This window comes from Leptotrichia wadei, assembly GCF_007990445.1.
Lineage (GTDB): Bacteria > Fusobacteriota > Fusobacteriia > Fusobacteriales > Leptotrichiaceae > Leptotrichia > Leptotrichia wadei_A.
This window is the reverse complement of sequence record NZ_AP019841.1, coordinates 980,417-1,038,087: the sequence shown is the minus strand read 5'-3', so window position 1 is coordinate 1,038,087 and position 57,671 is coordinate 980,417. Positions and strand designations below refer to the sequence as shown.

53 protein-coding genes and 1 pseudogene (1 of these 54 cut by a window edge) are annotated in these 57,671 nt (G+C 29.2%); 7 read left to right on the top strand and 47 right to left on the bottom strand.

All coding sequences use genetic code 11. The features are described 5' to 3' along the window. Positions 1 to 77: 77 nt before the first annotated feature. The 20 genes from lpxC to FVE74_RS04865 all read right to left on the bottom strand — a co-directional run bounded on the left by lpxC (position 78) and on the right by FVE74_RS04865 (position 21,389). Positions 78 to 920, bottom strand: a complete 843-nt coding sequence (lpxC, locus tag FVE74_RS04960; protein WP_147003496.1) for a UDP-3-O-acyl-N-acetylglucosamine deacetylase — start codon at positions 918 to 920, stop codon at positions 78 to 80. A gap of 269 nt (positions 921 to 1,189) precedes the next feature. Beyond that, on the bottom strand, positions 1,190 to 3,337 hold the full coding sequence (locus tag FVE74_RS04955) for a M13 family metallopeptidase (RefSeq protein ID WP_147003495.1): 2,148 nt from the start codon (positions 3,335 to 3,337) through the stop codon (positions 1,190 to 1,192). 247 nt (positions 3,338 to 3,584) lie between these two features. After that, positions 3,585 to 4,364, bottom strand: a complete 780-nt coding sequence (locus FVE74_RS04950) for a MetQ/NlpA family ABC transporter substrate-binding protein (RefSeq protein ID WP_147003494.1) — start codon at positions 4,362 to 4,364, stop codon at positions 3,585 to 3,587. A gap of 38 nt (positions 4,365 to 4,402) precedes the next feature. Beyond that, positions 4,403 to 5,086, bottom strand: a complete 684-nt coding sequence (locus FVE74_RS04945; protein WP_147003493.1) for a methionine ABC transporter permease — start codon at positions 5,084 to 5,086, stop codon at positions 4,403 to 4,405. Further along, complete coding sequence (locus tag FVE74_RS04940; protein WP_147003492.1) at positions 5,086 to 6,159, bottom strand: methionine ABC transporter ATP-binding protein; 1,074 nt, start codon at positions 6,157 to 6,159, stop codon at positions 5,086 to 5,088. Before FVE74_RS04940 ends, FVE74_RS04945 begins: the two co-directional genes overlap by 1 nt. Positions 6,160 to 6,466: 307 nt before the next feature. Then, positions 6,467 to 7,198 (bottom strand): amino acid ABC transporter ATP-binding protein, encoded by a 732-nt coding sequence (locus FVE74_RS04935; RefSeq protein ID WP_172617480.1) that lies wholly within the window; start codon positions 7,196 to 7,198, stop codon positions 6,467 to 6,469. An 80-nt stretch (positions 7,199 to 7,278) separates the two neighbouring features. After that, a complete protein-coding gene (locus FVE74_RS04930) occupies positions 7,279 to 7,935 on the bottom strand; it encodes an amino acid ABC transporter permease (protein ID WP_147003490.1) in 657 nt (218 codons plus the stop codon). Positions 7,936 to 7,937: 2 nt separating this feature from the next. After that, positions 7,938 to 8,726: an amino acid ABC transporter substrate-binding protein gene (locus tag FVE74_RS04925; RefSeq protein ID WP_147003489.1), complete on the bottom strand. Its 789-nt coding sequence runs from the start codon at positions 8,724 to 8,726 to the stop codon at positions 7,938 to 7,940. 204 nt (positions 8,727 to 8,930) lie between these two features. Continuing rightward, on the bottom strand, positions 8,931 to 9,917 hold the full coding sequence (locus tag FVE74_RS04920) for a DUF3829 domain-containing protein (protein ID WP_147003488.1): 987 nt from the start codon (positions 9,915 to 9,917) through the stop codon (positions 8,931 to 8,933). Between the two features lie 25 nt (positions 9,918 to 9,942). Next, complete coding sequence (locus tag FVE74_RS04915; protein WP_147003487.1) at positions 9,943 to 10,887, bottom strand: AEC family transporter; 945 nt, start codon at positions 10,885 to 10,887, stop codon at positions 9,943 to 9,945. 127 nt (positions 10,888 to 11,014) lie between these two features. Beyond that, entirely contained in the window at positions 11,015 to 11,707 is a 693-nt protein-coding gene (locus tag FVE74_RS04910) for a M15 family metallopeptidase (protein WP_147003486.1), read from the bottom strand. Positions 11,708 to 11,892: 185 nt separating this feature from the next. After that, positions 11,893 to 12,999 carry a tRNA 2-thiouridine(34) synthase MnmA gene (gene mnmA / locus FVE74_RS04905; protein WP_147003485.1) on the bottom strand — a complete coding sequence of 369 codons (1,107 nt, stop codon included), beginning with the start codon at positions 12,997 to 12,999 and terminating at the stop codon, positions 11,893 to 11,895. A gap of 291 nt (positions 13,000 to 13,290) precedes the next feature. Further along, positions 13,291 to 13,947, bottom strand: coding sequence for an HAD family hydrolase (locus FVE74_RS04900; RefSeq protein ID WP_147003484.1), 657 nt, complete (start codon positions 13,945 to 13,947; stop codon positions 13,291 to 13,293). Positions 13,948 to 14,068: 121 nt separating this feature from the next. After that, complete coding sequence (locus FVE74_RS04895) at positions 14,069 to 14,290, bottom strand: DUF896 domain-containing protein (protein WP_147003483.1); 222 nt, start codon at positions 14,288 to 14,290, stop codon at positions 14,069 to 14,071. Positions 14,291 to 14,646: 356 nt separating this feature from the next. Then, the gene (locus FVE74_RS04890; protein ID WP_147003482.1) at positions 14,647 to 15,156 is read right to left on the bottom strand and encodes a hypothetical protein; all 510 of its coding nucleotides are present in this window, start codon (positions 15,154 to 15,156) and stop codon (positions 14,647 to 14,649) included. Between the two features lie 78 nt (positions 15,157 to 15,234). After that, positions 15,235 to 16,608, bottom strand: a complete 1,374-nt coding sequence (locus FVE74_RS04885) for an FAD-dependent oxidoreductase (protein ID WP_147003481.1) — start codon at positions 16,606 to 16,608, stop codon at positions 15,235 to 15,237. A 515-nt stretch (positions 16,609 to 17,123) separates the two neighbouring features. Beyond that, on the bottom strand, positions 17,124 to 19,358 hold the full coding sequence (locus FVE74_RS04880; RefSeq protein ID WP_147003480.1) for a tetratricopeptide repeat protein: 2,235 nt from the start codon (positions 19,356 to 19,358) through the stop codon (positions 17,124 to 17,126). Between the two features lie 21 nt (positions 19,359 to 19,379). Beyond that, a complete protein-coding gene (locus FVE74_RS04875) occupies positions 19,380 to 20,528 on the bottom strand; it encodes a hypothetical protein (RefSeq protein ID WP_147003479.1) in 1,149 nt (382 codons plus the stop codon). Positions 20,529 to 20,874: 346 nt separating this feature from the next. Then, positions 20,875 to 21,132, bottom strand: coding sequence for a Txe/YoeB family addiction module toxin (locus tag FVE74_RS04870; RefSeq protein WP_147003478.1), 258 nt, complete (start codon positions 21,130 to 21,132; stop codon positions 20,875 to 20,877). Then, entirely contained in the window at positions 21,132 to 21,389 is a 258-nt protein-coding gene (locus FVE74_RS04865; RefSeq protein WP_021766441.1) for a type II toxin-antitoxin system Phd/YefM family antitoxin, read from the bottom strand. Before FVE74_RS04865 ends, FVE74_RS04870 begins: the two co-directional genes overlap by 1 nt. Before the next feature lie 325 nt (positions 21,390 to 21,714). Here FVE74_RS04865 and FVE74_RS04860 point away from each other — a divergent pair, with 325 nt between their 5' ends. Further along, positions 21,715 to 23,103 (top strand): MATE family efflux transporter, encoded by a 1,389-nt coding sequence (locus tag FVE74_RS04860; protein ID WP_147003477.1) that lies wholly within the window; start codon positions 21,715 to 21,717, stop codon positions 23,101 to 23,103. Positions 23,104 to 23,275: 172 nt separating this feature from the next. Here the strand turns inward: FVE74_RS04860 and FVE74_RS04855 are convergent, their stop codons facing one another. The 5 genes from FVE74_RS04855 to FVE74_RS04835 all read right to left on the bottom strand — a co-directional run bounded on the left by FVE74_RS04855 (position 23,276) and on the right by FVE74_RS04835 (position 27,749). After that, complete coding sequence (locus tag FVE74_RS04855; RefSeq protein ID WP_147003476.1) at positions 23,276 to 24,547, bottom strand: RNA-binding domain-containing protein; 1,272 nt, start codon at positions 24,545 to 24,547, stop codon at positions 23,276 to 23,278. A gap of 174 nt (positions 24,548 to 24,721) precedes the next feature. After that, positions 24,722 to 25,684, bottom strand: a complete 963-nt coding sequence (locus tag FVE74_RS11895) for a helix-turn-helix domain-containing protein (protein ID WP_147003475.1) — start codon at positions 25,682 to 25,684, stop codon at positions 24,722 to 24,724. 29 nt (positions 25,685 to 25,713) lie between these two features. Further along, positions 25,714 to 26,511: an enhanced serine sensitivity protein SseB gene (locus FVE74_RS04845; RefSeq protein ID WP_147003474.1), complete on the bottom strand. Its 798-nt coding sequence runs from the start codon at positions 26,509 to 26,511 to the stop codon at positions 25,714 to 25,716. Positions 26,512 to 26,739: 228 nt separating this feature from the next. After that, positions 26,740 to 27,012, bottom strand: coding sequence for a YbaK/EbsC family protein (locus FVE74_RS11890; RefSeq protein ID WP_232054085.1), 273 nt, complete (start codon positions 27,010 to 27,012; stop codon positions 26,740 to 26,742). A 149-nt stretch (positions 27,013 to 27,161) separates the two neighbouring features. After that, positions 27,162 to 27,749, bottom strand: a complete 588-nt coding sequence (locus tag FVE74_RS04835; protein ID WP_147003473.1) for a TMEM175 family protein — start codon at positions 27,747 to 27,749, stop codon at positions 27,162 to 27,164. A 227-nt stretch (positions 27,750 to 27,976) separates the two neighbouring features. On the opposite strand from FVE74_RS04835, the gene FVE74_RS04830 reads away from it, so the two are divergent. Then, complete coding sequence (locus FVE74_RS04830; RefSeq protein ID WP_232054084.1) at positions 27,977 to 28,162, top strand: LysR family transcriptional regulator; 186 nt, start codon at positions 27,977 to 27,979, stop codon at positions 28,160 to 28,162. Positions 28,163 to 28,259: 97 nt separating this feature from the next. Here the strand turns inward: FVE74_RS04830 and FVE74_RS12285 are convergent. From FVE74_RS12285 to FVE74_RS04795, 7 genes and pseudogenes are all read right to left on the bottom strand, one after another. Next, positions 28,260 to 28,388: pseudogene (locus tag FVE74_RS12285) on the bottom strand (aldo/keto reductase); the annotation flags it as partial. Positions 28,389 to 28,494: 106 nt separating this feature from the next. Then, positions 28,495 to 29,592, bottom strand: coding sequence for an RNA-guided endonuclease TnpB family protein (locus FVE74_RS04820; RefSeq protein WP_147003472.1), 1,098 nt, complete (start codon positions 29,590 to 29,592; stop codon positions 28,495 to 28,497). 373 nt (positions 29,593 to 29,965) lie between these two features. Beyond that, the gene (locus FVE74_RS04815) at positions 29,966 to 31,174 is read right to left on the bottom strand and encodes a PD-(D/E)XK nuclease family protein (protein WP_147003471.1); all 1,209 of its coding nucleotides are present in this window, start codon (positions 31,172 to 31,174) and stop codon (positions 29,966 to 29,968) included. A gap of 37 nt (positions 31,175 to 31,211) precedes the next feature. After that, entirely contained in the window at positions 31,212 to 31,919 is a 708-nt protein-coding gene (locus tag FVE74_RS04810; protein WP_018498995.1) for a hypothetical protein, read from the bottom strand. A gap of 24 nt (positions 31,920 to 31,943) precedes the next feature. Continuing rightward, the gene (locus tag FVE74_RS04805) at positions 31,944 to 32,885 is read right to left on the bottom strand and encodes a helix-turn-helix transcriptional regulator (RefSeq protein WP_147003470.1); all 942 of its coding nucleotides are present in this window, start codon (positions 32,883 to 32,885) and stop codon (positions 31,944 to 31,946) included. Between the two features lie 74 nt (positions 32,886 to 32,959). Continuing rightward, the gene (locus FVE74_RS04800) at positions 32,960 to 33,292 is read right to left on the bottom strand and encodes a hypothetical protein (protein ID WP_147003469.1); all 333 of its coding nucleotides are present in this window, start codon (positions 33,290 to 33,292) and stop codon (positions 32,960 to 32,962) included. A gap of 54 nt (positions 33,293 to 33,346) precedes the next feature. Further along, positions 33,347 to 34,090 carry a hypothetical protein gene (locus tag FVE74_RS04795; RefSeq protein WP_147003468.1) on the bottom strand — a complete coding sequence of 248 codons (744 nt, stop codon included), beginning with the start codon at positions 34,088 to 34,090 and terminating at the stop codon, positions 33,347 to 33,349. A 220-nt stretch (positions 34,091 to 34,310) separates the two neighbouring features. On the opposite strand from FVE74_RS04795, the gene fucO reads away from it, so the two are divergent. Continuing rightward, positions 34,311 to 35,459, top strand: a complete 1,149-nt coding sequence (fucO, locus tag FVE74_RS04790) for a lactaldehyde reductase (RefSeq protein ID WP_147003467.1) — start codon at positions 34,311 to 34,313, stop codon at positions 35,457 to 35,459. 89 nt (positions 35,460 to 35,548) lie between these two features. Here fucO and FVE74_RS04785 read toward each other — a convergent pair whose 3' ends face one another. The 5 genes from FVE74_RS04785 to FVE74_RS04765 form a co-directional block, all read right to left on the bottom strand. Further along, the gene (locus FVE74_RS04785) at positions 35,549 to 36,106 is read right to left on the bottom strand and encodes an NADPH-dependent FMN reductase (protein WP_147003466.1); all 558 of its coding nucleotides are present in this window, start codon (positions 36,104 to 36,106) and stop codon (positions 35,549 to 35,551) included. A 241-nt stretch (positions 36,107 to 36,347) separates the two neighbouring features. Then, positions 36,348 to 36,779: a MarR family winged helix-turn-helix transcriptional regulator gene (locus FVE74_RS04780; protein ID WP_147003465.1), complete on the bottom strand. Its 432-nt coding sequence runs from the start codon at positions 36,777 to 36,779 to the stop codon at positions 36,348 to 36,350. Between the two features lie 189 nt (positions 36,780 to 36,968). Continuing rightward, positions 36,969 to 39,986 (bottom strand): type I restriction endonuclease subunit R, encoded by a 3,018-nt coding sequence (locus FVE74_RS04775; protein ID WP_147003464.1) that lies wholly within the window; start codon positions 39,984 to 39,986, stop codon positions 36,969 to 36,971. 37 nt (positions 39,987 to 40,023) lie between these two features. Continuing rightward, the gene (locus FVE74_RS04770) at positions 40,024 to 41,925 is read right to left on the bottom strand and encodes a restriction endonuclease subunit S (RefSeq protein WP_172617437.1); all 1,902 of its coding nucleotides are present in this window, start codon (positions 41,923 to 41,925) and stop codon (positions 40,024 to 40,026) included. A 111-nt stretch (positions 41,926 to 42,036) separates the two neighbouring features. Further along, on the bottom strand, positions 42,037 to 43,614 hold the full coding sequence (locus FVE74_RS04765; protein ID WP_232054082.1) for a type I restriction-modification system subunit M: 1,578 nt from the start codon (positions 43,612 to 43,614) through the stop codon (positions 42,037 to 42,039). A gap of 188 nt (positions 43,615 to 43,802) precedes the next feature. Between FVE74_RS04765 and FVE74_RS04760 the strand changes: the two genes are divergently transcribed. The 4 genes from FVE74_RS04760 (at position 43,803) to pcp (ending at position 47,140) form a co-directional block, all read left to right on the top strand. Continuing rightward, positions 43,803 to 44,591 carry a PhzF family phenazine biosynthesis protein gene (locus tag FVE74_RS04760; protein WP_147003462.1) on the top strand — a complete coding sequence of 263 codons (789 nt, stop codon included), beginning with the start codon at positions 43,803 to 43,805 and terminating at the stop codon, positions 44,589 to 44,591. 158 nt (positions 44,592 to 44,749) lie between these two features. Then, positions 44,750 to 45,430 carry a DUF969 domain-containing protein gene (locus FVE74_RS04755; RefSeq protein ID WP_147003461.1) on the top strand — a complete coding sequence of 227 codons (681 nt, stop codon included), beginning with the start codon at positions 44,750 to 44,752 and terminating at the stop codon, positions 45,428 to 45,430. Then, a complete protein-coding gene (locus FVE74_RS04750) occupies positions 45,430 to 46,371 on the top strand; it encodes a DUF979 domain-containing protein (RefSeq protein ID WP_147003460.1) in 942 nt (313 codons plus the stop codon). The genes FVE74_RS04755 and FVE74_RS04750 overlap by 1 nt, the downstream gene beginning before the upstream one ends. A gap of 127 nt (positions 46,372 to 46,498) precedes the next feature. Further along, positions 46,499 to 47,140 carry a pyroglutamyl-peptidase I gene (gene pcp / locus FVE74_RS04745; protein WP_147003459.1) on the top strand — a complete coding sequence of 214 codons (642 nt, stop codon included), beginning with the start codon at positions 46,499 to 46,501 and terminating at the stop codon, positions 47,138 to 47,140. A 182-nt stretch (positions 47,141 to 47,322) separates the two neighbouring features. Here the strand turns inward: pcp and ybaK are convergent, their stop codons facing one another. The 10 genes from ybaK to FVE74_RS04695 form a co-directional block, all read right to left on the bottom strand. Next, positions 47,323 to 47,826: a Cys-tRNA(Pro) deacylase gene (gene ybaK, locus FVE74_RS04740; RefSeq protein WP_147003458.1), complete on the bottom strand. Its 504-nt coding sequence runs from the start codon at positions 47,824 to 47,826 to the stop codon at positions 47,323 to 47,325. Between the two features lie 2 nt (positions 47,827 to 47,828). Continuing rightward, complete coding sequence (locus tag FVE74_RS04735; RefSeq protein WP_147003457.1) at positions 47,829 to 49,484, bottom strand: NAD(P)/FAD-dependent oxidoreductase; 1,656 nt, start codon at positions 49,482 to 49,484, stop codon at positions 47,829 to 47,831. 56 nt (positions 49,485 to 49,540) lie between these two features. After that, on the bottom strand, positions 49,541 to 50,776 hold the full coding sequence (locus FVE74_RS04730; protein ID WP_147003456.1) for an NAD(P)/FAD-dependent oxidoreductase: 1,236 nt from the start codon (positions 50,774 to 50,776) through the stop codon (positions 49,541 to 49,543). A gap of 311 nt (positions 50,777 to 51,087) precedes the next feature. Beyond that, complete coding sequence (locus FVE74_RS04725) at positions 51,088 to 51,858, bottom strand: competence/damage-inducible protein A (protein WP_147003455.1); 771 nt, start codon at positions 51,856 to 51,858, stop codon at positions 51,088 to 51,090. Positions 51,859 to 52,069: 211 nt separating this feature from the next. Continuing rightward, positions 52,070 to 53,755, bottom strand: a complete 1,686-nt coding sequence (gene treC / locus FVE74_RS04720; protein WP_147003454.1) for an alpha,alpha-phosphotrehalase — start codon at positions 53,753 to 53,755, stop codon at positions 52,070 to 52,072. 284 nt (positions 53,756 to 54,039) lie between these two features. Continuing rightward, complete coding sequence (locus FVE74_RS04715) at positions 54,040 to 54,873, bottom strand: tRNA lysidine(34) synthetase (protein WP_147003453.1); 834 nt, start codon at positions 54,871 to 54,873, stop codon at positions 54,040 to 54,042. Positions 54,874 to 55,217: 344 nt separating this feature from the next. Beyond that, positions 55,218 to 55,835, bottom strand: coding sequence for a tetratricopeptide repeat protein (locus tag FVE74_RS04710; RefSeq protein WP_147003452.1), 618 nt, complete (start codon positions 55,833 to 55,835; stop codon positions 55,218 to 55,220). 418 nt (positions 55,836 to 56,253) lie between these two features. Further along, positions 56,254 to 56,985, bottom strand: coding sequence for a tetratricopeptide repeat protein (locus FVE74_RS04705; RefSeq protein WP_147003451.1), 732 nt, complete (start codon positions 56,983 to 56,985; stop codon positions 56,254 to 56,256). 91 nt (positions 56,986 to 57,076) lie between these two features. Beyond that, on the bottom strand, positions 57,077 to 57,619 hold the full coding sequence (locus tag FVE74_RS04700) for a chromate transporter (RefSeq protein WP_147004565.1): 543 nt from the start codon (positions 57,617 to 57,619) through the stop codon (positions 57,077 to 57,079). Beyond that, a protein-coding gene (locus tag FVE74_RS04695; RefSeq protein ID WP_147003450.1) for a chromate transporter crosses the window boundary here: on the bottom strand, positions 57,619 to 57,671 show its end. It continues 487 nt past the right edge of the window; the window shows 53 of its 540 coding nt (coding positions 488–540); the start codon falls outside the window, past its right edge; the stop codon is at positions 57,619 to 57,621. Before FVE74_RS04695 ends, FVE74_RS04700 begins: the two co-directional genes overlap by 1 nt.

Genomic DNA, 57,671 nt, shown 5'->3' with positions numbered 1-57,671 from the left:
CTTTTCAATAAAATTTAAAATTTTATACTTACATTATATTTGATTTTTTTACAAATTACAAGTGTTTTTTATATTTTTTACAAATATTTTTTTGCAATCATTCCAGTTAATTGCGAATTTATAAAATGCCCAGCCTTTATCGCAATAATATGAGCTTTTATTGGAGTTCCCAAAACATATAAATCTCCAATTATATCAAGAATTTTATGTCTGACAAATTCATCAAGGTATCTCAATCCTTCTGGATTTAAAGGCCCATCAGCTCCAACTACCACAGCATTTTCCAAACTTCCTCCCAGTGCCAGATTATTCTTTTTAAGAAAATCAATTTCATAATCAAAGGCAAAAGTTCTACATTTTGCAATATTTTCCACATAATTTTCCAAATTTACTTCCAGCTCATAATACTGTGATTTTAAAAAACTATGATTAAAATCAATCGTATAAGATATTTTAAATCCATCATAAGGCAATGCCATCACATATTTCCCAGCCTTCTCATCTGAAAAAATAACAGGCTCCTTAATCACAACAGGCTCTATTTCCTCATCCAATTCTAAAATCCCCGCACTTTCAATTTTTTCCACAAACTGAATTGAACTTCCATCCAAAATCGGCATTTCATTCCCTTCAATTTCCACAAAAATATCAGTAATCCCGCAAACTGAAAGTGCCGACATAAAATGCTCGATCGTATGAAGTCTCACTCCATCCTCATTTTGAATATTAGTTCCTCTTTCCAAATCAAACAAATTTTCATGAGCAACTTTTATAACATTATTTTTATCATTAACATCCAATCTTTTAAAAACAATCCCAGTTTCCTGACTTACAGGTCTTAATACCATTTTTATCTTTTCGCCCTTATGAAGCCCAATTCCTGAAATTTCAACTGTATTTTTAATAGTTTTTCTTTTCACTTTTTGTTCCCTCCATTTCCTAAAATTTTAGTTCATTTTTTATTTATGAAATCTTTTTTATTATCCATAAATATTATATCATAAAACTAGATATTTTTCCTTTTATTATTTTTTGATTTTCAATATTTTTAAAATTGAAGAATTTATGCTAAATCCTGTTTGAAAAATAAAAAATAATCGCTCCCTTTTACAGCAACGATTATCTTAAAATTTTATAATTCAACTATTTGTTTTTTTATTTCCAAAACTAAAAAAACTTAACTGCTAATTTACCAGATTTTTATTCTATCTTCAGGAGCCTTGTACATTTTATCCCCTGGTTTTGTTTCAAATACTTTATGGAATGCGTCAATATTTTCCAAAGTTCCGTTTACACGGAATATATTTGGTGAATGTGAATCTGTTTTTGCCAGATTCTTTAAATATTCTGGAGTAGATTTTTGTCGCCACATTCTTGCAAAACTTAAAAAGAATAATTTATTTACCGTATCTGGGTAGGCTTTTGAGGAATTTGGATGATCCTTCAAATATAATTGCAATGCATCATAAGCAACGTTTAATCCCCCAAGATCTGCAATATTTTCTGTTAATGTATATTTTCCATTAACATGAACTCCATCTCCAACTGTATATTTTGAAAATTGATTTTCCAGTTTTTTTGTAGCCAAATCAAATTTTGCCTTATCTTCAGCAGTCCACCAGTTCTTAACATTTCCATCGCCATCATATTCAGCACCAGACACATCAAATGCATGAGTAAGTTCATGCCCAATAACTGTCCCTATTGCTCCAAAGTTACTTGCCACTTCTAATTTATTATAGTCATAAAATGGATACTGCAAAATTCCTGCTGGGAATACAATCTCATTGCTTGTTGGAGAATAATAGGCATTTATTGTATGAGGTGACATGTACCATTCTGTCTTATCTACCGGCTTTCCTACTTTTTTAAGCTCTTCGTTATAAGCCCATTCACTAATTCCCTTTAATTGATCATACAACGAATCACTGCTTGAAATTGTCATTTTGCTGTAATCTTTCCATTTGTCAGGATATCCTATTTTAACATTAATTTTTGCCAGTTTTTCAAGAGCTTTTTTCTTAGTTGCAGCACTCATCCAATCCAGTTTTTCAATTCTGTTTTTCATTGCCTTCTTGATGTAATCAACCATTTCTTTGGCATTTTTCTTCGCTTCAGGTGAGAAATTTCTTTGAATATAAATCTTTCCAATTATTTCCCCAAGACTTCCATCTGTAAAGTTCAATGCTCTCTTTTCAAGCGTTTCCCTTTCCTTTTGTCCATTCAAATATTTTCCAAAAAATTCAAAACTTCTAGCATCAAGCTCATCATTCAAAACTCCTGCCGCAGAACTAATTAAATTATATCTCATATAATCTTTAATTATGTCAATATTCTCATCATTTACAAAATTATCCAAATTTTTATAATAGTTCAACTCTGTTATTATTACTTTATCCGTTTTCACATTTAACTGTTTCAAATATTGAGCCAAGTCTACATTCTTAGACAATGTAGCTAAATCACTTACTTTTACTGGATTATTATACTTTTTAACATCGTGACGTTCTTCATTAGTCATTAAAGTATTTGCAATCCCCTTTTCAAAAGCAACTATCTTTTTAGCTCTTTCAAGAGTATTATCTTCTCCCAAATATTTCAACATGTCACTGACATATTTTGTATATTCCTCCAATATTGCCCTATTTTCCTTAGTATCCTTCTGGTAATAATCTCTTGACAATCCAATCCCTGCACTTCCTAAATATACCGCATTATTTTTAGAATTGTTAAGATCAGTGCCTATCCCCCATCCATAAAATTCAGAACTTCCATATTTTGTAACTTCTACATTGTATTTTTTTAAATCCTCAATATTTTGAATCCCGTTTATTTTTTCCAAATCCTTTTGAATAGGCGATAATCCTTCTTCATTTCTTTTTTTCATATCAGAATAACTGTCATAAAGTGTCAATACCTTTTTTTCATCCGCAGTCAGCGAAGTCTTCTTATTTTTTAATTCCTTTATCAAATTACGTAAAAAATCCTGATTTTTTTCATTAAGTTCATAAAATGATCCCCAAGCCGGCTTCGTACTCGGAATCTGCGTCTTCTCATCCCAATTTTCATTTACATATTTGTAAAAATCATCTTGAGATCTAGTTTTTGTACTAAGATTATCGAATAACTCCTTATCTTTTTCCTTCAAAAGTTTTGCCTGCTGCTTTTCATAAAAATCCCAGAATCCTGATCTTTTTTGAACAGTCTGCGCTGCTGTATTTCCAGTATTTTGATATGATCTTTCCAATGAAAGTTTATTATTATCGACATTCTCATTTTCTGCATAAATTAAATTAATGCTAGCTAAAAATAGCGAAACTATAAGTAATTTTTTCATCCTTCATTCATTTCTTTATTTCAAAAGAAACTTATCCTTTCCTTTTTATTCTAACTTCTTTTTAAAAAATAAAAACAATATTTTAAAGAAGTTTGGATATATTATACATTTTTCTTAAATTTATTTCAACAAATTTATACAAAAAATAAATTTTTTTATTTTATCTTAAATTTATTTTTCTAATGATAAATAAAAAAAATAGCCTTAAATTAAATTTAAAGCCATTTTTGTCTTGATTATCCTAAAATTAAAATGCTGGAATTACTCTACCATCATATTTTTCTTCAATATATTTTTTAACTTTTTCACTTTGCAATGCCTTTACAAGTTTTTTCACTCTTTCATCATTTTGATTTTCTTTTAAAACAGTAACAACATTTACATAAGGAGAATCTTTTCCTTCTATTAAGATAATCTCATTTTTTGTAACTTTTGCATCAATTGCAAAATTTGAATTTATAATTGCTCCTGCAACTTCATCTAATCTTGGTGCAATTTGTTCATTTGACATTGTCACAATTTTTAAATTTTTAGGATTTTGAACAATGTCAGCAGGTGTTGCTGATAAATTTTTATTGTCTTTTAATTTTATGATTCCAGCTTTGTCAAGTAAGATTAATGCACGTCCTCCATTAGTAGGGTCGTTAGGAATTATTAAAGTATCTCCACTTTTCAAATCTTTAATATTTTTTATTTTTTTAGAATACAATGCCATTGGCTCTAAATGAATATTCCCAACTGCAACCATATCAATATGATTTTTCTTTCCAAAGTCTTCCATATACGGAACATGTTGGAAAAAGTTAGCATCTATACTTTTATCTGCAAGCGCCTTATTTGGCAAGATATAATCAGTATACGGAACAACTTCCAAGTCAATTCCTTCTTTTTTCAAATCATCCTTTACTAAATTTAATAAATCACCATGTGGTATTGGTGTTGCTCCCACTCTTAATTTTTGGCCTTTTCCACCACAAGATACGATAAACAGTGCTATCATCAGCACTAATGTAAACAATTTTTTCATTTTTGCCTCCTAATTTTTTATTTTTTATTTTTTTTATTTTATGCCCTTTTTCTTTTTTCAAGCAATGCCCTTACAATTCTATCTCCAATAAACTGAATAATTTGAACCAGAATAATTGTAACAACTGTTGCCTGCCACATCAATTCAGGATTATTTCTTTGAAATCCATCTATTACAGCGGCATTTCCAAGTCCACCTCCACCAATTGTACCAGCCATTGCAGAATATCCAATTAAACTGATTAATGTTAATGTAATTCCGTGAACAAGCGATGGCAATGCTTCAGGTATCATAACTTTAAAAATTATTTCAGATGTTTTTGCTCCCATTGATTTTGAAGCCTCAATAAGCCCTTCATCAACTTCCTTTAAAGCCCCTTCAATTATTCTTGCCACAAACGGTGCTGACCCCAATGACAGCGGCACAATAAACGAAACACTTCCGAATGAATATTTAAATATTAATTTTGAAAGCGGAATTAATAAAACTATCAAAATTATAAACGGTATAGATCTTGTTATATTTACAATAACTATATCCAGTATTTTATGTAAAGTTTTATTAGGTTTTATTCCTTTTTCATCAGAAGTGACAAGTAAAATTCCAACTGGAAGTCCGATAATTAATGCTACAACTGTTGAAAAAAACACCATATAAAATGTTTCCCATAATGGTTGAGCCATATTTTGAAACTGAAAAAACTTAACCCAATCAAATCCCATTATAACACCTCCGAATCTATTTTATTTTCTTTTAGCCATTCAATAATATCCTTGGATTTCTCTTCACTTGCAGAAATTTCTATCAGTAAATTTCCCACGATAACATCGCCCACTTTATCAATAAATCCGCTTAAAATATTTACTTCAACATCATATTTACGGATAATTTTTGTAATATACGATTCATTTACCTGATCCTCATTATATTTTAGCCTTAACCGCAATTTCCCGTTATTTTCCTCACGATGTTTCTTTTCTTCTTCTGTGCGGAATTCTTCATGGGAAATATTTCCTACAAATTCTTTTGCTAAATCTGTTTTAGGATTCAGGAAAATCTCTTTTGTTTCCCCTTTTTCAATAATTTGACCATCCGACATAATTGCCGTTTTATTGCATATTTTTTTTATAACTTCCATCTGGTGAGTAATAAGAATTATCGTTATCCCAAATTTTTTATTTATATCCTTCAATAGTTCCAAAATAGAATTAGTAGTTCTTGGATCAAGTGCTGAAGTTGCCTCATCCGACAGCAATATTTTCGGATTATTAGCCAACGCCCTTGCAATCGCAACTCTTTGCTTTTGCCCTCCTGAAAGCTGTTCAGGGTAATTCAGTTTTTTATCTGAAAGTCCCACGATTTCCAGCAGCTCATCTACTCTTTTTTCTATATCCTTTTTTTTCCATTTTGAAATTTCCAACGGAAAAGCCACATTTTCCGCAACATTTCTTGAATTTAGCAAATTAAAGTGCTGAAAAATCATTCCCGTTTTTTTCCGATATTCACGCAGCATTTTCATATTAAATTTCAAAATATTTTTATCCTCATATCCAGTAACTGTATTATCTTTTTTGTCAACAATTTCCTGTTTTACCAAAATTTCTCCAGAAGTAGGCTCTTCCAACCTGTTAAGAAGTCTAATAAGTGTTGACTTCCCAGCTCCACTAAGCCCCATAATTCCATAAATATCGCCTTGTTCAATATCAAGGTTTACATTATTTACAGCTAATAATTCTTTACCGTTATTAAGCTGATATTTCTTAACCAAATTTTTTATCTTAATAAAACCCTCCATATTTCACCTCTTTTTATTTTTTCATCTTAATTTCTCAAAAAGATTATATTATTTATCACTTTAAAAGTCAACTTCTTTTTAATTAATTTCATAATTTAAGTTTTAATAAAAAATAAACATTATGATAAACTTGGTCACTCAAACTTTTTTATATTATAACATTTTTTTATTGTATATACAAGCCATATTTCAAATTTTTTTATACTAATTTCATATTTAATTTAAATATAAAAATAATATTTATATAATATATAATAAAAGGGCATTATAATTTAGTTTCATAATACCCTAAAATTAATGTTAAATTTTATTTATTTGCATTCAGAAATTCCCTTACTCTTTGAGAAGACGGGTTTTCAAATATTTGCTTTGGAGTTCCTGTTTCCAGTATTTCACCCTTTTCCATAATAATTACTCTATCTGAAATTTCACGTACAAAGTTCATTTCGTGACTTACAATCAACATCGTTATTTTCTGACTCTTCAATTTTCTTATTATATCCAGCACCTCTTTTACAAGTTCTGGATCAAGTGCCGATGTAGGCTCGTCAAAAAGCATAATATCCGGCTTCAGTGCCAATGCTCTTGCTATTGCAACTCTTTGCTTCTGCCCTCCTGAAAGTTCATTTGGATAATTATTAATTTTATCAGAAAGCCCTACTAAACTCAACATTTCCTTTACGATACTTTCAGCTTTTTCTGTATTCATATTCTTTACTAATTTTAAAGTTCTAACTATATTATTTCTAACTGACATGTGTGGAAATAAATTAAATGTCTGAAAAACCATTCCAGTTTTTAACAGCATTTCCTTTTTTATTTTTTTATCTACATTTTTATCTGTTAAATTGTTTCCTTCAATCAAAATTTCTCCAGATGTTATCGACTCAAGATCTGCTATACATCGCAAGATCGTTGATTTTCCACTTCCTGAAGGCCCTATTAATGAAACAACTTCTCCCCTGTCAATATGTAAATTTATATTTTTTAAAATTACATTATCGCCATACTGTTTTTTCAGATTTTTTACTTCTACTATTTTTTTTTCACTTTTCACGATTTATCTCCTAAATTTACATTACTTAAATTTTTTTATTTAAATTTAATGTTTTTAATTTTCTAAATTCTAACTTTATTTCTTTTTTCAATATTTTTAAACAATCTGTCAATCGCAAAACTTAGTACAAGATAAATAATAATTGCACAGATATACGGCGTAATATTATAATAAATGTTAGCCAGCTCCTTTGTCCGTTTCATAACTTCAGTTACAGCCAGGACATATATAAGTGAAGTATCCTTTATAAGCGTAATCGCTTCATTTCCCAATGTTGGCAGCACTCTTCTTATTGTTTGAGGTAAAATGACATATATTATTTTTTGCCAATAACTGTAACCAAGCACTTTTGCCGCCTCATGCTGTCCTTTGTCAATACTTTCTATCCCGCTTCTCATAATTTCCACAAGATATGCCGCATAATTTATAATAAATGTAATGGTTGCCGCAGTATATGGCTCAAGCACGATTTTATATCCACCAACTTTCATAAGCGGAATTCCATAATAAACTACCATTAATTGCAGCATTAAAGGTGTACCACGAAAAATCCAGGTATAAACCGAAATAAAGAATTTTACTATTTTATTTTTTCCTGTATATGCCAACGCTCCTAAAATTCCCAACGGGATGGAAAATATGATTGTAAGTATATACAGCATTATGATATTTGGTAATGTTTTTACCAGTTCAATAAATATTGTCAACGCTTGGTTCATTACTAATCTTTAAACCACTTAGAATAAATTTTTTGGTAAGTCCCGTCTGCTTTTAATTCTTCAATAGCCTTGTTTATTGCTTCTATCAACTTAGTGTTCCCTTTTTTAGCGGCAATTCCGTATTCTTCTTCTCCGTAATTATCGCTTAAAATATTGTAAAGCTCTTTTTTAGCTTGAGTTTCTTTCGTTTTTTTAGTATATTTTGCCAATACTTCATCAGCTATAATTGCATCAATTCTCCCGGCATCAAGATCCATAAATGCCTGATCATACTGCGCATAAGTTTTAAATTCCTTAAATGTCTTGTCTTCACCTGATTTTTTAACTGCTTCTTCTCCACTGCTTTCACTTTGGCTTCCAACAATTTTCCCTTTTAAATCAGCCTTTGTCTTAATATTTGAACCTGTTTTTGTTATTATAAGCTGATGACTTGTCAAATATGGCTTTGTCATTTCAGTTTCTTTTTTTCTCTCATCTGTTATAGTAAGCCCATTCCAAATCAAGTCAATATTCCCACCATTTAAGTCAAGTATCTTAGAATCCCAGTTTATTGGTTTAAATTCAACTTGACTTCCTAACTTTTGAGCTACCGCCCTAGCCAAATCAATGTCAAATCCTACAATTTCACCTTTTTCATTTTTAAATCCCATTGGAACAAATGAATCATCAAGTCCAACTACAATTTTTTTAGGAATTCCATTAGCATTATTTTCTTCTTTCTTTTCCTCTTTCTGGACACTGCACATAAAAACGCTCAATGCCAGAACCATCAACAACAACATTTTTTTCATTTCAACTTTCCTCCTGCCTTTATTTAAACTAAAAATTTATTACTTTCTTTATAAAAATAAATTAATTCCTTTTCTAACTTTACCTTTTTATAATATACCATTTTTTTTGGCTTTTTGTCAATAATTATAATATATAAGTTTTATATAATTCAATATATTTTATTAATGATTAAATTTTTTCAATTAATCAATAAAGTTAATTTTTTACTTTTGTATCAGCAAAACATTAAAAACATTTTCCAAATCAGTTTTAGCACTTAAAATATTACTTGCACTTATCACTACATCCTGAATATTCTGATTTTTTACTCCTGTCAGCATTTTTTGCGTATTTTCAGACAACGCCTTTGAACTTTCCTTTATCTTTTTAAAATCTGATTCGCTTATATTTTCTTTTTTTGCATTCTCAACTGTCATTCCTGCTATATTTTTATATGCCTTCTGCAGCTCATTATTAGCTTTTTCCAGTTCTTTTACTTCTTCTTCGTCAAAATTCAAGTTATTTTTACTAAAAGCTGCTTCCTCAAATCCATTTGCCGAATTTACAAATTTTAGAATATTCAACGTGGCTGTTTTTCCATCCTTTTGTAACTGTGCTTCCATTTTTTTATTAATTGCTTCTGCAAATTCATGCAAAGAATTAGAAAATATTTTACTGTTTTCAAGCCGATTTCGCAAGACAACCTTATATTTATCATTTAATTCATCAACTCTTCCCAGTTTATCAGTTTTATAATTCCCCTTTTCAAAATAGTCATTAATTTCTGTCAAAACCTTTTGCTCCTGAATTAAAGAATCAACTAAATTTTGAGCATTTGTATCAATAGCTTCCATTTTTGGACTTTTTTGCATTACATCGGTTATTTCTTTAATATAATTGCCTATTAAATTAATTGAACCATCAAGATTTACAATAGATATTATTTCGCCTGAAATATCTTTTATATTTCCATTCGCATCAGAAAATTCATCTTTTTTTATTTCTGTAAAAAAATCATTCCACTCTTCTGAATTTGGCTCTTCACTTATTTTTAAATATTCACTGTATTTTTTTATTTCCTCATTGGAAATATCCTTTTTTACATTTACTGCCTTCACTTTTTCTTTATCTTTACTATTTTTTTTATTATCACAAGCCACAACAGCTAATAAAGCTATCATTCCAATTAGAATGTATTTTTTTAATTTCATCGTTTTTACCTCCAAATTCCTTTATTTAAACTAATCCTGCAACTTTTAAGATGTATAGCCAGCCTGTTAATGTAAATATGCTCATAATCGTTGTAACCATAACTGTTCCAGAAGTTACCGAGCCGTTATGCCCCATTCCTCTCGCCATTGTAAATGAAGTTGGAGTTGTCGGACTTCCCAACATTCCAAGCACTGCAACCAGTTTTTCATCCTCAAATCCCATTTTTACCGCTATTGGCAAGAATATCGCAGTAAGTATTATTAATTTAAATGAAGATGAAACTAGCACAACTTTTATTTTAGAAAAAACTTCCTTCACATCAAAACTCGCTCCAAGTGCCAGCAATCCAAGCGGAGTTGCAGCAGCCGCAAATGTCGAAATAGATTTTTTCATAATAACAGGCTGTGGAATTTTTAACATCGCCCAAATCATTCCGGCTAAAATTCCCAATATTAAGGGATTTTTAATAACTCCTTTTAACGTATTTTTCAAGACAACTCTGTTTAATTTTCCCTGTTCTGGGCGAAGCAGCATCAAAATCACAACTGAAGCTACATTATACAACGGAACCGCTCCAATTACCATAAGCGCCACAATCTTAGCCTCTCCATAAACATTCTGCACAAAGGCATAAGCAAGTAAAGCCGCACTGCTCCTAAAGCTGGCCTGAATAAATTCTCCACGAATTGACCTGTCCTTCAAAAAAATTGATGAAATACACATTATTAAAATTGAAAGAAATGTTGTAAAAAAGCAAAATAATAAATATTTCAAATCCCAAATTGCTGAAAAATCAGACAATGACAATTCCTTGAATAAAAGCGCAGGCAAAAGAGCCAAAAATACAAACCTGTTCATCTTATCTGCAAATTCCAAGTCTATTACTCCAACTCTTCTAAAAATATACCCAAGTATCATAAGTAAAAATACAGGCATAGTTGCATTTAAACAAAATATTAATTCTTTCATTTTCCTCCCTTATTAAATATTAAATTAGTCATTTAGATTTTGAAGTTCCTTTCTTTCAATTGCCTCGATCTTTGTGATTAAAAATACTGCTATTATTCAGTACTTACCACTTTGATACCTACAAATATTAAAAGTCAAAATGCATATAATCAGCTCTTGAAAATCCAGCTCCCCAAGTCCATCCTTTTTTAGAAAATGCTTTTACAACATCTCCGTCTGGAGTAATAGAATAAGGATTTATTCCTGGTTCCCATTTTTTACCTACTAAAACTTCTCCATCAGCACTTATCTGAGGATTTTCATCAGGATTTATATCTATTGCACGGCCAGTACTATGAAGGCTAGTTAGCCCATTAGATCGCCAATTATAGCCTCCTAATGATTTAATAGGAAATTTTTCTGGTCCATTGTATATTTCAGTAAATATACTTTTCACATCTTCTGCTAATAAATTTAATACTTGTACTTTTGCCTTGCTTGAAATCTTTTGCCCATTTTTTAATTTCCATATAGGAACCTCAACCCAAACCATATGTTTTACTGCAGTTTCGTGAGAAGGATTATCATAAACATCTTGTAATTCTGCATCAATTCTTTCATGATATTCAATATAATATTCCCACATAGGATCAACAACAATTTCTACTTGTGGAGTTTGAACATTTTCGCTTCTTGATTGACTATTATCTGGTATATTTTTATTTTCTTGATTTCCTGGTTTAAATATACCTTGTATTTCATTATAAGCATAAAGTTTATTTCCTGTTGAGATTACACTTAAAATAGAGAATACTCCTATAAAAAGTTTTAATTTTTTCAAATTCTATCATCTCCTTTTTTTATATTAGACATGTTCGATAACCTAATTTTTTTATTTTTACAAGGGAGCAAGACTTATACATCTTCTTGCCAAATATTTAAATGTTATAGCAATCGAAAGAAAAAAACTTCAAAATCTGAATGACTGTTTTTTAAAAGCTTGAACTAATTTCAAAAATAAACAATTTATTTTATAATTTTATCAATAACTCCCCCGCCGAGGCAAACCTCACCATCATAAGCAACCACAATTTGCCCTAATGTCACAGCCTTTTGCGGTTCATCAAATATCACTTCATATTCATTTTCATCAAGTTTATTAATTACAGCTTTTGTATCCTTTTGTCTATATCTGAATTTTACAGTACATTCCAATGGAAACTGAACTTCATTTATAAAGTTAAAATCTGTTGCAATTAAACCTTTTGAATAAAGCACTGAATTATCCCCTTGCGTTACAATCAATTCATTTTTTTCCAAATCCTTATCCACAACAAACCAAGGCTCTCCAGTCCCTTCCTTCGTATTCCCGATTCCAATTCCCTTTCTTTGTCCAATTGTGTAATACATAAGTCCATTATGATGTCCTAGCACTTTTCCTTGCGTATTTACAATATTTCCACCCTTTGCAGGCAAATATTGGGATAAAAATTTATTAAAATCACGTTCTCCAATAAAGCAAATTCCTGTACTGTCCTTCTTCTTAGCCGTTGCCAAATTATATTTTTCAGCAATCTCACGAATTTGCGGCTTTGTATATTCTCCCAATGGAAACAGCACCTTTTCCAATTGTTCCTGACTTAATTGACAAAGAAAATAAGTTTGGTCTTTATTGTCATCAACTCCTCTTAACATAGTCGACTTTATTCTTTTCCCATTTTCATCTTCCACTTCCTCGTGAATAATTCTTGCATAATGCCCTGTTGCCACATAGTCTGCCCCAAGTTTCATCGCATAATCTAAAAATGCACGGAATTTAATTTCCTTGTTACACATCACATCAGGATTCGGAGTTCTCCCTCTTTTATATTCATCAAGAAAATAAGTAAAAACCTTATCCCAGTATTCCTTTACAAAATTTACCGAATAATAGGGTATTTCCAATTGTTCAGCCACAGCAATTACATCCTTATAATCCTCTTCTGCCATGCAGACCCCATTTTCATCCTTTTCTTCCCAATTTTTCATAAAAACGCCAATCACATCATATCCTTGTTCTTTTAATAAAATTGCCGCAACAGAAGAATCCACTCCACCCGACATTCCTAATACAACTCTTTTTCTTTTTTCCATAAAAATTCCTTCTCCTTCCCTCTTTTCATAATTCTTCGACTTCTTTCACTACTTAATCGCTTTATAAAAATAAGTATACCACAATATCCATTAACAGACAAGAAAATATATTTGAATAATTATTTCCTTAACTTTTTGGTGCAAGATTAACTTCATACTTAATCTCTTTAATACCAGATTATTTTAATAAATAAAAAAACGGAAATTAATTATAGTTTTCAAAACAAATTCCGTTTTTTACTTTCTAAATCAGACTTTTTTAAAATCCACTTATTCTAAAAGAATCTAAATTTATTTTATTTTTTTTATAATTTCCTGAACGTTAGACACTTTCACATCTTCACTAATTCCAGTTTCACCTTTCACTTCACCAAATCCCCATTTACAGTAAACAATGTCAACTCCAGCATTTTTAGCAGTATTTACATCCACAAGCATATCCCCAATAAATAGTATTTTATCCTTTGAAACATTCAAATCTTGTGCCATTCTATCAACATTATAGGGATTCGGCTTATTTGGATATTCCTTTTCATTAGATCCAAATATTCCATCAAATTTCCATTTCGACAATTTTTTTTCAACAGCAGACAAAGCCGTTTCATGATCCTTATTCGTCACAATCCCTTTTTTTATATTATTTTCTGTCAAAAAATCCAGCAATTCAGGTATTCCTTCATAAGGCTCAACACCATAGTCAAAGTAAATATCATAATATTTTCTTATAACTTTTTCCATTTTCTCATTCGTTACATCCGTATACTTCTCTTTTCCCAAAATATTCCGAGCCAACCCCGAAACTCCACCACCAACAAATTTTACACACTCATCAATAGAATACTGCTTTTTTCCAAGTTCTTCCATCGCTGAATTTACAGTCTTTGTAATAGATTTTGACGTATCCATAAGCGTTCCATCCAAATCAAATATAACTAAATCATATTTCATAAATTTTTATTCACTCCCTTCCTAATTCACTTTAAATAATTACAAAAATCCATAAAATCTTGCCAATCCAACTTTCAAGATTTTAGAGATTAATCTCTAAATACTGTCATTACTATTTTATTTACGCTTCAGGCTCAATAACATTCCCGTCATCATCAATCGGATTTCCATCATCATCCACTCTAACAACCTTAATACTGTCCAAATGCCCTCTCATACTTTCCTTAAATTTTTCAATATACATTTTTCTATATTTTTCACGCTCTTTCTTCTCTTCTTCGGTCAATTCTCTCTCACGTGCCAATTTTGAAAATTCATTTATTTTTTTTATAATGTCTTCCATTTTTCAATTTTCCTTTCTAAAAATATTACTTTATATTTCTAATTTCCACCTTAATTTTATCTAAAATATGGTATAATATATTAAAGTAAAATTCTATTGTGTTTAAGCCCTTAATGTTGGGCTTATTTTTTTATCTTTTTTCTATTGCAAAAATTTCATAATCCAAAAAGTATATAACAATATTATTATACTGCATTACTTGTAATTTATCAACACTTTTTCCTAAAGCATTTCTTTAAAAAAATTTATACATTTTCACAAATGTCTATAGCAAAAAATCACAGTTAATCTTAATAACCGTGATTTTTATTTGAAGAAATTTTTTATTTATTATTCTATCTATTATCTATTATTTTTTAAAATGCCGAAACAGCATATCCTATAAATGCAATATATGATATAGAAATATTTGCAATATCCAGTAAAGATAGTGTCAAATATCCACAATCTCGCAATTTATCCCTATCTTTTCTTAAAATTACAATTATAAAAATATACACGATTATCGTAATGACCGTAATAAGATATAATTTTAGCATATTTAGAAGAAATAAAACAATTATTATATCAATCGTTATTATCGAAAATAAAATATAATTATGAATTTTTTTGTTTCTTTTATTTATCAAAAATATTAAAATAGCAACATAGTAAAAAACTGAATGAAATATTTGACTAGGTACTAAAATAATTGCATTTCTCATCAAATCTATCCATCCTAAAAAATAAATTATTTCAGAAATTAAATCAATTTTCAAAAACTTTTTTACCTTTTTCTTTAAAAAAATTACTCTTATAATATTAAAAATAATCTTAAATAGATTATAAAATACTACTAATCCCATAATTATTAAAAACTCGCCCATTTATTCTCCATTCTTTGTATTATTTTTAATTGCTTCATAAAAATTCATAAATTTTAACTAAAATATTTTTTATTTTCTTTATTTCACGCTCCCAAATAAATCATTCAAAGCCTCGCTCATTGTCGGATGAGTAAATATCATATCTTTTAGGAATGTATATTTTTGTTCAGCTTTCATAGCCGCCGCAACAATGTTTATCATTTCGTGGGAAGTGTTGCATAATAAAGTACATCCCAGTATTTTATCTGTTTTTGCATCTACAACTGCTTTAAGAAGTCCATCTGTTACACCTTCTATTTTTGCTTTTGGAATTGCCATTGCTTCAAGTCTTCCTATTTTTACTTCATATCCTTTGGCAATTGCTTCATTTTCAGTCATTCCAACTCTTGATAAAGGTGGATTTATAAATACGCTGTATGGAATTACATTTCTATCGTTTACTGTTCTATTTCCTCCATTGTAAAGATTATCCCTTATTATTCTAAAGTCATCAAGAGAAATATACGTAAATTGAAGTCCACCTTTCACATCTCCCATTGCCCAAATGTTGTCAACAGTTGTCTTTAGTGTTTCATCAACTATAACTGCACCTTTTTCGTCAGTTTTTACTCCTGCTGCTTCTAAATTAAGCCCTTCTGTATTAGGTTTTCTTCCAATTGCCACAAGAATTGCATCTGATTCAATTTCGCTCTTGTCTGCTCCTTGTGAAATTTGCACATATCCTTTTCCATTTTTATCAACAATTTCCTCAATTTTTGATTCCAGTAAAAATTTAATCCCTTTTGCCTCAAATATAGCCTTTGCCCTATCAGCAATTTCTTCATCTTCTCTAGGCATAAGTCTTTGTGCCAAATCAATCACTGTAACTTCTGACCCAAAATCAGCATACATCGAAGCAAATTCCAATCCAATGTACCCTGCTCCCAGAATAGTCAATTTTTTAGGAAGTTCCTTCAGTTCCATAATTGAAGTGCTTGTATACACATGATTACTTTCTTTAAGCCCTTTTATACCAGGAATTATTGTAGTCGAACCTGTATTTATAAATATTTTTTCCCCTTCAATCTGAACATTTTCCCCATTACTTTCAATATTAACCACATTTTTTGAAACAAAACTTCCAAATCCATCATAAATATCAATATTTTCCTTTGTAGCCAGCATTTCATAATTTTTCCCACGCAATGCACCAATCAATTTATTTTTATTATTTATACTTTCTGTATAAAATCTCTCCTTTTCCTCAATACCGCTTAACCCTTTATTTTTAAGAACTTTTGTACTATCAACAAGTTTTTTCGTAGGAATACATCCAATATTTATACAAGTCCCTCCATACATCTTATCCGATTTCTCAATCAACGCAACATTCTGACCTTTCCCAGCCAAAAATCCTGCCAAAGTTTTTCCACCTTTTCCAAATCCAATTATTATTGCATCATATTTTTTCATATTTTTCATCCTTTCCATTTTATACAACTATAATTACATAATTGTATTAATTATAAAATTAATTTTTATATTATAAGAGTACCACATTTTTTGTAAAAAAACAAGAGTATTTGTGTTTACAAATTTTATTATTAATATTTTTTTATATAGTTTTTACTATATTTTAAAAAAATTAAAAGGAGTAAATTTATAAAAAAAATAAATTTTACTAACTAAAATTTTAGCATTATTATCATCTTGCGCTCTTGAATACGGAACTATTACAAGTGAATAATTAAAAATATAGGTACTACACCTCAAAAATAAGAGATTGTTATATAAAAATAATAAATAAAATCCCAAGTATAATTAATTTTATAAACTTGGGGTTTTTATAATTTAAGGATGTGTAAATATAGCGTTAAAGGAAAGTGTAAAAATTTTTGTGTAAATAGAATAGCGAAGTACTGAATTTACTATATTTTTCTATTAGTTTACACAAAATTTTGGTCACTCTCGGCACTTTCGAATTTTTTTCATTTTTCTTCCGCAATTCGATGTTTTTCTTCCGCAATTCGTTGTTTTTCTTCCGCAATTCGTTGTTTTTCTTCTGCAATTCGTTGTTTTTCTTCTGCTATTCGTTCTTTTTCTTCTACAATTTGTTGTTTTTTCATATCCCAAGGTGTTTCATTAAAATCCTGAAGTGCTTGTGTTACTTCTTCTGTAGCTTTTAATTGTTCCTTCATAGCTAAATTATGTTCTATTTGGGCTAAAAAATAATCTATCTCTTCTATTTTTTCAACCCCGTGTTCTAAAGATTTTTTATACCACTTGTATGCTTCTTTAAATTCTTTTCGCTCTACATATACTGCTCCTACTCTATATGCAGCTTCTCCTGAAGCTGAATCTCCTAATTCGTAAACTTTTTTATACAATTCTAAAGCTTTTTGTTTGTCTTGTGGTACTCCTGTCCCATTAGAATAAGAAAGTGCTAAATTACAACCTGACCAATCATACCCTTTATCAAATCCTTTTCTATACCATTTTACTGCTTCTTCTGAATTATTTTGATTGTCATCATATATAAGTCCTATTCTATTTGCTGCTTTCCCTGAAGCCGAACCTCCTAATTCGTAAACTTTTTTATACAATTCTAAAGCTTTTTGTTTGTCTTGTGGTACCCCTATTCCATCAGAATAATAATCTGCTAAATTACAACCTGACCAATCATGCCCTTTATCAAATCCTTTTCTGAACCATTTGACTGCTTCTTCTGAATTATTTTGATTGTCATATATAAGTCCTATTCTATTTGCTGCTTCCCCTAATCCTAATTCATAAACTTTTTTATATAAATCTATAGCTTTTAATTCATCTTGTAACACTCCTACTCCATCAGAATAACGATCTGCTAAGTCCATTATTGATCTCCAATGTCCTGCATCAGCCGATTTTTTCAACCATTTTACACCTTCTTCTTCATCCTCTTCTATTCCATGACCATACAAATACATATCTGCCAATTCATTCTGAGCAAAAATATCTCCATCTTCAGCTAATTTTAAAACATCTTCATATAATTCAAAGAAAATTCTGTTTGCTTCATCTGAATCTTCAGGTAAAGAATAAGCCACATTTAAAGCTGCTAAAACATCTCCTGATTCCTTACCTTTTATTCTCCATTCTTTTCCTTTCTTTTCATCTAATTTTATTTTTCCAATCGAATTACTATAAAATTCACCTAAAAAGTACATTGCTCTTCCATTATCATCCTCAGCAAGTTTCTTAAATAATTCAAATGCTTCAGCTAGTTTATAATTAAGAAATAATTGTTCTGCCCTTTTCATTTCTAAATTATCGTTATTATTATAGCTTATTTGATTTCCTCTTTGATTTTGAATTGATTCAACAGGTATTAATCCTTCTTTTACTTCAATTTTACTATTTATAAAATTATCATAAACTTCATTTATAGATAACGTAATAGTATCATCCAACCTTTCTCTTTGAATAAGGTTTTCTATTATTTTTTCCTTTTTCATCATTTTTCTTTGCATATCTGGAAGAAAATGGTAGTCTTCAATTACTCCTAAAATTAAATTAGCAAAAAAATCATTTCTAATTGTTGATAATTCAAGATATATTTTCCCTATTTCATCTACTGAAATATTCATAATATCCATTAAATAATCAGTCAATAAAACTTCATCTTCTGTAATAATTTCCTGTTTTTCCATACTTCTTCTTAAAATATCAAGTTTTCTAGGTTCTTCCATTATTCTGTTATCAAATTGCGACATTACTTTACATATTGCGATTATTTTTTCATTATCAGAATAAACACCTTGTTCAATTTCAGTATTTAACATGTGAAAATTATCTACACTGTCTATTTTTTCATTTAATTTTACTACAAAAGCTCCCAACATTTGTTTTAATTGCAAATGTTCTGCATAAAGTTCATTCAACTGTGTTCCTAAACTTATCATTACTTGACTATCAATACAGTTTCTATTGTATAATTCAGCTATTGCTTGCGACATATAAGCATTTAATTTATCATGATTCTGTTTTATTTCTTCTCTTGTTGCTCTATTTTTTCCTGTTACAGTTTTTACCATTCTTTGAAACCAATTTTGTTTCTCCATCTTTTCTGTTTTATCTTCTGTATCATTCATCAATGCTGTCATTCCTGATAAAATCATATTTATTTTCCCTTGTGATTGTTGTGCAAGATAATTCATATCTTCTATTGGTATTAACTCATTCATTTTTAATTCTCCTATCTATTTTTATATTTTATCGTATAATTTTTTTAATTCGATATTTAATTCTAAACTTTTCTCTTTCATTAAATTGTTTACTTTATGTTGATTTTTCATGCTTGAAACAAAATTATAGTACTGATTTGAAGCATTTTCCATACTTATCACCAAATTATCGTATACATTTTCTAAATTTTGATAATATTTAGCTTGTGATAAAATTTTTCTATATTCCCCTCTTCCAAAACAAGGTGCAACTACTTTATTTACAATTCCCCCTACTACAATGGCAATAGGAATAGTCACTACTGTAGATACTCCTGCTGCTGTAATAGCCGCTGTTACAGGAACCATAATTCCCGAAGTTATTCCAGCTGTAACCCCAGCATCTCCTCCAGCTTTAAGAACTTCTTTCAAATATTCTTCGTCACTTATTTGACCTTTTTTCCACGCTTTATAAGAAAAAACAGCTTCTGTACCCATACCTATTACACAACCTACTAATCCAGCCTTTGCCATAGTTCCACCAACATTTTTAAAATTATAAACTGGCTCTGCACTTCCATTTTTTATTTCCTCTAAACGACTATCAGTAGATTTTTTTATTAATTGGTTATCTTGATAACTTTCTACACTTTCATAACCATTTTTTTGTACAACACTCACTTTTTCTGCATTCGTTACAACTGTCATATCTGTAGGCGTATTTTTTAAATGAGGGTTCGATTTTCCTGTGTAGGCTTTCATCTGATATTCAGTTGATTTTCCTGTAAATATATTCATTTCAGTAACATCGCTCGCAGCTCTATTTGCTACATCTCCAGCATCATATCTATTAAATAAATTTTTTATATTATTTCTTTGCTGTGCCATCCAATCCCATTCATAACCTTTTCCTTGAAGTTGTTTCACAACCCATTCCTCTTTTCCAGCTCCTTGTGAAATATATTCCTGCATCGAATTATTACTAGAAAAAATTCCTGATCCTGCATAATTTCTATCCATCCACTTCCAAAATTCTACTTTATTCGTAAGTGCATTACTACTTTGAGCAGCAACTGCCCCTTGAGCAAGAACATTAATATTCTTTTTAGCTACAAGTTTACTTGTATCATCAATCATTTTTAATACTTCTTCCTCTTTCAATTCATCATTTGATTTAAACGAATTTTTCATTTGAATCCCTCACTTATTAACTTTATATTTTTTTAAAATTCTTTGCATTTGTAGTATACCAAATAAAATTGTATAATTCAAATATAAATCTATATCTAACAGAGTAAAAAACATACCAAAATATTTTTGGCTATCTTTTTTACAATTTCAAACCAAATAATTACCATATTTTTTCATAAATTTTATTTAAGTAGAGCTTTTCTTGAAAATGACTCTACACATTAATATTTATAAATTTTGTTACATAAATTTCAAAAAGACAAAAAAAGACCACTTAAATTAAGATTTTCTCTCAATTTTAAAGAAGTCTGTTTTTTAATCATACCTTTATTTTTCATAATTCCTATTATTTATAATGATTTGCACAGGCAATAACTACTATACTTGTTTCTGTCAGTTTATATATAAATCTGTGCTTATCTGTAATTCTTCTGCTCCAGTATCCACTCAATTCATGTTTTAAAGGCTCGGGCTTTCCTATTCCTTCATTGCCGTTTCTTTTGATGTCTTTTATTATTTCATTTATTTTTTTGACTATTTTTTTATCCTGTTTCTGCCATTCTTCATATTGCCCCCATGCAATATCTGTCCATGTTAAATTCATTATTCCACCTCAATTATATCATGTATTTGTACATTCCCCGCTTCCGCTTCCGCTTTACTTTTTAACAGTTCATTATAATATTTCTTATTTGACATAATGTAAAGATTTTCCATCAAATTGTTATATTCCTCTTCACTCATCAGTACCACATTTTTGTCATTTTTTCTTGTTATAATGACTGTTTCATAATCATCAGTTGCCTTATCACAATATTTTTTTAAATTATTTCTCACATTTGAATAATTTGTAGCTATCATACTAATCACCTCTACTTATTGTACAATATTTTTAACAAAAAATCTACATGTTTTATATCATTTTTTTATTTCTAAAGTCAGTTTACATTACAATAAATTCTTTTATTCTAAAATCTACCATAATATTCTGTTCTAAACTAAATAAAAAAATTTGAAAACCTTTACCAAATGTAGTAAAATACTCATAAGATATTATTTTTTACCATACTAATATGATGGCTTAAAACTGGGATTTTTTCTCAGTTTTCTTGTTACAAAAAATATTTTTCTCTTTTTATTTAGAGAGAATTTTATCATATTTAAAAATTTTGGAAAGGAAGGAAAAATGGGAAAAACGAAAGCAATAAATGAACGAAAAACTAAATTTGGTACAGAACCTGTTGGAAAATTGTTGATTTCACTTGCGGTTCCTGCTATCATTGCTAACTTGGTTAATGCTCTTTACAATGTTGTGGATCAGATTTTTATTGGGCAAAAAATTGGGTTTCTTGGGAATGCGGCTACAAATGTGGCTTTTCCACTTACGACGATTTGTCTTGCGATTGGGCTTATGACTGGAGTTGGAGCTGCGACTAACTTTAATTTGGAATTGGGAAGGAAGCGTCCGAAAAGGGCAAAAAGCGTGGCTGGAACTGCGGCTACAATGTTACTTTTAAGTGGTATTATTTTGTGCATATTAATTAATATTTTTTTAAGACCAATGTTGACGGCCTTTGGGGCTACTAATCAAATTTTTGATTATGCGATTGAATATACTCAAATTACATCTCTTGGAATACCGTTTTTATTATTCTCGATAGGAGCAAATCCTATGGTTAGAGCTGATGGAAATTCTTTTTATTCAATGCTTGCGATAGTTATTGGGGCTATTACAAATACGATTCTTGATCCGCTGTTTATGTTTGGATTTAATATGGGAATGGACGGTGCCGCTTGGGCGACTGTAATTGGGCAATTTATCTCAGCAATTATGCTAGGATTATATTTTTTTAGATTTAAAAGTGTAAAATTTGAATTGAAGGATTTTAAGATAAAAATACGAGAAATTTGGATTTTGTTTATGTTGGGAACATCGCCTTTGATTTTCCAATGTTCTGCACTAATTGTTCAAATTGTGACAAATAATTTATTGAAAATTTATGGTGCGAAATCTATTTATGGAAGTGAAATTCCTATTGCCGTTGCTGGAATTGTTATGAAAATAAATGTCATATTTATAGCGATTTTATTGGGATTGACGCAAGGAGCTCAGCCTATTGCTGGATTTAATTATGGAGCAAAAAAATTTGCAAGGGTTCGAGAAATTTTAAAATTATCTCTAAAAGTGGCTTTTATTATTTCTTTAGTAGCATTTGCAATCGCTGAACTTTTCCCTGTTCAAATAATTTCTGTCTTCGGTAACGGAAGCAAACTCTACTTTCAATACGGAACAAAATATATGCGAGTATTTTTATTCTTCATATTCCTAAATGGTATTCAAGGTGCTATTACAATGTTTTTAACATCAATTGGAAGGGCCTCAAAAGGAGCTTTTTTGTCACTTGTAAGACAAATTATATCACTTTTACCATTACTAATAATTTTACCATATTTTATGGGTATTGATGGAATTATGTTCGCATTCCCAATAGCAGATTTCATAGCTTTTGTTGTATCTGTGATTGTTTTGAAAGGGGAAATGAAGAGTATTCCAAAAGTGAATCAAGATGTATAAAAAATTTAGAGAATTGTAAGATTTAGAATTTTAAAAAATGGATTTCATTGAATTAAAAGCTGTCTCATGAGGGTTATTTTATGAAACAGCTTTTTTTTGTAATATTTTTGCAACGAAAAGCTTTTCCGTTCCATTTTACGTTTCATTTTGCAACGAAAAAAATAATTTTGGTTTATTTTTTTAACTGATATTTCACTGAACGTCCTTTCCCCACCTGCTCAACAATACTTTTCTCAATTAAACCATTTATCGATCTTATAACCTTTGATTTATTGTATTTACTTAATTCTTCGATTTCTTTCCTACTTAATTTTTCATACTTTTTAAGAATTTCAAAAACTTTTACTTCACCGTTAACTAAATTACTTGGAACTGTTTTAATTATTGGTAAAGTTATTCTTATACTATTTTCATATATCTCAAAAGCTGGTTTCACAAAACTTTCCCTATATTCATATTTTATTCTTTTTATTCCTGTTCCAAATTTTTCAATTATTCCTAATCTATAAAAAATATTTGCTATTATAGGGTTTCTCAAAACTGAAACATATCCTCTCATATATTCATCTTCTGACATTCCTAAAGGTAAACTTCCTGGTGATATAATCTCAATTTTATCATTTGACATTACTATTTTTATATTCGCATTTATATCCCATAATCTATGGACTATCGCATTTGCAACAGATTCCCTGAAAGCTTCTTTTGAAACTTTTTCTTTTTTTATACGTTCAGCTCCTACTATTTCTTCATATTCATAATATCTTTCAAATACACTGATTGCTTCATAATATTGTTCAAGTATGGATTTTCTTTCAATATTTTCCCTAAATAGTATTTTATTTATATTTTCACCTAAAACTACTATATCAATTCCAGAAAATTTCCTATTATTATTGTCTGCAAAAAGTTCAGCAGCTATATTAAATTTTTTATTTTCATATAAATTCAATGTTTTTAGTATATCTAAATTCAGTTCTTTTATTCCTACTACTTCTTTCATTTTCTTTTCTAAAAACTTAAATTCTAATTTCTCATTTTCTATTTCAATTGCCTCATAATCTAAATTGCTTCCCTGTAATATCAGCCTGTTCAATTCAACTGTATCTACTTCAATTGTCGACGTATCATTTCTTTTATAGGCTTTTCCATTGTAGTAATATGGTGGAAAATCTCCTTTTTTAACATTTAAGACAATATAACTTTTTCCCTCTATTTTTTCAATATCCAATGTATATTCCGGCTTAGGTTTTATAGTATCGTTAATGGTATTCTCTATATTAAGTTTATTCTCCACTACTTTTTCTAGTCCGATAGCTTCTCCTTCATCGTTTATCCCAAAAATTATTTTCCCATTCTTATAATTAGCATAAGCAGAAACTGTTTTCAAATAACTTCTAGTTATTCTTTCCTTAAATTCTACGTCCTTACTTTCTTTTCTCATATAAACCCTCCATTTATATAATTCATTTAAAACAACATCTTTATAAATTAATTATACTTCATTTTTATCACTTTTGCAACGAAAAGCTTTTCGTTCCATTTTTCGTTTCATTTTGCAACGAAAAAAAATACGTCGGTTTTATAACGTATTTTTTATAACGTATTTTTATATCTATTACTTCTCTTTCTGATACTGCAAAACCGTTTTCCCAGTCCATTTTTTAAATGCCCGATAGAAGGATGAAAGTTCCGTATATCCAACCAAATAGGCTATTTCATCAATTGAAAGTTCCTTTGCTTCCAAATAATTGAAAGTCATTATTTTCTGAATATCTTTCACCAGCTGATTGAAACTGGCATTTTCTGCCGATAGATTTCTTTGAACAGTTCTTCCGCTTATACCAAACTCTTCTGCTACATTTTCCAATCCAAACTGTCCGCTTGGAATAAGCTGAAAAAGCTTTTTCTGAACTCTGCTTGTAAAAGTATCAAATGTTTCACTTTCCATTTCTGCGAGTTTCTGTTTCAATTGAGGTTCCAAATATTCCACCATTATATTATTTGCTATCAAAAATGGCTTTTTCAAATCTTTCATGCTAAAAATTATTTCATTTTGTTTTGCTTTATTTATCGTAGTGTTTATCTCCTTTGTCAATAATTCGCCATACTCAAAAGGACTTGTAACACTTACTGGAGATATTTTATCTCCAATTCCTTTATTCAATAAATTTATCAGCATAAGCTGTTCATTCAAAACTGCAAAACGTGGCAGTTCCTTTTCTCTTTGTTCAAAAAAATACTGCACTTGAACTATTTCCTCAAACTCTTTAATTTCTAAAAAAACAGGCCCTATTAATTTTTTGTATTTTGCCAATCTTTTTAAGCCTTCAAGTCCATTTTTAGAAGAAAGCGCCGCAAAAAAAGATGGAATAAACACATTTAGATTATCAATATTGCTGATTGCTGATATTTGCTCATCAGTAATGACTTCATCAATTTTTTTCAAAAATAAATAATATTCCTCAGTAGAAAACTGAATTTCTTCTTTCCACAAAATATTTGGTATTCCCGCTTGTTCAAGAATATTTTCAATTGATAATCCAATACTCTTTAAAAAATCCTGAAATTGCTTTGGCATAGTTATTTTCTTCTTTTTCCTATTTTTTATTATATCGAATTTTTCTTTTCATAAAATGGCTTTTTATCTTTAACAACATCTTTTCCAAAACTATCTTTATATGAAAGCATATCAATATATTTTCCATTCAAGTATGGAGTTATTTTTCTTCCTATAAATTCTATACTTTCTTTTTCATTTCCCATACTGTCAACAACTAATAGATAACTCTCCTGTCCCTCTTTATACATGAGCATTAACCAAGTTCTTTTAATATTTTTATCTAATTTACAAGCACTTTTTAATGCTTCAAGCATATCTTCAGGATATTCTTTCGCTTCTCCAATCATTACAGGCGTGTCCTTTTCTACTTTTGTTTCAACGACCTTAAGTCTTTCTTCCTTTTCCTTTTTCAAAATTTTAAGTTGTTCTCTTGTAAAGGTAAATGATGTAGTAAATGGATTAATAACAAAACCTTCTATATCTGGATTTAATAATACCATTTCTGCATAATCATCAAAAGACAAAATAAGTGTCTGTATTTTATCAATGCCGATATTCCACTTATTCAATTCTTCCCAGTCAGTAAATGCTGGATAAAATTGTTTTCCATCAGACGAAGAAATCATATAGAAAGATACATTTAAATCTTCTTTAACAGTTCCTTTTCCCGTTTCATCAGTTTCAATAGGTTTATCAAAAAATACATAACTTAAAAAATAAGCTCTCATTATAATTTCATCTAAAATTTTATTTTGTAATTCTAAATCACTTTTCTGATTTTTTCCTATTCTACTAAACAATTCTTTTAACACAGGATTTTCCAATGGCTTATTTACATCAATCATAATTTTTCAACTCCTTCGTTTCAATATTTTATATTATACCCATTATAGCTTAAATCTCTTCCATCGTCAAATCCACAACATTCCCCTTCACAACTTCAACTAATTTTTCTGTTTCCACTTCCATCTGCAGTCCTCGTCTGCCAACCAAAACCATTATTTTATCAAATTTTTCAACTTCCTTGTAAAAAAAGTTTTAAACAGTTTTTTCATTCCTACAGGAGAACACCCTCAACGAATATATCCTGTTTCTTTTTCTAGTTCTGAAAGTGGCAATAAATCAATATTTTTCTCTTTGCAGGCCTTTGCTACCTTTTTCAAATCCAAATGTGCTTCTCCATGAATTACACACACATACAAATTTTTACTTTTCCCTTTCAAAACAATTGTCTTAAAAACTCTATCCGCTAGTTCAGGCAACTTCTCAGCAACACCAAGCCCTCCACTTTTATCCTCACTCCACTCATAAGTGTGAATTAATATATGGAATCTTTTGTTTATCAAGCTGTCTTAATGCATTTGTTTTTGCAATTTTTTCTTTCATATATTTCAATTTTATCTTTTCTTGTTAATTTGCTCATAAAAACTGCACCTCCAATCTTGTGTCCAAGATTTTGGGTGCAGTACAGAATGACAATTTTTATTTACTTTTTCTATTTTCCTCTTCTCCTTTTTGCCGCTTTATATTGTGCGGGAAGTACAATTCCAAGTAAAGTAATATAAACACTTATCATCATTGCTGGCGGATAAAAGGTGCACGATATTATTAACCCCATAATTTTTATAATTATATCAATACTTAACCATCTCATCCTTATTTTTAATGATTCCTGTGATTTCTCATCGTTTCTATTTGCTTTTCCTATCAAATGCCCAGAAATTATATTACAAAATGTAACAGCCAGAACTATTATCCCATAAAATCCTTGTGCTACACTACTATTGTAATATGAAGTGACAAAAGAAGTCACATAAGGAAAAAACGAAGAAAAAAACAGTAAAACTACGTTTGCCCAGACAACTGCCGGTGTAATGTATTTTATTTTATGCCATTCATTATGCAGATTTACCCACATTGTTCCAAGCCAGAAAAATGAAATCGTATATGCAAAAAAATTTACTCTTAAATTCCAAAGGGCTTTTAAAGTTGCTGTTTCAGGCTTTTTCAGCTCTAATATGAGAATTGTCATAATAATTGCAAGTACGGCATCCATAAAAGCTGCCAATCTTTCTTTATTCATAGTTAAACTCCATTCCATGATTTTATAATAATACAATTATATCATAAATCAGTAAGTAATTTAAATTTTTAGTTTTTCATATATAATTTCCTCCATTTTCTTATTTTTATTTGCTTATCTTTATATAATCATAATATTAAAATTTAAGATAAAAGTACAATACCATTTATAAAATGTGCTATAATTAAAATGCATACTAGAAATAAAAATTATATGAGGTGATTTATATGATAGAATTGGAACAACTTAAACAGCTTATTGCATTTGCAACACATGGAACATTATCAAAAGCCGCTGAAGAATTGTATATTTCACAGCCTGCCCTTTCCCGTTCAAAAAAGCTGGAAAAAACTTTAGAGGTTGAACTTTTTGACAGGAAAAAAATATTTGATAATTTTAGTAAAAATTCTTGAAAAAGAGGTTGTCTCAAAAAGAAAATTTAAAAAACAATGTAAAAACTATTTTTTTGAATTATTTAAAATTTTACTATTTTGAGACAGCTCCATTTTATTATTTTCTTCCATTAAGCCATTTTACTATTTCCACATCATCATGATTTAAGAATAGACTTTCCTTTTTATCAAGTTCAGATATTTTTTCCATATCCTCACTGCTCAATTCAAAGTCAAATACAGTGAACTACTCCCGCTTTTAGAAGCGGGAGCTTCTTGGGAAGTACCTGCTTTTGTTAGCCAAATATATTTACCAAGCTCTTCGGGTAGTTCCTCCCCTGTCTTTTTATCTCCTAATATTTCAACATCAATTTCCCAATGTTTTTTATATTTAGTGCCGCATTGTAATCTCTATCAATCTCAACTCCACAGCACTCACATTTATAGCTTCTTTCTGATAATTTCAGTTCCTCTTTAATATTTCCACATTTACTGCAAGTCTTCGACGATGGAAACCACTTATCTATCTTCAAAAATTGTTTCCCTAAAAACATCAACTTATACTCAAGCATTCTCAAAAACATTCCCCATCCATTATCTCCTACACTTTTCCCAAAATTTAATGTCTGGCTCATCCCTTTCATATTCAAATCCTCAACAACCACAGCATTATATGTTTCAGACAATTTTTTCGACAACTTATGTAGAAAATCTCTTCGACAATTCTTGATATACTCATGCAATTTTGATATTTTCTCTTTTTGTCTATACCAATTTTTAGAAAATTTTACTTTCCTTGATAATGATTTTTGTAATTTCTTTAATTTTTCTTCTAACATCCTAAAATATCTTGGATAATCAGCCCTTTGGTTTTCAGAGCTGACAAATAATTCAGACATTGAAAAATCAAGTCCAATTACTTTATCATTACCAGTTACTTTTTGAATTTCTTTTTCAAATTCTGTCAAAACAGAAACATAGTAATTTCCATTACTGTTTGTTAGTGTTACTGACTTTATCTTGTAATCCTTCGGTATTTCTCTATGATATTTTAATTTAACTTTTTTCAATTTTGGCAAAACCAAATATTTGTTTTCCTCTATTCGTATCGAATTATTCACACAATTTGTCGTATAACTTTTAACATTATTCTTTTTAGATTTGAATCTTGGAAACTTTGCTCTCTTCTGAAAGAAATTCGTAAACGATCGTTTTACATTCAATTGAGCATTTGAAAGTGCCAAACTATCTACTTCTTTCAAAAATTTATTTTCACTCTTCAAACTTGCAGGTGTAATTATTTTATTTTTTCCAGTTTCTTCATAAAATTTATTCGCAGTATACAAAATCGTATTGTAGACAAAACGAACACATCCAAAAGTCTTGTTTATCAATAATTCTTGCTCCTTATTTGGATAAATTCTGTATTTGAATGCTAAATTATATTTCATAAAATTACACCTCCTTTTGATTTTGAATATTATTTCTTTAGAAATTTTATCATTAATGATTTCTCTTCAATATTTTATACAAAAATTTTATCATGGATGTATCCTTTTTTCAATTTTTTTTACAAAAAAAGCAATTCATCTCCCACTTATAGAAGTCGGAGACTTCTTGCTATCTTTTTGTTAAAAAAAATTCTAAAGCAGGTTTTATTATTTATTTTTTACTTGTAAAAGGTAAACTTTCTTTTAAAAAACAGAAACTAAATTTTATTCATTTGCTGTTAAGAAGTCAAAATTTTATTGTCAATTTTCTTTTTAGCCATAACAAAAACCTCCAAATATTATATAGTTATTTTACCATATATTATTTAGAGATTTACACAAAAATTTTTACACACCCTTTTAACAAAAGATTTAAAGCATATTGAAGGATTTTTATTTTATCTTTACAATCATCAATATTTTCAAATTCTAAATATCCTACTGTCATATACTGACCTGCTCTAAAATATTTTTTCTGAAACTTTTCATTTTTTAGTATATTTTCGAATTTTTTTATATTTTCTGGTTTATTTTCGCATTTTAGTATATCTTTCGACTCATTTTCTAATTTATTTTTTAATTTAGAAAAAAGTTCCTTACGTTTTTCGGAAGCAATTGTTACTTTCTTTTCGAAATCTTCTTTTGAAAGTTCTTTATTATTTTTATTTTTTTTAGGAATTGAATATTTTATTGCAATTATATTTTTCTGATTATATTGTTCTATTTGTAAATAAATATCTTCATCAGAAGTTTCTGTTAATTTATTAATTTTTTCTTCACTTAAAGGAAACCACCACATTCCCATAAATCCACCTGATGAGTTATTCACATAACCCCAACTACAATCTTTTTGTCTTCCAATAGCATGTTCTAATAAATTTTTTTCGTTTTTTAATTCTTTAAAAAATCCGATATAACAGTTTGAATTCCAGTCTTCCAAGTTCTTTTTTTCATATGAATTTACATCTGTTTCTATATTGCTCAAATAATTATGATAATTTTCAAATATTGAATTATTAATCTTATCCTTGTATTCTTTTAATAATTCTAGGATGTTTTCTCTTCCTAATATTACATTCACACCATTCTCTTTTAATCTTTCCATATTATCTTCATCGTATATTTTATAATAAACTACTTTTATTTTAGCCCTACTTCCATTATCTTTTTCATTTTTTTCAGATATTAATTCTCTATATCTCTCAATCTGATTGCTATGTAAACCTGTTCCCACTTTATCTTCTATTATTACATACATGTCTACTATTGGATTTATATTATTCCCTTTAGTTATAAATTCTGTTTTATTCTGAATTTCCAATAGTACGTCTATTTTCTGATATTGTCTTTTTATATTCACTTTCCTATCTTCGAGCTTTTCACCTAACATTTTTTCAATAAATTCAGTTGCAAGTGATTTTAATTTTTTTTCATCTTCTGATAAACTATTGTCATCAAAATTTACCCAGTTACATAACCAACATATAAAAGCATCCTGTGACAGCTCTGACGTTGCAAAATTAAAAATATTGTTTCTTTCCATTCTAAATCCCTTCTTTCTATAATATTAATTAATTTATTTATTTAACTGAATCTTCCACAATGTAAGCAATAATATTTATGAAATTTTCATTTTCTGGATATATTTGCAGTCCCCAAAGAAATGCCCGCTCATTAAGAATATTAGTCATTATTTTAGCAATATCTTTTATCTGAGTCAATTCGATATTTTTTCCTGCTGTTATATTCAAAAATATTTTATAAGTTTTATTTTTATCAAAAGTTTCCAGCTTTAGTTTTAGGTTTTGCAAGAAATCATCAAAAGTTTCTAAATTTCCTTTTTCAAAAATTACGAAAGATTTTGAGGTTTTTTGAAATACAGTTTTTAAGTCCGCTAAATCAAGAGTAACCATTCCTTTTGCTGTTAAAGTTTTTGTTATTCCGTTGATTCCATTTTTTAAATCTTCTGAAGATTTGCATTTTATGATAAAGTCTGTTTTTGAATCAAATAGGTCAGTATAGCCATTTTCAATATCGTAAATGCCAGTAAAAATGTCGTTTTTTTCAGTATTTCTGATTATTTCTAAGGCAAAATTTTTATCATTTTCAAAATATGTATTTAAAATTATCAAAATTACATCTGTATCTTGAAAATTTATTTTTAAATCTTTGTAGTCATTTTTAATTGTAATAATGCTTATATTTTCATGTGTAATTATTTCTTTCTCAATAGTGCTTAGAGCTGTTTCTCCTAAACTTATAATTTTTATTTTTGGTATTTTTTCCATAAATTTTCTCCTTTTTATAGAAATTTATTTTAAAATTTTGTATTCAATAACGTAATCTCCCTGACTTCGTAGCCACATTTCCGCTCCAAAACTTCCATAAACTTCGATTTTTACAGTATAAACTGTAGTTTCCCGATTATTTTCTTTAACTATTTTTTCATCCAATATTTCTGCAGTTGGAAATTTATCAAGCACATACTCGATATAGCCTCTGTATTTAAATTCTATTCTTGTAAGAGGTCCTGAGTGCATAAAGTGTATGTATTTTCTAAATTCTCCATCTTTAAATTTGTCAGAATAATTTAGGATTTTAAACTTCTTGCCTGTATTTTCTATCTTTTTCATTCTATCAATTCTAAAAATTGCAGGATATTCTTCTTTATTTTCAATATATCCAATTAGATAAAAATAATATTCAGAAAACATTATTGACAGTGGCTTTATTCTGTATTCTTTATATTGTTTATCTTTTTTTGTATAATTTAAATGCACCCATTCTTGGTTTTTTATACATTGCGCTAATTTCCAAATGCTTTCGAGTAGTTTCTGTCCATGTTGTAAAGGAATATAATTCACCTTTTCACTATTTATCAAATTTTTTATTATCTCCCTATCGTTTATTGAAGAATTATTAACTAGTTTCGTTATTAATTTTTCAGTTTCTTCTTTATTAAAAGCCCGACTTTCAAGGATAATTTTACTTATAGCCAAAAGTTCTTCGTTTGTAAAAGCTATCTTGTCATTCTTTTCAAGATAATAACCTTTTTTTGAACTAGAATATTTTATATCCGATTCACCTTCTTCAAAAAAATAATTCCTCAAAGTAGCTATATCTCGTTGTATCGTTTTTTTATCAACTCTAAATTCATTAGCTAAATCACTTCTATTCACTATCTCTTTTTGATTCAACCTTTTCATTATTTTTAATATTCTAATCGATTTTTCCTCAGAATTTTCATTTTTCATGATTAAGATTAAGCCTTTCTAAAAAATTCTTCTCAACGTTTTAATTATACCTTGATTTATCACTTTTTCAAAATTTAAAACTTTTTCCTAATTTTTCTATTACTTCGAAATCTTTTCTTTAATCTCTTTTCTTCAAAATATTCTACATATTCCTCTCTTATGTCTCTACAATTTTTCATTTTATTAAATTTCTCAATTTTTTCCGTTATTTTATCAACCATTTTTTTTATATCTTTTAATGAACTATCTAGATTTACTGTAAAACACATTAATGGAATTTCATTATTTTCACAATCAATATCTTCATAATTAACTTCCTTAAAATTAGGAAATATATCTTTTAATTCTTTCTGAATTAATTTTATTGTCTTTTCTTCGATTTTATTATCATTAAACCATTTTAACAAAAAAATAATTATTTGTTTTTTTATCTTCTGCAATTAAATTTACACAAAAACATTCTATAAAAATTCATGTTTCAACCATTTTATATAATCAAAACAACGATATACATCATAATCTTCAAATTTTTTATTTATATAACTTTCTAAAACTAAATATAAAGATAAATTTTCGTTAATACTTACACCAAAATTTTTCTTATTTTCCTGATTAATTTGATTGTAATAACTGTCAAAAATACTGTCGTCTATATATTTTTTTGAATTTTCAAATAAAGTTAAAAATTTTTCTTTATCGTATAAAATACTTATTTCTTCTACTTCTTCCTTTTCATACCTAGAAATTAAATCAGATGAAAAATGAACAATTTTTACATTATTCTCTTCGTTTTCTTTTAAATTCTCATATTTTTTTAATAATTTAATTAATTTCCCATTGTATTCATTAAAATCTTTTGAATATTCGTAATAACTAAAATCTCTGAAATATATATATTTTCTGTTTCCATTTTGATTCCTATTTAAAATTAACAAAATCGGACAATTACCTAAAATTCTATCAATAAAAGTTCTATTTTCAGAATAATAATTTTTATTTGAAAAATGTATCTCAATATCTTCTGTAGTTAACTTTTCTCCTAAAATTTCCTCAATAAATTTTTTTGCCATATTTTTTAAAGCCACCTTACTGCTATTATTTGTAGTCTCAACATTTAACCATTTTATCATCCAATATAAAAAAATATCGGTATCAAACTCAGCGTTATAAAAAGCATCATTTTTAACTAATTTTACATTACTCATTTTCCCCATCTCCTCAACTTTATTTTTGTTATCTAATTATACTTTTTATATGAGACATATTTTGTCCCTTTAGAATAAAAATTTATTTTTTTAAAATTTTATAACTACAATATCAAATGCAACATTTTTTCATCTTGACAACAACAATTTTCGAGATACAATTATATCAGAAAGAGAAAAAAATAATTAATATTTCTATAATAAAAGGAAGTGACTTGTTATGGTAAACCGTATCATTTTAAATGAAGTATCTTATCATGGATTTGGAGCAATTGAATCTATTCCAGGTGAAGTGGAAAAAAATAAATTCAAAAAGGCTTTTATTTGTACAGATCCTGGATTAATTAAGGTTGGAGCAGCTAAAAAAATTACTGATGTACTTGATAAATCTAATTTAGAATATTTAATATTTTCTGATGTTCAACAAAATCCTACGATTGAAAATGTAAAAGCTGGAGTTGAAAAATTTAAAGAAAGTGGTGCAGATTATATTATTGCAATTGGTGGAGGTTCTGCTATGGATTGTGCCAAAGCTGTGGCAATTATTATAAATAATCCTGAATTTTCTGATGTTCGAAGTCTTGAAGGAGTTGCAGATACAAAAAATAAATGCGTTCCAATTATCGCAGTTGCAACTACAGCTGGAACAGCTGCCGAAGTTACAATAAATTATGTTATAACTGATGTTGAAAAAAATAGAAAATTTGTCTGCGTTGACCCACACGATATGCCAATAGTTGCAATAGTTGACCCAGGAATGATGATGACAATGCCAAAAGAATTAACAGCTGCAACTGGACTTGATGCACTAACTCACGCAATTGAAGGATTTACAACAAAAGCTGCTTGGGAAATGACTGACATGTTCCATTTAAAAGCAATTGAATTAATAGCAAAATATTTGAGAAAAGCTGTGGAAAATGATGAAGAAGCTAAAGAAAAAATGGCTCTTGCCTCATATCTAGCAGGAATGGGATTCTCAAATGTAGGACTTGGAATCGTACACTCAATGGCTCATCCTCTAGGAGCATTTTACGGAACTCCGCACGGTGTTGCAAACGCTATAATTTTACCAACTGTAATGGAATACAATGCTGAATATACAGGGGAAAAATTTAGAGAAATAGCAAAGGCTTTTGGAATAAAACACACTAGAAGAATGGCTCCCGAAGAATATAGAAAAGCAGCAGTAGATGCTGTAAGACAATTGGCACACGACGTAAATATTCCTGAAAATTTAAAGGGAATAATGGATATAAAAGATTTGGATTTTATCGCTGAATCAGCTTTAAATGATGTCTGCACTGGCGGAAATCCACGTGATACAAACTTGGAAGAAATAAAAGAACTTTATAAAAAATTATTATAATTTACAAAAAACTCCATTCGTTTTAGAGTGGAGTTTTCTATTCATATTAATTCCTAAATTTAAATATTTAATTTTATTAAAATTCAAGTCTACTTAATAAATTCCAAAAATTCTTTTACTTGTTTTTTCAAGGCTTCTTTATGCTCATCAGTTAAGTTCAATATTCCTGTTTCCCATGCTCCTGCTGGTGCGATTAAACCTGTTCCAGTTCCTTCCATTGGATTCATTCGAATATATGAGAATAATGTCGAAAGATTTTGTCTTACAAATTTTCCTTCAGTTGAACCTGCGATACTACTTACAGTTACTGGTTTTCCTGCTATTACTGTTGGTGTTTCCCTATCGAAAGCCACTAACGGACGAGATAGCCAATCCAATAAATTTTTTAATACAGCTGGATAAGAACCGTTGTATTCTGGCGAAACTACCCACACAGCATCTGCTTTTCCAACTTGTTCACGAACCTCTTTAATTGATCGAGGTGTTGGAAATTCTGTATCTTGCTCCAATAATGGCACATCTCTATAGTTTAAAAATTCCACATTCACATCTTTTTTCAATTCCTCCGCAATATAATCTGCAACTGTTTTATTAAATGAATTTTTTCTAAATGATCCTACGATTAATAATACTGTTTTTTTTGACATTTTATTTTCCTCCAATTTTTATTTTTTATAAATTATACTCGAACCTATTTAAAATCAAACTACTAAAATTGTATAAATTTAAATTTTTAGTAAATAGTTACAACTTTTGAGTTTGGTTTTAAAGAAGTTTTACTATACATTATCAAATACAATAATTTTTAAAATTTTTAATTTATATTTATTTTTAATACTCTCGAATTTTATAACGAACTACTTTCACTTTTCCATTAAGTTATTAATTCTAAATATCTTTAAATTTTTTCAAAATCCTAATTAACTCTCGCCTTTCCTCATCTGAAAGAATCCCGTAAGTTTCCTCTATTTCCTTACGATGCTCTGGTAAAAGATTCTCAAACAATTTTTCCCCTTCATCTGTCAGCCCTACCAAAAATGCACGTTTATCTTTCGGACAAGATTTTCGGTATAACCAACCCTTTTGCTCCATATTTTTCACAACAACCGTCATATTCCCTGAAGTAGAAAGCACCTTTTCAATCAATTCACAAATACGCATCTCACCTTTAGTATAAAGCACATCTAAAACGCTAAACTGCGAACTTGTAATTCCTTTTTCCCGAAAATCCTTTCCAATTTTACCATCAATTTTTTTCACAGCCCTCTGCAATACAATCTGCAAATGGATATCTGAATTCCTTTCCCAGTCAGTATTCATAATTTTCTCCTCCTAATTTATCACTAATTAGTAACAATTTATTTTATCACTAGTTAGTGATATTGTCAAGCAAATTTTATTTTTACTTTATCTATAAAAAAATTGCACCAATATATTGATGCAACTTCCTCTCTAAATTTACTATAACTTAAATCATAAATATTTAAAATAATTAATAATTTTGTTATTTTATATTCCTATAAAAATTTCTACCATTTTCTGTATTTTCTCTAATACAGATTGTTTTTTAGCCTCTCTTGCCCCTTTTCTTCGTGAAGTTGGTGGAAGAATACTATCTAATTCAGAACCAGCATAATCAACAAAACCTTTATTTATGGATTTTTCAATAAATCTTCTAGAATCTTCCTTTAAATTCTCATCTTTAACTAATTCATCAATTTTTTCCTTCTTTTCTTCTTTTGCGTATTTATAAAAAGCATCAAGAATTTCTCCATTATTTTTCAATTTTTTTAAATCTGTTTTGTTAATAAAATTTATAACTAAATTTTCTTTCGCTCTAGTTCCTAAACTTGTACGTATAACTCTTCTTATTTCAGATTTTAATGTTTCAATATCATCATGTTCTTTTGTCTTTTCTAAAATTAACTCTAAAATATAATCTAAATTAATTTCATCTGTTTTAAGTAAATCAATTTGAAATTCAATATCAGAAAAATCAATTCCTTCTTCGTTACTATCATCTTTTCCAGCATTTCTTATTTCTTCACAAATATCCACATAAACACTCTTCATATCCTGCATTTGTCTATCAGATATAATTTTCTCAAAATTTTCAAATTCATCGAAATTTTTAAGTATATTTTCTGTTTTAAGCAATTCTCCAAATAATTCTACAAATTCCTTTTTATCTTGAGTTTTTTCAATTTCAACAGGCTTTGGAAATTTTTCAACTATTTCATTACATAAACTTACATATCCTTTTATTGATTTTCCTGTTTCCTCATCTTTAAATCCCTTTATATAGTCGTTATAACTTTTTTCAAGAATTATATTTACACTATTTTCATCTCCAAAAGTTTTAATAGCATTTTTTGTAGCCTTTTCCAAATCTCTAAAACATACAATATTTCCAAAAGTTTTAACTTTATTCAAAATACGGTTTGTTCTTGAAAACGCTTGAATTAATCCATGGTATCTCAAATTTTTATCAACAAACAAAGTATTTAATGTTGGTGCATCAAATCCTGTCAAAAACATTCCCACAACAATTAAAATATCAATTTTTTTATCCTTAACCTTTTTAGACAAATCTTTATAATAATTCTGAAATTCACTTCCATTTGTTGAAAAATTTGTTTTAAAATAATCGTTATAATCAGATATTACTTTATCCAAAAATTCTTTCGCTGTCGATTCCATTGCACTTGGCTCAAAATTTTCATCAGGAATATCTCCTATCGCATTTCGCTCTTCATTCGCAGCAAAACTATAAATTGTCGCTACTTTCAGTCTTTTTTCTTCAGGCAAATTTTCTTGCTGTTTTTGAAATTCTTCATAATAAAGTTTTGCAGCTTCTACACTTTGAACAGCAAACATAGCATTAAAACCGTTTAGCCGTTTCTGTTTTATATTATAGTATTCATTTCTATGAGTTTTTGTATTATATACTTTTAAAATATATTCTACTATTTTAGAAATTCTCTCAGGATGTAACAACATTCTTTTTTCAAGTTCCTTGAGCTTTTTATCATCTGTTTCTGCTTCAGCCGCTTTAAATTTTGCCCTAATATCATTATAATCCACTTTAAATTTTAAAACCTTTTTATCACGAATAGCATCTGTTATAACATAACTATGTAATTGAGCTCCAAAAATTCCAGCTGTTGTATCACTTCCAAGAGCATTTTCAGGAAAAATTGGTGTTCCTGTAAATCCAAACTGATAATAATTTTTAAAAGATTTCCTAATATTTTTTTGTGCGTCTCCAAATTGAGAACGATGACATTCATCATAAATTATAACACAATGTTTATCGTAAATTTCATGGCTTGGATTTTTTTTGACAAATTCATTTAATTTTTGGATTGTCGTAACAACTATTTTGTTATCCTGTTTTTCAATACTTCGTTTAAGTTCTTTTGTATCTTTACTACCATTTACACTATCAGGCTGAAATTTCTGATATTCCTTCATTGTCTGATAATCCAAGTCTTTTCTATCAACCACAAAAAACACTTTATCAATATATTCAAGTTCTGTAGCAAGTTTTGCCGTTTTAAAAGAAGTCAAAGTTTTTCCTGAACCTGTAGTATGCCAAATAAATCCTCCAGCTTCAATTTTACCACATTTCTTATTTTGATAACTGGATTCTATCTTCCACAAAATTCGTTCAGTTGCTGCTATTTGATACGGTCGCATTATTAGCAAAATATCATTTGAATCAAAAACACAATATTTTGTCAAAACTTCTAAAATAGTTCGCTTTTCAAAAAATGTTGCTGTAAAATCTTTAAGATCTCTAATAACTTTATTTTTCGCATCTGCCCACTCACATGTAAATTCATAATGATTTTTATTCTGTGCCGTAGTATTTGCAAAATAACGAGTATAAGTCCCATTTGAAATTACAAAAATCTGAACAAATTTATAAAGTGAATTTTCATTATTGAAACTTTCCTTACTATATCTATGGATCTGATTAAATGCCTCATGAAGACTTACTCCACGTTTTTTCAATTCTATATGAACAAGTGGCAATCCATTAACTAATATCGTTACATCATAACGATTTTTATGCTTACCTTTTTGCTTAATTTGATTACAAACCTGTAAAATATTATTATGTATATTTTTTTTATCAATAATTTTTATATTTTTCAAATGTCCGTCATCAAAAATAAAATCATAGATATAATTTTCCTGAATCTTCCTAGTTTTCTCAATCATTCCGTCATTTGGACAATCAAGATATTCCACTAAAAATCTTTCCCATTCTTTATCTGTAAAAGCAACTTTATTTAATCTTTCAATTTGAACCTTCAAATTTTTATAAAGTTCCTCTGATGTCTTCCCATAAAATCTTTCATACCCTTGACTTTCTAAATCCCTTATCATCCCATCTTCAAGTTCTTTTTCACTCTGATATGTATCTTGAACTTGAAGTATTTCTTCATAATTAGCTAAAATAATTCCATTTGTCATCTCAGCAATTGTTGATCTTTCATAAATCGCACTTTTTTCCGACATTTAAACTCACTTCCTTTATCTTCCCCCTTTTAAATGTCTATTTTTCAAAATTCAATAATTTTTCCCTGTAATATTCATACTGTTTTTGTCTTAAGGCTATTTCTTTTGGTAAACCCTGTGATAAATCATTAACTAAAACATCAAATTTATCTAAAATTGATACGATGTGTTTTTGTACCGCTAATGATGGTAATGGGATTTTTATTCTTAGAATTCCATCTATATCAATCGTTGGAATACTTGATTTTCTAATATTTCTTGTACAATAGTTTGAAATTTTACTAAAATAATATTTTAAAAATTCCATATTTATAAAATCTAAATAATTATCTTTTAAAGTAAATACCATAAATTGCTGATTAATTACAAAATCTGTTTTTATTAAAGCATATTCTCCAATCGTTCCGATTATAGATAACACCATTGAATTACTTTTAAATACCTCTTTTTTCACTCCAGATTCTGAAATTTTTACATTTGCAAAATCTAAACTTCTTCCTCTCTGACGAATATCTTCTATTGTAAACCAATTTATAACACCATTTTCCCAATAAGACATTTTTTTTCTTGAAGGTGTATATCCTGTTCTTGTATTAAATATTTCATTTAATGTTTTCCACTCGACTTTATCACTTACATCAACGCCAGCAATTTTTGCTGCTTCTTTAAGTAATTCAAAAAATTCACTCGTTATTTGCCGCTGTGCTGTGCTGTGCTGTGCTGTGCTGTGCTGTGCTGTGCTTAAAGCATACCCTTCTTCTTTATCAAATGTCAAGAGTTTTTCTCGATAATATTCATATTGTTTTCTTCTTTGCTCTATTTCCAAAGGAAGTAGTCCTTTTGTATCAGAAAGAAGTTCCTGAAATCTATCTAAAATTTTTACAATTTTATTTTGGATAATAATAGAAGGCAGCCAAATTTTATAATTATCAGTAATGCCTGTTGATATTTGAGGTAATTTCCCTGATATTGCTTTATCTTCAAAATATTTTATATTTTTTTTCAAATAATAATATAAATATTTTATATTTAATATATTATCATCATTTGATGAGTAAGACCATAATTCATTTTTATGAGAAAAAGGTTTATCATAAAATTCAAAATCTATATTCCCACGTGATTTCACTATGATACTTGGTTTTTTAATTATATATTTTTTATCAATATTATACTCATCTATATTTGCTGTTGTTTTTCCACCTGCAAATATTTTAATTGGAGCATTGTCTTTATGAATTTCCTTCATTTCACCAGCTGTTATACTAAATCCCCTTTGTCTTATACAAACTTCTTTAATTGGTACTAATGCAAGTGTTCTATTTTCTTCGATTTCATAAATCTTTTTAGAAATTTTATTCAAATAATCTTCACTTAACAACATATCTCTATAATAGTTATACTGCTTATTTCTTGCCTGTAATTCTGCCTGTAATTCTGCCTGTAATTCTGTAACACATTTTGTGAAATTGTCAAGTATTTTTACAATTTTTTCTTGTATTTCTAGTGAAGGAATTGGAATTTTTATTTCTTTCATATTTGCTTGATTTATTTTAGGTGGAGTGCCTTTTACAATAGACGAAACATCCACTATTGATAAATAATAGTAGATATATTTTAAATTATATCTTATATTCAATTGACCTAAAACATGAGCGTGATTATTTACCCATATTTTTTTGTTGTTTATCCAATGTAATACTGGACTTTTATCTTTATTGATTACACTTCCATCTTCTCCCATTAAAATGAAACTTCCATCAAATATATAATTATTAACAAAACTCTGTATTCCATTTGCACCATAATACGGATATGTTCCTATTATCCTATCTTTTTTCGCAATAGGTTTTCTTTTATTATCTAAAATTTCACAAACTTCCCCCAATTTCTTCCACTCAACCTTTTCCCCCACTAAAAGTTTTTCCATAAATTTCATTATTTCTCTCCCTCTTTTAGTCGTTTTCCCTCAATTTTATTTTGTCGAGTGGCAATCAACAGAAGAGTCTTTTACCACATTTTACAAATTCCCACCCACAATATTGCTTACTTATTCACTTTCAAGCTCCTTCACTATCTCATTTATAGAAGCCCTTAATTCATCTATTCTTTTTACTGTTTCCTCAATTTCCTTATTCAACACATCGATATCTATTTTTTCACGAGTATCTTCCTTTTCCACATAAGTTGAAACTGACAAATTATAGTCATTTTCAGCTATTTCACTATTATCAACCAATCTTGCAAAATATTCTACATCAGTTTTTTCTCTAAATTCGCTTACTATTTTTTCAATATTTTCAGGTTGCAAAATATTATTATTCGTTTCTTTCTTAAATTCCTTACTTGCATCAATAAATAACGTTTTATTTTCTGTCTTATTCTTTGCCATTACTAAAATACAAGTCGCTATTGATGTTCCAAAAAACAGGTTTTCTGGAAGCTGTATTACACAATCTACAAAATTATTGTCTACTAAATATTTACGAATGATTTTTTCTGAACCTTTTCTATAAAAAATACCTGGAAAACATACTATTGCTGCTCTTCCTTTGCTTGACAAATAACTTAATGAATGCATTATAAACGCATAATCTGCATAAGATTTTGGAGCAAGTTTTCCTGCTGGTGCAAATCGTTCATCATTAATAAGTGTCGGATCTCCGTCTCCTATCCATTTAATCGAATACGGCGGATTTGAAACAATCGCATCAAAAGGTTTTTCATCATTATGTAATGGATTAAGTAAGGTATCTCCACGTTTTATTGAAAAATTATTGTAGTTTACATTGTGTAAAAACATATTCATACGAGCCAAGTTAAAGTTAGTCATGTTTATTTCCTGTCCAAAAAATCCCTCATCAATAATATGTTCCTCAAACTGCTTTTTCATTTGAAGTAATAAAGAACCACTTCCACATGTCGGATCGTATACTTTATTGATATTTTCTTTTCCTTCCATTACAAGTCTTGCCAGAAGTTTAGAAACTGTTTGCGGTGTAAAAAATTCTCCTCCTGACTTACCAGCATTGCTGGCATAATTTGAAATTAGATATTCATACGCATCTCCAAAAGCATCTATATCATTATGCTGAAAACTTCCAAAATTAATTTCAGAAATTCCTGTTAAAATATCTGCTAATCTTGTATTTTTTTCAGCAACCGTTCCACCTAAACGATTACTCGTAGTATCGACATCTTCAAATAATCCTTTAATATCATCTTCCGACTCAAATCCAACAGCACTTGCTTCAATAGCTTTAAAAATATTTGCTAAATCTGTATTCAAATTTTCATTGGTTCTCGCTGTTTTTACTACATTTTCAAAAAGTTGACTTGGTAAAATAAAAAATCCTTTATCTTCCACAGTACCAGCTCTAAAATCTTCTTCAGCTTCTTCATCAGAAATATCCGCATAATTAAACTCCAAATCTCCAGCTTCATGTTCTGCTTTATTGAAAAATTCTGTCATATTTTCCGAAATAAATCTATAAAATAATATTCCCAAAATATACTGTTTAAAATCCCAACCATCTACCGCTCCACGCACATTATCTGCAATTGCCCAGATTTTACGATGCAATTCTGCTCTTTGTGCCGTTTCATTTGATTCTTTTGTATTTGCCACTTCTTTCTCCTTATATCTATTCATAATTTATTTTTTGTTAACATTATATCATAATTTCAAATAAAATTTATTTTTAGTACAAAACTTTTTAAAAAATATTGAATTTTTTCCCATTTTACTATACAATATTCTGAAGTATTCAAAACTAATTTTTTAAATTTTATTTCAAAAAAATAGAAAGGAAAAATATGAAACAATATGTTGTAGATGCCTTTACAGATACCGTTTTCAAAGGGAATCCTGCTGCTGTGTGTATTATGAATTCTTGGATAGATGACAACTTAATGCTTTCGATTACGAGAGAAAATAATTTGTCGGAAACGGCTTTTGCTGTGAAGGAAAATGAGAAATATAGATTACGTTGGTTCACTCCTGGCGGAGAAATCGACCTTTGTGGACATGCTACTTTGGCGACAACTTTTGTAATAACTAATTTTTATGAAAAAAATATTGATAAAATCGTGTTTGACACATTGAGTGGCGATTTAATCGTTCATAAAAAAGGAGAATTATTTGAATTGAATTTTCCTTCTTACGACTTAAAATCTGTTGAAATTACGAAAGAGATAATTGATGCGATTGGAGTTAAACCGCTAGAAGTCTTTATTGACAGGGATTTAGTTTGTGTTTTGGAAAATTCGGAACTTGTGGAAAAGTTTGAGCCAAATTTGGAAAAAATTAAATTGCTTGACGGGCTTCTTTTACACATTACGGCTAAAGCTGGTGAAAACTCAGAATTTGATTGTGTTTCTCGTTCTTTTGCACCAAAATTGAATGTTGCTGAAGATCCTGTTTGTGGCTCTGGACATTGTCATCTTATACCACTTTGGTCAGATAAATTGGGAAAAAACGAAATCGTCGCATTTCAGGCTTCCAAACGAACTGGAATTCTTTATTGCAAATTAGATAGAGAAAAAAATCGAGTTTCATTGAGTGGAAAAGCTGTATTATTTGCAGTTTCAGAAATTTTTATTTAAAAAATTTTATTTTTTATTTTTCAAAACTTAAAAAGCAGTATAAAATTAGAAATCTATTTTTTTCTAAAACTATTGCATTTTCACTATTTCAAGGTAAAATCATATTAGGATTATGTGATAATTAAAAAAAATAATAAATTTTATTAGGAGGAATACTTATGAATTTATGGATACTTATTGGTATTGTTATTATTGTAGTGGGATTTTCTTTGAAGCTAGATGTGCTGGCTGTGGTGCTTACTGCTGGTATAGCTACTGGAATTGCCGCAAAAATGAATTTTTTTGAAATTCTTGGAATTATTGGAAAGGCTTTTGTGGATAATAGGCTTATGTCAATTTTTTTGATTAGCTTGCCAGTTATTGCAGTGCTTGAAAGATATGGACTTAGAGAAAGAAGTGCAGCTTTAATTGAAAAATTAAAAAATGCGACTGCCGGCAGAATCTTAGGACTTTATATGGTAATCCGTTCGATTGCGAGTGCATTGTCAATTAGAATCGGTGGGCATATTCAGTTTATACGACCTCTTATTTACCCAATGTCTGAAGCTGCTGCAAAAACTCATAAAAATAAGGATTTAACAGAAAAGCAAACTGAAGAGTTAAAAAGTTTAAGTGCCGCAATTGAAAATTATGGAAATTTCTTTTCACAAAACATATTTGTAGGGGCATCAGGACTTCTTTTGATTCAGACTACACTGAAGGAAAATGGATATGCTGTATCTTTGAAGCAATTGGCGCTATCTTCAATACCAATTGGAATAATTGCAATAATTTTTACTTTTATTCAAGTATATATTTATGATAAAAAAATAATTTTGAGCAAAGGAGGTAAAAAATAATGGAAATAAAAGCTCTTTTAAAACTTTTGACACAAATTATTTATATTCTTTGCGGACTTGTCAGTATAAGTACTGGAATTAGAGGGTTGAAAAATGAAAAGGCAAAAATAGGAACATTTTTGTTTTGGACTATTCTTGGGATAATATTTATTTTTGGAGAAGCTATTCCATATAAGGTTACTGGCGGACTTCTTGTAATTCTTGCCATAATTACTGTAACAAAACAATTACATATTGGAAAATTTGAAAATATTTCTTCACAATTCAAAATCGCACAAAGTGAAAAATTAAAAAATAAAATTTTCATCCCAGCTGTATTAATTGGAATTGCCGCTTTTCTGATACTTCAATTTAAAATTGGAAAAACTGCTATACCACCTGCATTAGGTATCGGTGGAGGTTCGCTTGTCGCCCTTCTGGCAGCTGCAATTATCATAAAACCAAAATTCAGCGAAACAAACGAAGATACTTCAAAACTTCTTATGCAAATTGGTGCAACTGCCATTTTGCCACAGCTTCTTGCTGCATTAGGTGCTGTATTTACTAAAGCTGGAGTTGGAAAAGTAATAGCTGCCAGCATTTCATCTGTTGTTCCAACTGGAAATATCTTTATAGGAATCGTTATTTATGCTATTGGAATGGTTATATTCACTATGATTATGGGAAATGCCTTTGCTGCATTTTCAGTAATAACTGCAGGAATTGGAATCCCATTTATTATCAAAAACGGTGGAAATCCAGCTATTATTGGTGCTTTAGGAATGACCGCCGGCTATTGCGGAACTCTTATGACTCCAATGGCAGCAAACTTTAATATTGTCCCTGCTTCAATTCTGGAAATAAAAGATAAATATGGAATTATAAAAGTCCAAGCTCCAATGGCTTTATTACTGCTTGTAACACATATTATACTTATGCTGCTGTTATTTGGAGTAAAATAAAACTGAAAATACTATGTTTATTGAGATTTCTAAATTTTTACAAACAAGTAAATTAAAAAAAAATCTAGAAAGGAGAGTATGAAATTATAAATTAAATCTATTTTTATAAAATCATATAAAAAATACTATGAAAATATTAGTTACTGGCTTTGACCCTTTTGGAGGTGAGCCCATAAATCCTGCCATCGAATCAGTTAAAAAATTGCCTGATAATATTGCAGGAGCACAAATTATCAAATTGGAAATTCCGACAGTAAAAGGAAAATCTATTAAAAAAATTGAAAAAGCTATTGAAGAGCACAATCCAGATGTCATCTTGTCAATCGGACAAGCAGGCGGAAGATTTGATATTTCCGTTGAACGAGTTGGAATAAATCTTGATGATTTCCGAATACCTGACAACGAAGGAAACCAAACTATTGATGAGCCAATTTTTCCAGATGGAGAAAATGCATATTTTGTAGATCTTCCTGTAAAAGCTATGGTAAAAAACATACAAAAAAATAAAATTCCAGCTTCAGTTTCATACACTGCAGGAACTTTCATCTGTAATCACGTTCTTTACGGTACACTTTATTTAATACATAAAAAATACAAAGACAAGAAATCTGGATTTATCCATATTCCATTTTTACCAGAACAAGTTATTAACAAAAAAAATACACCATCGATGGAATTAAATACTATTGTAAAAGGTTTAACCGCCGCAATTGAAGCTATTGTAAAAAATGATAAAGATATTAAAGAAACTGGTGGAACTATTTGCTAGCAACATTTTTCTAAACATTTAGATATATCAAAAATAAAAAGCCTGCTTTTATTAAAAAAAATTCTAAAGCAGGTTTTATTATTTATTTTTACTTGCAAAATACTAAAAACTAGATTTTATTTATTTGCTGTTAAGGAGCCAGAATTTTATTGTTAAAAAAATCTACTATTCAAATAAAATTTCTATTTAATCTCTTCCATTAACAAATCCACAACTGTACCATTCACAATTCCAACTAATTTTTTAGTTTCCACTTCCATCTGCAATCCTCTTCTGCCAGCTGAAACCATTATTTTTTCAAACTTCTCTACTTCCTTATCAAAAAAAGTTCTATACAGCTTTTTCATTCCCACAGGAGAACATCCCCCACGAATATATCCTGTTTCCTTCTCGAGCTCTGAAAGCGGAAGCAAATCAATATTTTTTTCCCCACAAGCCTTCGCCACCTTTTTCAAATCCAAATGAGCTGCTCCATGAATAACACAGACATACAAATTTTTACTTTTCCCCTTCAACACAATTGTCTTAAAGACTCTCTCTGCAAGTTCAGGAAATTTTTCAGCAACTCCAAGCCCTCCGCTTTTATCTTCACTCCATTCATAAGTATGAATAATGTATGGAATTTTTTGTTTATCCAGCTGTCTTAAAGCATTTGTTTTTGCTATTTTATCTTTCTTATGTTTCATAATTACCCCTTCGCTTTACAAATCATTTGATAATACCCAATCACATACTCTGCGCATTTTATCCCATCAACCGCCGCCGACATAATCCCGCCAGCATATCCTGCACCTTCTCCACAAGGCATAAGACCTTCAATATTCGAGAAAAATTTTTCATTTCTAGGAATTTTCACTGGAGATGAACTGCGGCTTTCCACTCCCGATAAAACTGCATCATAACTGGCAAATCCCTTTATTTTTCTATCCATCAAATTAATTCCTTCTTTTAGAGAATCATTTATGTATTGCGGAAAAATTTCATTTAAATTTGCAAATTTATAGCCTGCCAAATAACTTGGTTTTACTTTTCCTAATTCTGTCGAAATTTTATTATTTACAAAATCCCCAAACAGCTGGACTGGAGCCTTATAATTCTTTCCGCCAAGTTCAAAAGCCTTTTCCTCCAATCTTCTTTGAAATTCCACTCCAGCCAGAACGCTTTCTCCAGGAAAATCTTCAGGAAATACATTTACCAAAATCGCCGAATTTGCATTTTCCAAATCCCTTTGAGAATAACTCATCCCATTTACAACAAGACGACCTTCCTCACTTGAAGACGGCACAACAACTCCGCCTGGACACATGCAAAACGTATAAACTCCCCGCCCATTGCTTGTCTTAACATTCAATTTATATTCTGCAGCTGGCAATTTATTGGCAAATTTTCCATATTGAGAATGATTTATCATACTTTGAAGATGTTCAATCCTAACTCCAACCGAAAAAGTTTTTCGCTCCATCACAACATTTTCCTCATTTAACATAAAGAAAGTATCTCTCGCACTGTGCCCAATTGCAAGAACTACAATATTAGATAGAATTTCATAAATTTTATTTTCATCGGAACTTTCAACATTCTCAACTAAAATACTTTTTATTTTTTTATTTTCTGAATCAGATTTTTCATAATTTACTTTTATTAATTTTGTACTAAATCTATATTCTCCACCAAGACTCTCAATCTTATGTCTGATTTTACGCATTATTTCAATTAATTTATCAGTTCCAATATGTGGCTTTGACATATAGTTAATCTTTGGATCAGCTCCAGCAAGAATTAATTCATCATAAACCTTTTGAATCCTAAAATTATTTGTATTCGTATTCAATTTTCCATCTGAAAATGTTCCCGCACCGCCTTCCCCAAACTGCACATTTGAATACTTATCTAATTTCCCAGTTTTAAAAAAATTATAGACATCCTTTTCCCGTTCATCCACACTTTTCCCCTGCTCAATAATAATTGGCTTTAATCCCGCTTCAGCAAGCACAAGCCCAGCAAAAATGCCCGCAGGCCCGCTTCCAACGACAACAGGACGTTTTACACTTTCATTTTCTGTAAAATTCTCAATTTTCTCTGTAAAATAAGGTTTTTTCTCAATTTTTCTAACATTTTTCACATTTTCAAATCTTTTCTTTTCCTTCTCTTCATCAAATTTAAAGGAAATATCCACCGCATAAACAAATACAACATTATCCTTTTTTCTCGCATCAATTGCCTGTCCTGCAATTTCAAAGGACTTTACTTCTTTTTCATTAATTCTGTAAAGTTTATAGACTGTTTTTTTTAAATCATTCTCGGTATGTTTCACAGGCATTTTTATATTATTTATTCTAATCATTTTTTTCTCCTTTATATTTCCTGTTAAATAAAAATTTTGTAAAAAAGAATATTCGGTTAAATATTTTTCCCTAAAAAATATCCAGATGTCCAAGCCCATTGCAAGTTAAATCCTCCGCATTCACCGTAAACATCCAATATTTCCCCAGCAAAGTAAAGATTTTTAACTTTTTTAGACTCTAAATTTTCCAAATTTACTTCACTTAACGGAATTCCGCCAGCAGTAACTTGAGCCGCCTTAAAGCCATTTGTATCAATAATTTTTATTTTATATTTTTTCAAAGCCGTACAAATTTTACGAATTTCATTATCTGTCAAATCACTTATGCTTTTCGACAATTTCTCTATTCCAGCCGATTTTGTCAAAAACTGTCCCAATTTCTTATTAACAGCTCCATTAAAAAACTGCTCCATTGTAAAATTCTTCAATATTTTTCTACGTTTTTTCAATATTTCAAATATTTCATTATATGTAAACTTAGGCATAAAATCAATTTCAAATTCTACATTTTTATAAATTGGAAAAACATAGGAAATATTAAAAACAACATTTCCAGAAATCCCAAAATCTGTAAACAGCAGCTCTCCATCATAAGTGCATATTTTTATTTTCTCTCCATCTTCATTTTCTCCAAAAGCCGTAACTTCCACATCCGACTTAATCCCCTTTAATCCCCTTATTTTCTCCTTTTCCGCCTTCAACTGCACAATAACAGGCGTTAATTTCGTAACAGTATGCCCAAACTTTTTCGCCAGCTCATACCCACTTCCATTAGATCCCAGCTCAGGATAAGATTTACCGCCAGTGGCAAGTACAATCTTTTTTGCAGTAATTTGCCTTTTATCTTCTGAAATTATCTTAAAATCAAACATTTCCTTTTCAATTTTCACAACATAAAAATCTGTAATTATCTCTATCCCAAGGCTTTGCGCATAAAATCTAAGCCCATCCACAATCGAAGCCGCCTGCCCGCTAAGTGGATAAACCTTTCCTCGGTTCTCCTCATTGCAAATAATTCCAACTTCATCTTCAAAAAATCTCATTGCATCCTGCGAAGTAAAACTTCCTAAAATTTCCTCAATCGGCTGCTTCATTTTCTCGATCCCAAAATAATTTTGATTAGAAGCATTCACATTTGTCAAATTGCACCGACCATTCCCAGTAGTCAAAACTTTTTTTAAAACCCTGTCCTTTCTTTCTAAAATGATAACATCTTTTCCATTCTTCTTGGCAGTAATCGCTGTTAAAAATCCCGAAGCGCCACCACCAATTATTGCTATTTCTCTTTTCATCTTATAATCTCATTCTCCTAAATTTTATTCCAGTAATAACATTTCAACAATATTTTTCATTTATCTAAACCATAAAATAAAAACGAGCCGTGTGCTCGTCTTTTTGTATGAAAGAAGTCTAAACGTAGAGATGGGGCATCTCTATTAGACAATTTATTTATATCATATAAATGCATTTTTGTCAAGATAGAGTAAATTTAAAATATTCAAAATAATTCCAAATAAAAATTTATCCCCTCTCTCCACTTTAACAGTTAAAATTTTTTTAACGAGTATCCATGATTAAGCAAGCAAAAAATAATTCCCCTTCATCAATCTTCCTTAATTTCCATTGCCTGCGGATAAATTTCCTTAATTTCGTCTGCAATTTTATCAATTTCGGCAGTCAAATAGTCTGAACTTCCACGATCCCCCTTCATTGCGATTCTAACGTGAACACACCCTTCCTTTGCATAAGGAGCAACAGTCGGATTCGACATTTCAAAATAATCCTTCAGCCTGTCATCAATTTTTCCTTCTGGAACTCCCTTTATTTCAAGAGTCTTCATTAACAAAACATCATTTGAATATTGCTTCAAAAGTGGCAAAACTTGATTGTCAACCATCCATGTCATTTCTCTTGGAGGTCCTGGCAAAACTATTATTTTTTTATTATCCTTTTTATAAAAAAATCCAGGTGCAAGTCCAACTTCATTTTCTAATAATTTTGAATTTTTTAAAATTGAAGCCTCCTTTCTTCCACCAGAAGCCACTTCTCCAAAGCCCCTTTCATTATATTTTTTCACAATCAAATCATAATATCTCTCAATAACTTCCAGCTCTTCCCCAAAATAATCAGCCACAACTTCCTTCGTAATATCATCAACCGTAGGCCCAAGCCCTCCAGTAGTAATTACCAGATCAACTCTTTTAAAAGCATTCTCCAGACATTCTTTAAGCCGTCCATAATTATCCCCAACTGTAGTTTGATAATATAAATCAATCCCAATGTTTGTAAACTTCGCTGAAATATACTGTGCATTCGTATTTACAATATCTCCAACTAATAATTCTGTTCCAACACATATAATTTCTGCTTTCATTTTAGTTTCCTTTCTTTTTCATTTAAAATACCGCTAAATAATACTATTCCCCATTTAAAAAGCAAAAATTATATTTTAATTACTTGAAAATAAATATCAGGTTTAAACTACTAAAAAGATTTGTAATATATTCGTTATTTAAATGGGGTTTTGTATAAATTCCATATTTCAGAATTTTATTTAACGGCAAATTTATATTTAAATATTTATTTTATTTTTTAAAAATAATACTTTCATAAGGTTTTAAAATAATTTTATCATTTGAAATTTTAGGCCCTTCAATGTAATTTGACAATAAAATTGACGCATTTTCTAAATCCAATCCTTTAACATCAAATTCGCAAGTTTCACCATAGAAATTAGAAATTACTATTAATTCAGCATTTTCTCCAACTCTCTTATAAGCATAAACCTTTTCATTTTCAATGTCAAAATCTTCATATCTTCCAGTTATCAACAATTCTTCATTTCTTCTCAATTTAATCAAATTTTGATAATGATAGAATACAGAATTCGGATCTTCCAACGCTTTTTTCACGTTAATTTCTTTGTAATTTTCTGGAACTGAAATCCAAGGTGTTCCTTCTGTAAATCCTGCATTTTTAGAGTCATCCCATTGAACAGGCGTTCTTGAGTTATCTCTTGATTTTTGCATTAAAATTTCAATAGCTTCTTCTTCAGAACATCCTCTATCCAACAAAATTTTATACATGTTAGTCGATTCAACATCACGATATTTCTCAATTTTATCAAAATATGGATTTGTCATTCCAAATTCTTCTCCTTGATAAACATAAGGTGTTCCTTGTAATCCGTGAAGAACTGTCGCTAACATTTTTGCTGATTCATCGTGATATTCTTTATCATTCCCAAATCTCGACAATGCCCTTGGCTGATCATGATTATTCCAGAAAGTTGCATTCCATCCGTTCCCTTCATACATCCCAATTTGCCATTTAGACAATATTTTCTTCAATTGCACAAAATCAAACGGTGCTTTTACCCATTTTTCACCATTTGGATAATCAACTTTTAAATGATGGAATGAAAATGTCATAGCAAGTTCTTTTTCATCAGGATTTGAATATTTTATACAATTTTCAATGGCAGTAGATGACATTTCTCCAACTGTCAATAAATCACTTTCTCCAAATACCTCTTTATGTAATTCTTTCAAGAACTCATGAATTCTAGGCCCATCTGTGTAATATCTTCTTCCATCAGGCACAAATCTAGTATCAGTTCCATCATCATTCAAGAATCTTTGATCTTTTGAAATCAAGTTAATTACATCAAATCTAAATCCGTCTACTCCTTTATTTAACCAATATCTAATCATTTCATACAATTTTTTTCTAACATTTTCATTTTCCCAATTCAAGTCAGCTTGACTAACATCGAATAGATGCAAATAATATTGTCCTCTCTTTTCGCTCCATTGCCAAGCATTTCCACCAAATTTTGATTCCCAGTTTGTAGGCTCTTTTCCATCAACTGGATCTTTCCAAATGTAAAAATCTTCGAATTCTGGATCTCTAGCTTCAGATTTTTTAAACCACTCATTTTCAGTCGAAGAATGATTTATAACAATATCCATCACTATTTTCAACCCTCTTTTGTGAGCCTCATTCAACATTTCCTCAAAATCTTCCATTGTCCCATAGCTCTCATCAATATTGTAATAATCACTAATATCGTATCCGTTATCATTTTGAGGCGATTTATACATCGGTGTTAGCCACAAAACTTCCACTCCAAGTTTCTTTAAATAATCTAATTTTTGCGTAATTCCTTTTATATCTCCTTGACCAGTCCCAGTCGTATCTTTAAAACTCTTTGGATAAATCTGGTACACCACCGATTTATGCCACCATTTTTGCTCAAAATCTTTTTTCATAAATGCACCTCTCCTAAATATTTGTTTATTTTCTATTTTTTTTTATAACTTCAACTTTATTATACCCTATTATTTTCGTATATACAAAAAAATTTTTATTTTTATTTTAAAATTTTTAAATATTTCTAAACTTCTATTTAACGTTAAGATTTAACATCTCTCTAAAATTTGCTATTAGATACGTTTGATAACCTAAATTTTTTTTACTTCTACAAAAGGTAAGACCTTTGCTTCAAGATATTTATTTTATAAAAATTAAGAACAGTTAATAACTGTTCTAACATTTATTTATCTTTATTTACATTACCGCCTGTATATCCAAAAACATAATCCAAATTTATATTTCTCATTGAATTGAACACACTTTGCTTTACTCCTGGATTCTTTTCTTCAAGTTCAGCCAGCAGATTTTTCACTTCCCTACGTTTGCTTGAAGTTTTTCCAGCTTCAATTGTACATCCGCAGTTCATTGCACGAATCCCGTTTGTTTTTGTATAATCAATTATATCGGCTTCCTTTACATAAATTAACGGACGAATCAATTCTAATTTTCCAGAAGTTGAGGGAACTTTTGGAGTCATTGTTTTCATTGTCCCAGCATAAAGCATATTTATAAGAGTCGTTTCAATTACGTCATCAAAATGATGCCCAAGCGTCAGTTTATTAAATCCAAGTTCTTCCACTTGCGTATACAAAATTCCACGTCGCATTTTAGCGCACAAAAAGCACGGATAATCTTTAGCCTTTTCATTTGCAATTTCCCAAATATTTGTATCAATAATATCACAGTCAATATTTAACTTATCCAAATTATTTTTAAAATTATCTAAATCAGAATTTCTAAATCCCGGATTCAGACTAACTGCCTTAAATTCAAAATTTTTCCGCCTGTCTTTTTTTAATTCCTGAAATAATTTTACCAAAAGTAAACTGTCCTTCCCTCCAGAAACACCAATCGCAATTTTATCCCCATCTTGAATCATATCAAAATCACTGATTGCCTTCAAGAATTTTGACCAGATACTTTTTTTATAAGTTGTCACTATACTTTTTTCAATTTCCTCCACATCCTTCATTGGACAATCTGGAAGTATCGCTTCACATACTAAATTTACCACTTTCCTTCTCCTTACAATAATTTATACTTTTTTTTAATAATAAATTAAATTTTTATATTTTCAATTTTAAGCAAAAATAATAAAAAGCTGTCATAGATAAGAATTTCACTCCTTATTTTAAGACAACTTTTATACTAAAGATTTCATTTCTTATTCACTTAAATTCCCAAATTAATTTTTATATGTTTTACTGGCTACATATTCAATTTTTACTATTTTATCTAATGACCTGTTTGACAACTGCAAATATAATTAAATAATCATTATATAACAAAAAGGAAAAAATTTCTTGTAAAAAATAAAAATACTAAATTGCCAAACATATCTAAATTATTTATTTAATACTAAATAACTTCTGCATTTGTAGCTTTAAAATTTAATTTTTTATTCTCTTCCTTGATTACATTTCCGTATTTATCTTCTATGTAATGTATTTTTTCAATAAGCCCTTCATCTCGTGAATCAATTCTAAATGCCGCCTTATATTCTTCCAAAGCCTTTTTGTGCCGCCCCATGTGCTCATACTTTCTAGCAAAGTCAATATGTGCAATATACATATCAAAATCAAGGAATATCGCAAGGTCATAACAGTCAACCGCCTCCGATATTTTACCCTTTCTTGAATAAATATTTCCCAAAAGGAACAAAATAAACGGTTCATCCTTTGTACTTACATCAAGTGCCCTGTTAAAGTTTTCTTCAGCCTTGTCAAGCTCTTCATTTTCATAGTACAAATAACCCAAAAAAGCTCGTATTTCAATTTCATTTGGCTGCAACTTTGTTAATTTTTCATAAATTTCAATTGCCTTGTCATTTTCCCTTAGTGCATGATAAATAGAAGCCAATGTTTTTAATACTTCCACATCATCTGGATTATTTTTTATTTTTCCTAAATTTTCTTTAAGAAGCTGTTCATTATTTTCGTTGTATCTTATCTCTCTAAAAATCAATGTTTCTAACATTATTTCCCATTGCTACCATATCTACTTTTAATTAAAATGCCAGTTTTTCTTAATTAAATAGTCTGTTAATGTAGCATCTCCTTTCTTTTTCTTAATTTTATAAAAATTTCAAAAATTATCTAAAATCTAATAAAAAATCTATAATTTGGAGAATTTATAATTTTAGGTTATCTCTGGGATGAATATTGTAGTTATAATTTATGAAGTATTTAAAATTATAAAATTAATAATTAAATTTTTAAAACTATAGAATTTAGATTTAATTAAAATAAAAATTATAGAATTGCATAAATATATTTAAATTTCTTAACTTATTTTATCACAAATAATGATTTTAGTAAATAACATTATTCATAAATTTTTTTCAATTCTTTTAAAATTAAGATTAGAAAGTCAAACAAAATGGGAATTTCAAACATTATTTCAATTTAGCCAATTTATTTGTCGCCTCTTGACTTCCAGATTTTACAGCCTTTTCATAATATTCCTTAGCTTCCTTCGTACTTTTTTCTACACCTTTTCCATCTGCATACAGATCTCCAAGCGCTTCATACATTGGGGCCGTAGTCTTATCCATTCTGCCTTCGGCTTTTTTATAAAACTCTATTGATTTTGCATAATCTCCAACTTTTTCATAAAGTTTTCCAAGTTTATAACTTGAAACTAAATCTCCGCTGCTATCCCCAATTTCATAATAAAATTCTGCATCATCCAGGCTTTTTTTCACTCCAAGCCCATTTTCAGACATTATTCCCAAATATCTAGGCCCTTGGGCATCTCCGCCATCAACAGAACTTGAAAATGATGCAAATGCCTTTTTATAATCTTTTTTTACCCCCAAGCCTTCCAAATAAAGAATTCCAATATTTCTCATTGCGCGATAATTCTTATTTTCAGCGGCTTTTTTACTCCATTCCATAGATTTTTTATAATCTGCCTTAATTCCATCTCCCTGAAGATATATTTCCCCAAGTTCCGCCTGCGCCTCCACATCCCCCTTTTTAGCCTTTTCTGTCAATTCCTTAATTTTATCATTCATTTTATTTTCCACAGTTACATTATTTTTGGAATTCCTTGTTCCTTTATTTTTTTTCCCGCAACTAAACACCAGAATTAATATTAATATTGCAATAATATATATTTTTTTCATAATTTCCTTCTTTCTATTTCTATTATTACTTCTTTGCTAAACTTTTTAATTTTTAATTCAATAACTTGTTTTTTTACTTTAACAAAAAATTTTAATAAATTATAATTCCCACAATAGCCGCAATTACTGTCAGCAATATTGGACTCATCTTCCACTTTAGCACAAGTGCCATTGACACAACAAATATCACAACACTTTTCCAGTCAATGAAATTATTTTTATCGATCAATAGCATTGCAGCCGCCAAAATTAGTCCAACAACAACAATTTTTAAACCAGCAAATGCATTGTCTATATATTTATTATCTTGAAATTTTAAATAAAATTTACTGAAAAAGGACATTACAATAACTGACGGAAGAATCAGCCCTATTGTTGCAACTGTTCCAGTCAGAACTCCGTGCCAAATTCCTGCTTTGTTCCCAACTAAATATCCAACATAAGTTGCCGAATTTAGTGAAATTGGACCTGGAGTAACTTGAGAAATTGCCACAATGTCTGTAAACTGCTGTATATTTACCCATTTATGAAAATCTACAACATCAGCCTGAATAAGCGGTAAAATCGCATATCCTCCACCAAAACTGAATAATCCTATCTTAAAAAATATAGAAAATAATAGTATCAATAACATCATTTATTTTTCCTCCAAATCATCCAAACATTACCTAAAACAGCACCTAAAA

Coding starts and splice junctions, on each gene's coding strand:
- FVE74_RS04955 (WP_147003495.1), bottom strand. CDS start 3,337: ATGAAAAAATTACTTATAGTTTCGCTATTTTTAGCTAGCATTAATTTA.
- FVE74_RS04950 (WP_147003494.1), bottom strand. CDS start 4,364: ATGAAAAAATTGTTTACATTAGTGCTGATGATAGCACTGTTTATCGTA.
- FVE74_RS04945 (WP_147003493.1), bottom strand. CDS start 5,086: ATGGGATTTGATTGGGTTAAGTTTTTTCAGTTTCAAAATATGGCTCAA.
- FVE74_RS04940 (WP_147003492.1), bottom strand. CDS start 6,159: ATGGAGGGTTTTATTAAGATAAAAAATTTGGTTAAGAAATATCAGCTT.
- FVE74_RS04930 (WP_147003490.1), bottom strand. CDS start 7,935: ATGAACCAAGCGTTGACAATATTTATTGAACTGGTAAAAACATTACCA.
- FVE74_RS04925 (WP_147003489.1), bottom strand. CDS start 8,726: ATGAAAAAAATGTTGTTGTTGATGGTTCTGGCATTGAGCGTTTTTATG.
- FVE74_RS04920 (WP_147003488.1), bottom strand. CDS start 9,917: ATGAAATTAAAAAAATACATTCTAATTGGAATGATAGCTTTATTAGCT.
- FVE74_RS04915 (WP_147003487.1), bottom strand. CDS start 10,887: ATGAAAGAATTAATATTTTGTTTAAATGCAACTATGCCTGTATTTTTA.
- mnmA (WP_147003485.1), bottom strand. CDS start 12,999: ATGGAAAAAAGAAAAAGAGTTGTATTAGGAATGTCGGGTGGAGTGGAT.
- FVE74_RS04900 (WP_147003484.1), bottom strand. CDS start 13,947: ATGAAATATGATTTAGTTATATTTGATTTGGATGGAACGCTTATGGAT.
- FVE74_RS04895 (WP_147003483.1), bottom strand. CDS start 14,290: ATGGAAGACATTATAAAAAAAATAAATGAATTTTCAAAATTGGCACGT.
- FVE74_RS04890 (WP_147003482.1), bottom strand. CDS start 15,156: ATGGGCGAGTTTTTAATAATTATGGGATTAGTAGTATTTTATAATCTA.
- FVE74_RS04885 (WP_147003481.1), bottom strand. CDS start 16,608: ATGAAAAAATATGATGCAATAATAATTGGATTTGGAAAAGGTGGAAAA.
- FVE74_RS04880 (WP_147003480.1), bottom strand. CDS start 19,358: ATGAATGAGTTAATACCAATAGAAGATATGAATTATCTTGCACAACAA.
- FVE74_RS04875 (WP_147003479.1), bottom strand. CDS start 20,528: ATGAAAAATTCGTTTAAATCAAATGATGAATTGAAAGAGGAAGAAGTA.
- FVE74_RS04870 (WP_147003478.1), bottom strand. CDS start 21,132: ATGAATTTAACATGGACAGATATTGCATGGGGGCAATATGAAGAATGG.
- FVE74_RS04865 (WP_021766441.1), bottom strand. CDS start 21,389: ATGATAGCTACAAATTATTCAAATGTGAGAAATAATTTAAAAAAATAT.
- FVE74_RS04860 (WP_147003477.1), top strand. CDS start 21,715: ATGGGAAAAACGAAAGCAATAAATGAACGAAAAACTAAATTTGGTACA.
- FVE74_RS04855 (WP_147003476.1), bottom strand. CDS start 24,547: ATGAGAAAAGAAAGTAAGGACGTAGAATTTAAGGAAAGAATAACTAGA.
- FVE74_RS11895 (WP_147003475.1), bottom strand. CDS start 25,684: ATGCCAAAGCAATTTCAGGATTTTTTAAAGAGTATTGGATTATCAATT.
- FVE74_RS04845 (WP_147003474.1), bottom strand. CDS start 26,511: ATGATTGATGTAAATAAGCCATTGGAAAATCCTGTGTTAAAAGAATTG.
- FVE74_RS04835 (WP_147003473.1), bottom strand. CDS start 27,749: ATGAATAAAGAAAGATTGGCAGCTTTTATGGATGCCGTACTTGCAATT.
- FVE74_RS04830 (WP_232054084.1), top strand. CDS start 27,977: ATGATAGAATTGGAACAACTTAAACAGCTTATTGCATTTGCAACACAT.
- FVE74_RS04820 (WP_147003472.1), bottom strand. CDS start 29,592: ATGAAATATAATTTAGCATTCAAATACAGAATTTATCCAAATAAGGAG.
- FVE74_RS04815 (WP_147003471.1), bottom strand. CDS start 31,174: ATGGAAAGAAACAATATTTTTAATTTTGCAACGTCAGAGCTGTCACAG.
- FVE74_RS04810 (WP_018498995.1), bottom strand. CDS start 31,919: ATGGAAAAAATACCAAAAATAAAAATTATAAGTTTAGGAGAAACAGCT.
- FVE74_RS04805 (WP_147003470.1), bottom strand. CDS start 32,885: ATGAAAAATGAAAATTCTGAGGAAAAATCGATTAGAATATTAAAAATA.
- FVE74_RS04795 (WP_147003468.1), bottom strand. CDS start 34,090: ATGAGTAATGTAAAATTAGTTAAAAATGATGCTTTTTATAACGCTGAG.
- fucO (WP_147003467.1), top strand. CDS start 34,311: ATGGTAAACCGTATCATTTTAAATGAAGTATCTTATCATGGATTTGGA.
- FVE74_RS04785 (WP_147003466.1), bottom strand. CDS start 36,106: ATGTCAAAAAAAACAGTATTATTAATCGTAGGATCATTTAGAAAAAAT.
- FVE74_RS04780 (WP_147003465.1), bottom strand. CDS start 36,779: ATGAATACTGACTGGGAAAGGAATTCAGATATCCATTTGCAGATTGTA.
- FVE74_RS04775 (WP_147003464.1), bottom strand. CDS start 39,986: ATGTCGGAAAAAAGTGCGATTTATGAAAGATCAACAATTGCTGAGATG.
- FVE74_RS04770 (WP_172617437.1), bottom strand. CDS start 41,925: ATGAAATTTATGGAAAAACTTTTAGTGGGGGAAAAGGTTGAGTGGAAG.
- FVE74_RS04760 (WP_147003462.1), top strand. CDS start 43,803: ATGAAACAATATGTTGTAGATGCCTTTACAGATACCGTTTTCAAAGGG.
- FVE74_RS04755 (WP_147003461.1), top strand. CDS start 44,750: ATGAATTTATGGATACTTATTGGTATTGTTATTATTGTAGTGGGATTT.
- FVE74_RS04750 (WP_147003460.1), top strand. CDS start 45,430: ATGGAAATAAAAGCTCTTTTAAAACTTTTGACACAAATTATTTATATT.
- pcp (WP_147003459.1), top strand. CDS start 46,499: ATGAAAATATTAGTTACTGGCTTTGACCCTTTTGGAGGTGAGCCCATA.
- ybaK (WP_147003458.1), bottom strand. CDS start 47,826: ATGAAACATAAGAAAGATAAAATAGCAAAAACAAATGCTTTAAGACAG.
- FVE74_RS04735 (WP_147003457.1), bottom strand. CDS start 49,484: ATGATTAGAATAAATAATATAAAAATGCCTGTGAAACATACCGAGAAT.
- FVE74_RS04730 (WP_147003456.1), bottom strand. CDS start 50,776: ATGAAAAGAGAAATAGCAATAATTGGTGGTGGCGCTTCGGGATTTTTA.
- FVE74_RS04725 (WP_147003455.1), bottom strand. CDS start 51,858: ATGAAAGCAGAAATTATATGTGTTGGAACAGAATTATTAGTTGGAGAT.
- treC (WP_147003454.1), bottom strand. CDS start 53,755: ATGAAAAAAGATTTTGAGCAAAAATGGTGGCATAAATCGGTGGTGTAC.
- FVE74_RS04710 (WP_147003452.1), bottom strand. CDS start 55,835: ATGTTAGAAACATTGATTTTTAGAGAGATAAGATACAACGAAAATAAT.
- FVE74_RS04705 (WP_147003451.1), bottom strand. CDS start 56,985: ATGAAAAAAATATATATTATTGCAATATTAATATTAATTCTGGTGTTT.
- FVE74_RS04700 (WP_147004565.1), bottom strand. CDS start 57,619: ATGTTATTGATACTATTATTTTCTATATTTTTTAAGATAGGATTATTC.